General features: G+C 49.9%; 58 protein-coding genes (2 of these 58 cut by a window edge). 23 read left to right on the plus strand and 35 right to left on the minus strand.

Features of this window, described 5'->3' with window-relative positions; all coding sequences use genetic code 11:
• From EFO84_RS10915 to EFO84_RS10935, 5 genes are all read right to left on the minus strand, one after another.
• Positions 1-1369: the beginning of an efflux RND transporter permease subunit gene (locus EFO84_RS10915; RefSeq protein WP_127348088.1), read on the minus strand. Its footprint begins 1727 nt before the window's first position; 1369 of the gene's 3096 nt are visible here — the first part of the coding sequence; it begins with the start codon at positions 1367-1369; its stop codon lies off the left edge, out of view.
• A complete protein-coding gene (locus EFO84_RS10920) occupies positions 1369-2406 on the minus strand; it encodes an efflux RND transporter periplasmic adaptor subunit (RefSeq protein ID WP_240642697.1) in 1038 nt (345 codons plus the stop codon). Before EFO84_RS10920 ends, EFO84_RS10915 begins: the two co-directional genes overlap by 1 nt.
• A gap of 118 nt (positions 2407-2524) precedes the next feature.
• Positions 2525-3460 carry an SPFH domain-containing protein gene (locus EFO84_RS10925; RefSeq protein WP_240642698.1) on the minus strand — a complete coding sequence of 312 codons (936 nt, stop codon included), beginning with the start codon at positions 3458-3460 and terminating at the stop codon, positions 2525-2527.
• A gap of 41 nt (positions 3461-3501) precedes the next feature.
• Positions 3502-3957 carry an NfeD family protein gene (locus tag EFO84_RS10930; protein ID WP_127348089.1) on the minus strand — a complete coding sequence of 152 codons (456 nt, stop codon included), beginning with the start codon at positions 3955-3957 and terminating at the stop codon, positions 3502-3504.
• An 81-nt stretch (positions 3958-4038) separates the two neighbouring features.
• Positions 4039-4479: a hypothetical protein gene (locus EFO84_RS10935; RefSeq protein WP_127348090.1), complete on the minus strand. Its 441-nt coding sequence runs from the start codon at positions 4477-4479 to the stop codon at positions 4039-4041.
• A gap of 182 nt (positions 4480-4661) precedes the next feature.
• On the opposite strand from EFO84_RS10935, the gene ccoN reads away from it, so the two are divergent.
• The 10 genes from ccoN (at position 4662) to ttcA (ending at position 13665) form a co-directional block, all read left to right on the plus strand.
• A complete protein-coding gene (ccoN, locus tag EFO84_RS10940) occupies positions 4662-6113 on the plus strand; it encodes a cytochrome-c oxidase, cbb3-type subunit I (RefSeq protein WP_127348091.1) in 1452 nt (483 codons plus the stop codon).
• Between the two features lie 10 nt (positions 6114-6123).
• Positions 6124-6744: a cytochrome-c oxidase, cbb3-type subunit II gene (ccoO, locus tag EFO84_RS10945; protein ID WP_127348092.1), complete on the plus strand. Its 621-nt coding sequence runs from the start codon at positions 6124-6126 to the stop codon at positions 6742-6744.
• Between the two features lies 1 nt (position 6745).
• Positions 6746-6931, plus strand: a complete 186-nt coding sequence (locus tag EFO84_RS10950) for a cbb3-type cytochrome oxidase subunit 3 (RefSeq protein WP_127348093.1) — start codon at positions 6746-6748, stop codon at positions 6929-6931.
• A complete protein-coding gene (gene ccoP, locus EFO84_RS10955; RefSeq protein WP_127348094.1) occupies positions 6924-7877 on the plus strand; it encodes a cytochrome-c oxidase, cbb3-type subunit III in 954 nt (317 codons plus the stop codon). The genes EFO84_RS10950 and ccoP overlap by 8 nt, the downstream gene beginning before the upstream one ends.
• 49 nt (positions 7878-7926) lie before the next feature.
• Entirely contained in the window at positions 7927-8424 is a 498-nt protein-coding gene (locus tag EFO84_RS10960; protein WP_127348095.1) for a FixH family protein, read from the plus strand.
• Positions 8425-8427: 3 nt separating this feature from the next.
• A complete protein-coding gene (locus EFO84_RS10965) occupies positions 8428-10860 on the plus strand; it encodes a heavy metal translocating P-type ATPase (protein WP_127348096.1) in 2433 nt (810 codons plus the stop codon).
• Positions 10860-11039, plus strand: a complete 180-nt coding sequence (ccoS, locus tag EFO84_RS10970; protein WP_127348097.1) for a cbb3-type cytochrome oxidase assembly protein CcoS — start codon at positions 10860-10862, stop codon at positions 11037-11039. The genes EFO84_RS10965 and ccoS overlap by 1 nt, the downstream gene beginning before the upstream one ends.
• Positions 11036-11692 (plus strand): sulfite exporter TauE/SafE family protein, encoded by a 657-nt coding sequence (locus EFO84_RS10975; protein ID WP_127348098.1) that lies wholly within the window; start codon positions 11036-11038, stop codon positions 11690-11692. The genes ccoS and EFO84_RS10975 overlap by 4 nt, the downstream gene beginning before the upstream one ends.
• Before the next feature lie 68 nt (positions 11693-11760).
• The gene (gene uspE / locus EFO84_RS10980; RefSeq protein ID WP_127348099.1) at positions 11761-12690 is read left to right on the plus strand and encodes a universal stress protein UspE; all 930 of its coding nucleotides are present in this window, start codon (positions 11761-11763) and stop codon (positions 12688-12690) included.
• Positions 12691-12738: 48 nt separating this feature from the next.
• On the plus strand, positions 12739-13665 hold the full coding sequence (gene ttcA, locus EFO84_RS10985) for a tRNA 2-thiocytidine(32) synthetase TtcA (protein ID WP_127348244.1): 927 nt from the start codon (positions 12739-12741) through the stop codon (positions 13663-13665).
• Here the strand turns inward: ttcA and EFO84_RS10990 are convergent.
• Both EFO84_RS10990 and EFO84_RS10995 read right to left on the minus strand, forming a co-directional pair.
• Complete coding sequence (locus EFO84_RS10990) at positions 13640-14500, minus strand: glucosaminidase domain-containing protein (protein WP_127348100.1); 861 nt, start codon at positions 14498-14500, stop codon at positions 13640-13642. The two genes, ttcA and EFO84_RS10990, sit on opposite strands and share 26 nt — an antisense overlap.
• The gene (locus tag EFO84_RS10995) at positions 14490-15281 is read right to left on the minus strand and encodes a DUF2189 domain-containing protein (RefSeq protein ID WP_127348101.1); all 792 of its coding nucleotides are present in this window, start codon (positions 15279-15281) and stop codon (positions 14490-14492) included. The genes EFO84_RS10990 and EFO84_RS10995 overlap by 11 nt, the downstream gene beginning before the upstream one ends.
• Before the next feature lie 75 nt (positions 15282-15356).
• On the opposite strand from EFO84_RS10995, the gene EFO84_RS11000 reads away from it, so the two are divergent.
• The 5 genes from EFO84_RS11000 to EFO84_RS11020 are packed head-to-tail and all read left to right on the plus strand — an operon-like array spanning position 15357 to position 20282.
• Positions 15357-15944 (plus strand): pseudouridine synthase, encoded by a 588-nt coding sequence (locus tag EFO84_RS11000; protein WP_205701977.1) that lies wholly within the window; start codon positions 15357-15359, stop codon positions 15942-15944.
• Between the two features lie 39 nt (positions 15945-15983).
• Positions 15984-17099 carry a tRNA 2-thiouridine(34) synthase MnmA gene (gene mnmA, locus EFO84_RS11005; protein WP_127348102.1) on the plus strand — a complete coding sequence of 372 codons (1116 nt, stop codon included), beginning with the start codon at positions 15984-15986 and terminating at the stop codon, positions 17097-17099.
• Positions 17096-17740 (plus strand): high frequency lysogenization protein HflD, encoded by a 645-nt coding sequence (gene hflD / locus EFO84_RS11010; protein WP_127348103.1) that lies wholly within the window; start codon positions 17096-17098, stop codon positions 17738-17740. Before mnmA ends, hflD begins: the two co-directional genes overlap by 4 nt.
• Positions 17740-19113, plus strand: coding sequence for an adenylosuccinate lyase (gene purB / locus EFO84_RS11015; protein ID WP_127348246.1), 1374 nt, complete (start codon positions 17740-17742; stop codon positions 19111-19113). Before hflD ends, purB begins: the two co-directional genes overlap by 1 nt.
• Positions 19110-20282, plus strand: a complete 1173-nt coding sequence (locus EFO84_RS11020; RefSeq protein ID WP_127348104.1) for a cupin domain-containing protein — start codon at positions 19110-19112, stop codon at positions 20280-20282. Before purB ends, EFO84_RS11020 begins: the two co-directional genes overlap by 4 nt.
• On the opposite strand, the gene EFO84_RS11025 is transcribed toward EFO84_RS11020, so the two are convergent.
• The gene (locus EFO84_RS11025; protein WP_127348105.1) at positions 20276-20692 is read right to left on the minus strand and encodes a DUF4826 family protein; all 417 of its coding nucleotides are present in this window, start codon (positions 20690-20692) and stop codon (positions 20276-20278) included. The genes EFO84_RS11020 and EFO84_RS11025 overlap by 7 nt on opposite strands.
• 207 nt (positions 20693-20899) lie before the next feature.
• Between EFO84_RS11025 and EFO84_RS11030 the strand changes: the two genes are divergently transcribed.
• Positions 20900-21952 (plus strand): Glu/Leu/Phe/Val dehydrogenase dimerization domain-containing protein, encoded by a 1053-nt coding sequence (locus EFO84_RS11030; RefSeq protein WP_127348106.1) that lies wholly within the window; start codon positions 20900-20902, stop codon positions 21950-21952.
• Between the two features lie 23 nt (positions 21953-21975).
• Here the strand turns inward: EFO84_RS11030 and ydiJ are convergent, their stop codons facing one another.
• Both ydiJ and ppsA read right to left on the minus strand, forming a co-directional pair.
• Positions 21976-25005 (minus strand): D-2-hydroxyglutarate dehydrogenase YdiJ, encoded by a 3030-nt coding sequence (gene ydiJ / locus EFO84_RS11035; protein ID WP_240642699.1) that lies wholly within the window; start codon positions 25003-25005, stop codon positions 21976-21978.
• Complete coding sequence (gene ppsA / locus EFO84_RS11040; RefSeq protein ID WP_127348248.1) at positions 25005-27374, minus strand: phosphoenolpyruvate synthase; 2370 nt, start codon at positions 27372-27374, stop codon at positions 25005-25007. Before ppsA ends, ydiJ begins: the two co-directional genes overlap by 1 nt.
• 122 nt (positions 27375-27496) lie before the next feature.
• Between ppsA and ppsR the strand changes: the two genes are divergently transcribed.
• Positions 27497-28321 (plus strand): posphoenolpyruvate synthetase regulatory kinase/phosphorylase PpsR, encoded by an 825-nt coding sequence (gene ppsR, locus EFO84_RS11045; protein ID WP_127348107.1) that lies wholly within the window; start codon positions 27497-27499, stop codon positions 28319-28321.
• Positions 28322-28338: 17 nt separating this feature from the next.
• Here the strand turns inward: ppsR and EFO84_RS11050 are convergent, their stop codons facing one another.
• From EFO84_RS11050 to htpX, 3 genes are read right to left on the minus strand one after another with little or no spacing between them, the layout of a single operon-like run.
• A complete protein-coding gene (locus tag EFO84_RS11050) occupies positions 28339-29139 on the minus strand; it encodes a DUF1338 domain-containing protein (protein WP_127348108.1) in 801 nt (266 codons plus the stop codon).
• Positions 29140-29165: 26 nt separating this feature from the next.
• Positions 29166-30524 (minus strand): class II 3-deoxy-7-phosphoheptulonate synthase, encoded by a 1359-nt coding sequence (locus EFO84_RS11055; protein ID WP_127348109.1) that lies wholly within the window; start codon positions 30522-30524, stop codon positions 29166-29168.
• A gap of 9 nt (positions 30525-30533) precedes the next feature.
• Positions 30534-31406, minus strand: a complete 873-nt coding sequence (gene htpX / locus EFO84_RS11060; RefSeq protein WP_127348110.1) for a protease HtpX — start codon at positions 31404-31406, stop codon at positions 30534-30536.
• A 155-nt stretch (positions 31407-31561) separates the two neighbouring features.
• Between htpX and pepE the strand changes: the two genes are divergently transcribed.
• Positions 31562-32275: a dipeptidase PepE gene (gene pepE, locus EFO84_RS11065; RefSeq protein ID WP_127348111.1), complete on the plus strand. Its 714-nt coding sequence runs from the start codon at positions 31562-31564 to the stop codon at positions 32273-32275.
• Here pepE and bioD read toward each other — a convergent pair.
• From bioD to bioB, 4 genes are read right to left on the minus strand one after another with little or no spacing between them, the layout of a single operon-like run.
• The gene (gene bioD, locus EFO84_RS11070; RefSeq protein ID WP_127348112.1) at positions 32242-32925 is read right to left on the minus strand and encodes a dethiobiotin synthase; all 684 of its coding nucleotides are present in this window, start codon (positions 32923-32925) and stop codon (positions 32242-32244) included. The two genes, pepE and bioD, sit on opposite strands and share 34 nt — an antisense overlap.
• Positions 32922-33722 (minus strand): methyltransferase domain-containing protein, encoded by an 801-nt coding sequence (locus EFO84_RS11075; protein WP_127348113.1) that lies wholly within the window; start codon positions 33720-33722, stop codon positions 32922-32924. The genes bioD and EFO84_RS11075 overlap by 4 nt, the downstream gene beginning before the upstream one ends.
• Positions 33703-34851 carry an aminotransferase class I/II-fold pyridoxal phosphate-dependent enzyme gene (locus EFO84_RS11080; protein WP_127348114.1) on the minus strand — a complete coding sequence of 383 codons (1149 nt, stop codon included), beginning with the start codon at positions 34849-34851 and terminating at the stop codon, positions 33703-33705. The genes EFO84_RS11075 and EFO84_RS11080 overlap by 20 nt, the downstream gene beginning before the upstream one ends.
• Before the next feature lie 4 nt (positions 34852-34855).
• The gene (gene bioB / locus EFO84_RS11085; protein WP_127348115.1) at positions 34856-35896 is read right to left on the minus strand and encodes a biotin synthase BioB; all 1041 of its coding nucleotides are present in this window, start codon (positions 35894-35896) and stop codon (positions 34856-34858) included.
• Positions 35897-36028: 132 nt separating this feature from the next.
• Between bioB and bioA the strand changes: the two genes are divergently transcribed.
• Positions 36029-37309 carry an adenosylmethionine--8-amino-7-oxononanoate transaminase gene (gene bioA / locus EFO84_RS11090; protein ID WP_127348116.1) on the plus strand — a complete coding sequence of 427 codons (1281 nt, stop codon included), beginning with the start codon at positions 36029-36031 and terminating at the stop codon, positions 37307-37309.
• Positions 37310-37400: 91 nt separating this feature from the next.
• Positions 37401-38801, plus strand: a complete 1401-nt coding sequence (gene asnS / locus EFO84_RS11095) for an asparagine--tRNA ligase (RefSeq protein ID WP_127348117.1) — start codon at positions 37401-37403, stop codon at positions 38799-38801.
• A 12-nt stretch (positions 38802-38813) separates the two neighbouring features.
• Here the strand turns inward: asnS and EFO84_RS11100 are convergent, their stop codons facing one another.
• Positions 38814-39332, minus strand: a complete 519-nt coding sequence (locus EFO84_RS11100; RefSeq protein WP_240642700.1) for a nitroreductase family protein — start codon at positions 39330-39332, stop codon at positions 38814-38816.
• A gap of 175 nt (positions 39333-39507) precedes the next feature.
• Between EFO84_RS11100 and sppA the strand changes: the two genes are divergently transcribed.
• Complete coding sequence (sppA, locus tag EFO84_RS11105) at positions 39508-41361, plus strand: signal peptide peptidase SppA (protein ID WP_240642701.1); 1854 nt, start codon at positions 39508-39510, stop codon at positions 41359-41361.
• Between the two features lie 17 nt (positions 41362-41378).
• A complete protein-coding gene (ansA, locus tag EFO84_RS11110) occupies positions 41379-42395 on the plus strand; it encodes an asparaginase (protein WP_127348119.1) in 1017 nt (338 codons plus the stop codon).
• A gap of 192 nt (positions 42396-42587) precedes the next feature.
• Here the strand turns inward: ansA and EFO84_RS11115 are convergent, their stop codons facing one another.
• The 17 genes from EFO84_RS11115 to EFO84_RS11195 all read right to left on the minus strand — a co-directional run bounded on the left by EFO84_RS11115 (position 42588) and on the right by EFO84_RS11195 (position 55999).
• Complete coding sequence (locus tag EFO84_RS11115) at positions 42588-43385, minus strand: TatD family hydrolase (protein ID WP_127348120.1); 798 nt, start codon at positions 43383-43385, stop codon at positions 42588-42590.
• A gap of 11 nt (positions 43386-43396) precedes the next feature.
• Entirely contained in the window at positions 43397-43723 is a 327-nt protein-coding gene (locus EFO84_RS11120; RefSeq protein ID WP_127348121.1) for a PilZ domain-containing protein, read from the minus strand.
• Between the two features lies 1 nt (position 43724).
• Complete coding sequence (locus EFO84_RS11125) at positions 43725-44678, minus strand: hypothetical protein (RefSeq protein ID WP_164742438.1); 954 nt, start codon at positions 44676-44678, stop codon at positions 43725-43727.
• A gap of 2 nt (positions 44679-44680) precedes the next feature.
• On the minus strand, positions 44681-45313 hold the full coding sequence (gene tmk / locus EFO84_RS11130; protein ID WP_127348123.1) for a dTMP kinase: 633 nt from the start codon (positions 45311-45313) through the stop codon (positions 44681-44683).
• Between the two features lie 2 nt (positions 45314-45315).
• On the minus strand, positions 45316-46332 hold the full coding sequence (mltG, locus tag EFO84_RS11135; protein ID WP_127348124.1) for an endolytic transglycosylase MltG: 1017 nt from the start codon (positions 46330-46332) through the stop codon (positions 45316-45318).
• Complete coding sequence (gene pabC, locus EFO84_RS11140) at positions 46302-47093, minus strand: aminodeoxychorismate lyase (protein ID WP_127348125.1); 792 nt, start codon at positions 47091-47093, stop codon at positions 46302-46304. The genes mltG and pabC overlap by 31 nt, the downstream gene beginning before the upstream one ends.
• A gap of 58 nt (positions 47094-47151) precedes the next feature.
• Entirely contained in the window at positions 47152-47388 is a 237-nt protein-coding gene (gene acpP, locus EFO84_RS11145) for an acyl carrier protein (protein WP_127348126.1), read from the minus strand.
• 127 nt (positions 47389-47515) lie between these two features.
• Positions 47516-48256, minus strand: coding sequence for a 3-oxoacyl-ACP reductase FabG (gene fabG, locus EFO84_RS11150; protein WP_127348127.1), 741 nt, complete (start codon positions 48254-48256; stop codon positions 47516-47518).
• Complete coding sequence (fabD, locus tag EFO84_RS11155) at positions 48253-49176, minus strand: ACP S-malonyltransferase (protein WP_127348128.1); 924 nt, start codon at positions 49174-49176, stop codon at positions 48253-48255. The genes fabG and fabD overlap by 4 nt, the downstream gene beginning before the upstream one ends.
• A 14-nt stretch (positions 49177-49190) precedes the next feature.
• A complete protein-coding gene (locus EFO84_RS11160; protein WP_127348129.1) occupies positions 49191-50150 on the minus strand; it encodes a beta-ketoacyl-ACP synthase III in 960 nt (319 codons plus the stop codon).
• Positions 50151-50159: 9 nt separating this feature from the next.
• Positions 50160-51185: a phosphate acyltransferase PlsX gene (plsX, locus tag EFO84_RS11165; protein WP_127348130.1), complete on the minus strand. Its 1026-nt coding sequence runs from the start codon at positions 51183-51185 to the stop codon at positions 50160-50162.
• A gap of 23 nt (positions 51186-51208) precedes the next feature.
• Positions 51209-51379, minus strand: coding sequence for a 50S ribosomal protein L32 (rpmF, locus tag EFO84_RS11170; RefSeq protein ID WP_127348131.1), 171 nt, complete (start codon positions 51377-51379; stop codon positions 51209-51211).
• 18 nt (positions 51380-51397) lie between these two features.
• On the minus strand, positions 51398-51922 hold the full coding sequence (gene yceD / locus EFO84_RS11175; protein WP_127348132.1) for a 23S rRNA accumulation protein YceD: 525 nt from the start codon (positions 51920-51922) through the stop codon (positions 51398-51400).
• 63 nt (positions 51923-51985) lie between these two features.
• A complete protein-coding gene (locus tag EFO84_RS11180; protein ID WP_127348133.1) occupies positions 51986-52588 on the minus strand; it encodes a Maf family protein in 603 nt (200 codons plus the stop codon).
• Positions 52585-53265, minus strand: coding sequence for an HAD family hydrolase (locus tag EFO84_RS11185; RefSeq protein WP_127348134.1), 681 nt, complete (start codon positions 53263-53265; stop codon positions 52585-52587). Before EFO84_RS11185 ends, EFO84_RS11180 begins: the two co-directional genes overlap by 4 nt.
• The gene (gene rluC / locus EFO84_RS11190) at positions 53262-54224 is read right to left on the minus strand and encodes a 23S rRNA pseudouridine(955/2504/2580) synthase RluC (RefSeq protein WP_127348135.1); all 963 of its coding nucleotides are present in this window, start codon (positions 54222-54224) and stop codon (positions 53262-53264) included. Before rluC ends, EFO84_RS11185 begins: the two co-directional genes overlap by 4 nt.
• 44 nt (positions 54225-54268) lie before the next feature.
• Complete coding sequence (locus EFO84_RS11195) at positions 54269-55999, minus strand: hypothetical protein (protein ID WP_127348136.1); 1731 nt, start codon at positions 55997-55999, stop codon at positions 54269-54271.
• A 510-nt stretch (positions 56000-56509) separates the two neighbouring features.
• Between EFO84_RS11195 and rne the strand changes: the two genes are divergently transcribed.
• Positions 56510-57671 carry the start of a ribonuclease E gene (gene rne / locus EFO84_RS11200; protein ID WP_127348137.1) on the plus strand. 1820 nt of this gene lie beyond the right edge of the window, so only the first 1162 of its 2982 coding nucleotides appear in the window; its start codon is at positions 56510-56512; its stop codon lies off the right edge, out of view.

Consider the following 57671-nt stretch of genomic DNA (forward strand, 5'->3'; position numbering starts at 1 on the left):
CGGTAGACGGCAAAAAGGCAATCGGCACAAATACCGCCACCAAGACTGCTGTTGTGGCGATCACCGCGAAGAATACTTCGCGGGTACCAATAACTGCAGCAGCACGAGCGCCCAAGCCAAGGGCCCGGCGCCGTTGAATATTCTCTGATACAACAATGGCATCATCAACAATAAGGCCCGTTGCCAGCACTAAGGCCAGCAAGGTTAAAATGTTGATTGAGAAGCCGAGTAGCCAGATAACCGCTAACGAGCCAACTAATGCTACTGGAATAGCAACTGCCGGGATAATAGTGGCGCGACCCGAACCAATAAACACCCATAACGTTGCGACAACGAGCAGGATCGTCAGCCCTAATGAGGTGATGACCTCATCCACTGAACTACGAATAAATTTTGCGTCGTCGGACGTCACTTCCAGATTCATTTCTGGAAATTGCACCCGTAAACGTTCAACTAGTCGCAGTACTTCGTCAGAAATTTCAATGGTATTTGATCGTGCTTGACGAATAATACCGATACCGATAACCGGTTTTCCATCTAAACGAACTAAGCTATTGGCATCCGCAGGACTAAAATAAACGTTGGCGATATCACCGATTCGAGTGTCATCACGAACCACAATATCGCGCACATCTTGCTCGCTCAGCGAACTAGCATCAGCCCGCACAATAAGCTGTTGATCGGCCGATTTAAGACTACCTGCCGGCACGTCAAATGGTGCCTGCCGCAATACGCGCGCAACATCGGTTACCGCTAGGTTATAGCTGGCTAGGCGCAGTGGATCTATAACAACACGCATGACTTGGCGGCGATCACCATTCAAGGTGACATCAGCAACGCCAGCGATATTCAAGAAATTAGGCGCCAGATCGGTTTCAACGCGTCGTGTCAGGGTTTCCAAATCGAGCGTTTCACTGGATACCGCTAAACTGACGACCGACTCGGCGTTGTTATCCGCTTTAATAATGGCGACGTTTTCAACTTCGGGCGGTAAGCGACGCTGAATGCGGCTGACCGATTCACGGGTCTCGTTGGCGGCGTTATCCAGATCTATTCCGGGGCGAAACTCAATCACGATACGTGAGCTGCCCTCTTCACTTGAGGCTCGAATATTCTTCACCCCACTCACCCGCGCAACGGCCCCTTCAAGCCGGCTGGTGACCTCGGTATCTACGGTCTCTGGTGCGGCCCCTGGGTAACTCGCCGAAACAGTAATGATGGGACGGTCAACATCTGGGAGCTCGCGCACTTCAATACCGTTAAGCGCAGCGATTCCAGCAATAATGATCAGCAAATTCATCACCACAATAAGCACTGGGCGGCGAATAGCCATAGATGGTAAGTCGGCGAGTTGTGGAGACCATTTCATTATTGTGATGCCTCATTGGTGATGTAACGCAGACTTTGTCCAGGGCGCAAGCTCTGCACGCCCTCCACAATCAGCTGGTCACCCAATTGCAATTCGCCGGCTACTAAAACACGGCCTGGAAGACGTTGCTGAATTTCAACATCAACACGTTTGGCTTTGTCATCGACTGCGATCCAAATAAATGCGCCTTCAGCACCCCACATCAAGGCTGCGTCTGGTACGACAGCGTAGCTATCGCCTTGAATATCCAAACTCACCCGAAAACTCATGCCCGGTCGGAATAGGTCATTTTGATTGTCTAAACTAGCGCGCACCCGAATGGTCCGTGTCGCCGCATTCACCCGTGAATCAACCTCTAGAATCTCAGCTACATAGGCATCTGCTTGCTGATTCCACGGCCGTACGCTCAGTCGCGCATCATTGCGTAATAATTCGACCGCACTTTCAGGTGCGTCAAAATCAATATATAGGCTTTCACGTTTATCTAACGTGGTGATCAGAGTTTGCGGGGTAATGCGGTCGCCGACCTCAACGTCACTAATACCAACTACACCGGCAAATGGCGCAACAACTCGACGATCATCAAGGTTGGCCTGAGCTTCTTGGACATTAACTTTCAGCAAATCACGTGTGGTGATAGCGTCGTCCAGTTGGCTTTGGGCAATGGCGCCCTGCTGACGACTTGTTGTTAAGCGATTTACCGTGCGTTCGGCATCGGCCAATTGAATTTTAGCGCGTTCAAGAGCCACCAGTTGGCGACGGTCATCCAAGCGCACTAATAGCTGCCCGGCGGTGACGCGATCTCCCGGTTTGAAGTTAACCTCTTGTACCAAGTCACCGACCGCTGGATAGAGTGCTATTGATTGCATAGCCTCAGCGTAGCCAACGGCATCAACACGTTGTTGCGTTCGCTCAAATCCCAGTGACTGGGTAATGACTAAGGCGGCAGAATCTCTCCCCCAACGTTGTTGAGCTTGAGCCGCCGGTATGACCATTGCTGCTACCAGTAAAATCCAACCGATGCGCTTTATCAGCATACAAAAAACTTCCTTGAATGATTGCTAGGCTACTAATATGAATATTGGAGCAGATTCGATCAAAAAAGACCGTGCATCAGCGATGAACGGTCTTTGAAACACGCCAAGTACCAAAAACTTAATTTTGTGGGCGATTTTTGAGTATTTCTGTCAAGCCGGCAACAGCACCACCGATGTCCGCTAATTGCGCTGGGAGAATTAATGTGTTGGTTTGTTTGGCTAGGTTTCCAAACTCCTTCACATACTGCTCCGCAACCCGCAAACTTACCGCATCTTGCCCACCTGGTTGCTGGATTGCCGCAGCGATTTTGCGCAGCCCCTCAGCAGTAGCAATAGCAATCAGCTCAATTTCTTGTGCGCGACCTTCAGCTTCATTAATTTGCTTTTGTTTTTCTGCCTCAGACAGGTTAATTATTTCCTGCTTTTGGCCCTCAGACACGTTGATCATCGCTTGGCGTTCGCCTTCAGAACGGGCGATTGCAGCGCGGCGCTCACGCTCAGCACGCATCTGTTGTTCCAAAGCATCGCGAATACTTGCCGGTAATTCGATATCTGAGATTTCATAACGCAGTACCTTAATTCCCCATGGAGCGGCGGCCTCATCAAGGGTACGAACGACAATTTCATTAATTGTAGAGCGTTCTTCAAAGGTTTTATCCAAGTCGGTTTGACCGATCACTGAGCGCATGGTGGTTTGCGCTAACTGTGACGCCGCATAACGATAATCATTAATACCGTAACTGGCCTTAAACGCATCAACCACTTGGATATACAGCACACCATTAATGCCAACTTGAATGTTATCGCGGGTGACACAGGGTTGCCGTTCCACATCAATAACTTCCTCTTTTAACGTATGTTGATAAGACACTTTATCAATAAATGGAATCAACAAGTGGAAACCGGAATCAAGTGTGCGGTTGTATTTACCCAATCGCTCGACCACAAAATTAGAGCGCTGCGGCACTATTCGTGCGGTTTTGAGAATAATAATGATGACGGCAATGGCAAAGCCAATACTTAGCACCGTACTTACTTCTAGTCCTTCGATCATCTGCTTATAACTCCTAAAAGGTAATAAAACTTACGCGATGCTTAGGCATTCGCTGTTGGCGGCTGTGCTGTAACGGTGAGCTGAATGCCTTCATTGGCGATTACCCATGCGGTATCACCGGCCTTGAGTTCGTCAGCCGAAAAAGCATCCCATTGCACCCCGTTTAACGTGACGCGGCCAGCACCATGATTAAAATCTTGGCTGACGGTGACTCGGGCACCAATATCGCGTTGAAAGTTTGGTTTGCCCTCGTGGTCGGCATCGCTGTAACCGCTGAACCAACGTTTGATTTGACCCCGCGCGGTAAACAGCAGCACCAAGCTGACCACGCCAAAGACGGCAAATTGTGTTGCACTTTGATCAATGATTTGCCAGTGCACTAGCAGCCCAGTAACAATTGCGCCAACGCCGAGAAACACTGCCACAACACTGGTTAACAGTAGCTCGGATAAAATCAACACAATACCAGCAACGATCCACATCATCGCAATACTCATAGCACTACCCTCATGGTGTTAAACCTATGTTACTAAATGCACTATAGCATGGAACTTGATTCACAAAAGCGCGCTTTTGTCTCAATTTGTTACGGTATTAAAGATGACCTGCAACGGCGTCGGAACAGTCGTCTCCACGCTGCTTGACGCGACACGCCGGAGCGGCACAGTTAGCTGCCACTGCATGGTTGGCTCACTGCAAGCACCCACCAATAGCGTGGCCTGCCAACGCCCTGCGCCGACTGCTTGCCACTGCAGTGGAATACGGCCCATATACATTGAGACACCGCGTACTTGACTGAGTTCTGGGGCAAGGTCACTCGGCAATGTTAATGAAAACACAATAGGTTGTTCGGCGCGCGGCAATTCGGGTTGCCAAGTTATGGTAAACGGAATTTCTGGGCTATCATGAATGGTATTGGGTGGTCTATCGCAGCCCGAAATGAGTATAAATAACAGGCATACCCAGCCAGCTTGTGTACATTTTTTGTACGGCGGGGTCGAATACTTGATTTTTCGCATGTTTTCGCCTGTATTTTTGTGGGTATACCCTTTAAAATGGCGGGGTTCGCTCGGCTTTACTAGGGGCGCCATAGGTGCAATCTTAGCTAGCAAGTATGAGTCGAGTAAACCTTAAACTTTAGTCACGTAACTTTTGTCACGTTACTCTGTTTCTCTCAGAGCATCAGCCGCGGAAACATATGATGAGCCAAACCAGTCCACAACAATTAGAATACAATCTCAAAGTCGTTCGGCAGTTTGCCATAATGACCGTAATTTGGGGCATTATAGGCATGGCTGTGGGGGTATTTATTGCCGCCCAGTTGATCTGGCCAGAATTGAACTTTGACACCCCATGGTTAACCTATTCTCGGTTACGTCCTTTGCACACCAATGCGGTAATTTTTGCCTTCGGTACATCGGCATTGATGGGGACATCATTTTACATTGTTCAGAAAACCTGTCTCACCCCCCTCTTTTCAAACAAGCTCGCTTCGTTTGTGTTCTGGGGTTGGCAAACGGTTATTCTGTTGGCCGTAATCACCCTGCCTTTAGGGATCACCTCAAGCAAAGAATATGCTGAACTTGAGTGGCCGATTGATATCTTGATTGCGATTGTCTGGGTTGCCTACCTGATTGTATTTTTCGGCACTATGGTGCGTCGCCGCACGTCGCACATTTATGTGGCGAACTGGTTTTTAGGCGCCTTTATTGTCACCGTTGCGGTGCTACACATTGTAAACAGTATGGCTATCCCGGTATCTTTCACCAAGTCGTACAGTATCTATGCCGGCGCCGTAGACGCTATGGTGCAGTGGTGGTACGGGCACAATGCCGTAGGCTTCCTGTTAACGGCTGGTTTCCTCGGCATGATGTATTACTTTGTGCCAAAACAAGCCGAGCGTCCGGTGTACTCGTATCGGCTGTCAGTAGTGCACTTTTGGGCATTGATTTCACTCTATATCTGGGCTGGCCCTCACCACTTGCACTACACCGCGCTGCCTGATTGGACGCAGTCACTCGGTATGGTGATGTCAGTGATTCTGTTCGTGCCTTCTTGGGGCGGCATGATCAACGGTATTATGACCTTGTCTGGTGCATGGCATAAGTTGAAGACCGACCCGATTTTACGTTTCCTCATTGTCTCCCTATCGTTCTACGGAATGTCTACTTTCGAAGGGCCAATGATGTCGATCAAGTCAGTTAACGCTCTGTCGCACTATACTGACTGGACTATCGGTCACGTGCATTCAGGAGCGCTAGGCTGGGTTGCAATGATTACCATCGGCGCGTTGTACTATTTGTTCCCGCGTTTATACAGTCAAAACGGCATGTTTAGTACCAAGTGGGTCAACGTGCATTTCTGGCTGCATACTATTGGTGTCGTGCTCTACATCGTGGCGCTGTGGATCTCAGGGGTTATGCAAGGCTTAATGTGGCGCGCCACTAATGCTGATGACGGTACCCTCACCTTTAGCTTTATTGAGAGTGTTGAGGCCTCGTATCCATTCTGGTTTATTCGTTTCGTCGGTGGTTTATTCATTGTTGCAGGCATGTTGTTGATGGCCTACAACTGTTGGTTAACCATCCGCCGTGGTAACCCAGCGCGCGAATTCATTGACGTTAAACCTGCGCCTGCCGCAGCAACAGTTTAAGGAGTCGACAATGAGTAAAAAAATCAAACACGAATTTGTCGAAAAACACGTAGGCTGGCTTGCCGTGCTTGCCACTGTGGCTATTTCGATTGGTGGTTTAGTAGAAATAACCCCGTTGATTTTCCAAAAAGCTACCAACGAGCCAGTCGTTGGTTTGAAACCCTACACGGCGCTGCAATTAGAAGGTCGTGATATTTATATTCGCGAAGGCTGCAATAACTGTCACAGCCAAATGATCCGCCCATTCCGTGCCGAAACCGAGCGCTATGGTCATTACTCGCTGGCTGGCGAGCACGTTTGGGAGCGTCCATTTTTGTGGGGCTCAAAACGCACTGGTCCTGACTTAGCTCGGGTTGGTGGACGTTATAGCGATGAGTGGCATTATGTACACATGATGAACCCACGCGACGTAGTTCCTGAATCCAATATGCCCGGTTTCCCATGGTTAGCGGAAAACACCCTGGATGGCGAGTTAACCGCTAAGAAAATGGAAACCTTCCGCATGTTTGGCGTGCCGTACAGCGATGAAGACATTGCGGGTGCGCAGCAAGCGGTATCAGGGCGTACTGAAATGGAAGCACTAATAGCCTACTTACAGGTATTAGGAACTGGTTTAACGCAGGCGAAGTAACATGGATTACATCACTTGGCGTATCGTATACACCGTTTTAGTTTTTGTGCTCTTTATTGGCATTGTAGTGTGGGCTTACGGTAAGGGTCGAAAATCTCGCTTTGATGAAGCGGCACAATCGATTTTTAACGAAGATAACAACACAAGTCGGACAGAGACAAAGCAGGAGTCAAACAACAATGACTAGCTTCTGGAGTGCATGGATTATCGTTCTTACCTTAGCCTTTTTGGTAGGAATTATTTGGTTGTTGCGCTGGAATATGAGCAACTACACCCACATTGAAGAAGGCGAACCCATGGATCATGAGTTCGACGGCATTGTGGAAATCAACAACCCGTTACCGCGCTGGTGGACTATTTTGTTCTGGATCACCATCGTCTGGGGTTTCATTTACTTGGCCCTCTACCCTGGCCTTGGCAACTTTAAAGGTTTGCTGGGCTGGACCAGTTCCAACCAAGGGGTGCTGTCGGTTGAGGAATCTGAGCTGGCCACTGCGGCAGCCAAAGAAGCTGGCTTAATCGTTCAATATGATCGTGAAGTGGATGATGCTGATGCGGTGTTTGGGCCTATTTTCCAAGCTTTCGCTGCACGTTCAATTGAAGATCTAGCGGCCGATGAGAATGTGCGCAAAATTGGTCAACGCTTATTCTTGCAGAACTGCGCCCAATGTCATGGTTCCAATGCGATGGGTGGCAAAGGTTTCCCCAACTTAACCGACACTGATTGGTTGTATGGCGGTAGCCCTGAAGCCATCAAGCATACCTTAATCAATGGTCGCCAAGGTGCAATGCCAGCTTATGGCGAAACCTATTCAGCGAAACAGATCAGTGAACTGGCGAACTACGTATTGAGTTTGAGTGGTCGTAAAGTTGATCCGGTAATGGCTGAAGCCGGTAAAGCAAACTTTGTCGTATGTTCAGCCTGTCATGGTGTTGATGGTAAAGGTAATCAAATGATTGGCGCGCCAAATTTGACCGACAACATTTGGCTTTATGGTGGCTCACAAGCAGCGATTGAAGAAACTCTGTTGAACGGCCGCAATGGTGTGATGCCAGCATTTATCGATACCCTGGGCGAAGATAAAATCCACGTAATCAGTTCATACGTGTATGGTCTTTCGCAACAGCAGTAATGCAAAGCCCCGCTTCGGCGGGGTTCTTTTCTAGAGGCGTAAACCTGTCATGAATAAACCTTGGTATAAGCAGTTTTGGCCGTGGTTTTTAATGTCTCTGCCGTTTTCTGTAGTAATCGCTATGATCGTCACCCTGAGTATCGCCAGTCAATATGGTGATAACCCCATGGTGGTGGATGATTATTATAAGAAAGGGCGCGGTATCAATGCTCAAGTTGCGAAAGTAGAAGCTGCACAAGCACTTGGCATTAGTTTTGATTTTCAACAACGTGAGCAAACTTTTGAGCTGAATTATCGCAGTGGAAAGCCCGCACAACTCACCGCTTTAACCGTCGCTTTTTATCACAGTACCCAAGCCGAACGTGATTTCACCGTGACCTTAAGCGCCGATGCCAATGGCGTATTTCGTGGCGAATTACCGGACAATGCAGCAGGTAAATGGACGATTACCATTACCCCATTCAACAATAGCTGGCGTTTAAGCCAGCAGATCGTGCTGCCATCGACGTTAAAAAAGCATCTGCAGCCACTCACCTACGGGGTTTAAGCGATGGCGGTCACGCTGCCCGAGCCACCCGCTGGCTTATGCTTTCATTGCTTACAGCCACTGCCTAATCACGGCGGTTACAGTGTGCAATTGCAGCAACGTGATTATGCCGTGTGTTGTTATGGCTGTCAGGCAGTTGCGCAAACCATTGCCGAGCAAGGGCTCCTGCATTTCTATCAATTCCGTGATACCCGTAATCCGCTCAATGTGCCGTTAGTACCTGAAGAACTGCAACGGTTTGATGCCTACGATGATGAGCGCCTGCAACAGCAATTTACCCGTGATGATGCTAACACCGGAGTGCGCGAAACTGCACTATCCGTTGAAGGTATGACCTGCTCCGCCTGTGCTTGGCTGATTGAAAAACATCTGGCCCCGCTACCAGGCATTAGCAAGGTGACTGTGAACGCCAGCAGTGAACGAGTCACCATAGCCTGGCAGCCACAACACACCAAACTTAGTGCTATTCTCAAGCATATTGCCGAACTGGGTTATCGCGCGCTGCCGTTTCAAAGCGCCAGCCAGGAACATGATTTTAAAAAGCGCCGGCGTTATTTCGTTACGCGGCTTGGGGTGGCCGGCTTAGCCACCATGCAAGTCATGATGATCGCAGTCGGTCTATATTTTGGCATGGTCAGCGATCTTGACGATTCGTTGCGGCAATTTTTATGGTGGATGAGCCTGTTGTTAGCTACCCCGGTGCTGCTGTTTAGTGCTCAGCCATTTTACTTGAGCGCCCTGCGCAGTATTCAAGCACAGCGGCCTAATATGGATGTACCGGTTAGTTTAGCCTTGCTCAGCACCTATATCGCCAGCACCTATGCCACCATCACCGATCAAGGCGAAATATACTTTGAATCGGTCTGTATGTTTACCTTTTTTTTATTACTCGGTCGTTATTTAGAGTTACTTGCTCGGCAACGTGCTGTCAGTGCTGCCGCTAATTTAATCAAACTGCTACCAGCGGTAGCGCAGCGCAAGAATGGCGATGACCAACTCGAGTATGTGGCGGTCGCTGATTTGCAGGCCGATGATCTGGTTGTGGTAGCCGCAGGCGCGACCATACCGGTTGATGGTATTCTTGCGCAGCCGAGTGCTGCTGTCAGCGAAGCCTTGATGACTGGAGAAAGTCGCGCTATTGAGAAACGCGTCGGTGATACAGTCTTAGCCGGTAGCGTTAATCAGCAACAAATTCTGCACTTACAGGTTACCGCAACACAGCAAAATACTGTGTTAGCCAGTATCGTCGCCTTGCAAGATCTTGCCTTATCGCGCAAACCTAAGTGGGTTGAAAATGCCGAGAGCTTAGCCCAGACTTTTGTGAAACAAGTACTGGTCATGGCTCTGGTGACCTTTCTCATCTGGACTTGGATAGCGCCCAGCGAAGCCTTCTGGGTAACCATTGCGGTATTAGTGGCAACCTGCCCTTGTGCACTAGCGCTGGCCGCACCTACCGCAGTTACTGGAGCGATTCACAACCTCAATAAGCAAGGAGTGATTGTTCGTAATGCTGATGTGTTAACACGCATGAGTGCCATTAAGACAGTATTTGTCGATAAAACCGGTACGCTAACGGATGGTCAATTCTCGTTATTGCAGCATTATCAGCATAGTTCTAACAGTGCTTCTGAACATACTCTTGATACCTTGCTAGCGCTCACGCAAGCGCTGGAACGCTATTCGCAGCATCCACTCGCCTTGCCATTGCAACACCTCAGCCAAACCCAGCTTGATGTTGAAGCGGTGCAGGTACAGCCGAGTTATGGTGTCGCTGGACAGTGGCAACAACAGTCCTTGCGGTTGGGAAGTCTCGCCTGGGTCCGGCAATGGCATCCTGATTTTAAGCCACAATTGGCATCTGCCAATGTCTTTCTCGCCAGTTCCACTGCTGTGCTATTGGAATTACAAGTAGGCGACCAGCTGCGCGATGGCGCTGCAGATACCGTCGCGGCGCTGCAGCGCTTAGGCTTGAATGTAGTGATGTTAACGGGTGACCGAGCCGAGTTAGCTGCACCGATTGCGGCACAATTAGGCATTACCGAGGTCCATGCTCATTGCCTACCTGCCGATAAATTGGCATTACTAGCGCAACGTCAGCAACAGCACCCGGTTATGATGATTGGTGATGGAATGAACGATGGCCCAGTGTTAGCGCAGGCCGATATCTCGGTCAGTTTTGCTCAAGCGAGTGATTTAGCTCGCAGTGCTGCTGATGCGGTGTTATTGCGCAATCAATTCAGTGCGCTACTGCCGTTCTATCAAACCGCGCTGCGCAGTCAACGGATCATGCGCCAGAACGTGCGCTGGGCGTTAGTGTATAATATTGCCATTCTGCCGATAGCTATGTTGGGTTTGATCACCCCCTACTTTGCTGCATTAGGCATGTCGGCCAGCTCGCTACTGGTATTACTCAACTCACTGAGGTTATATCGCTAATGGACAGCCTCTACGTACTGATTCCAATTGCTATTCTATTCGTGATAGTAGCCGTTGCTATTTTTTTCTGGGCCGTACGCAGTGACCAATTTGAAGACCTAGAGCGGCAGGGTATGAGTATTCTTCTCGACGATGATGCCAAACCTACCGGCTCTGATAAGGATAACAACAATTCATGAACGTTGATGCCTTCGCGGCGTTGCTTATGGGGCTGGCCGGTGCTGGACATTGTTTAATGATGTGCGGTGGCTTAGCCGGCGCATTGGGGCAGCACGCCACATGGCGTCAGTTATTGCTGTACAACTGCGGCAGAATTACCTCCTATGCAGCGGCCGGAGCGCTACTGGGAGCAGCTTTTACCACCCTCGCCAACGCTTCAATCGATGGTTTAATATACCTGCGTTTGCTAGCGGCGCTGTTATTAGTGCTACTGGGGCTATACTACGGTGGCTGGTGGCTTGGTTTAAGGCACCTCGAAGCTATCGGCAAACCATTCTGGCGACTATTGCAGCCACTCGCTCTGCGCAGTCGCAATGGCCGCGGTTATTCCTCTGTTATTCTCGCTGGCATGGTCTGGGGCTGGTTACCTTGCGGACTGGTATACAGTGCCCTCAGTTGGGCTGCGCTCAGTGGCAGCGCCAGCTCAGGGGCCTGGTATATGATGTTATTTGGCCTTGGCACCCTACCCGCCATGATGGCATTTGGTTGGCTGTCTAAAACTCTGCAAAGCTTTCTACGTTCGCAGGGTTTTCGCCAACTCATGGGCTTACTGTTGATTGCCTACGGACTATGGACAGCGGTTATTGCGCTACGACAACTATTGGCGAGCTAAATTAGAAACATTCGCTATTGTTGACTAAACTAAGTGCTGATAACTCGGTTCGTTGAAGAGGTGGCACTATGAGTTGTGTGGCAAAAATATTAGTCGTTCTAGACCCCAACACCGTTGAACAAAAAGCCCTGAATAGAGCACTGCATCTCGCTCATATCAGTGGCGCCTCGGTGACACTGATGCTTTCCATTTATGACTTCTCTTACGAAATGACGACCATGTTGGCCGCCAGCGAACGCGATGCTATGCGCAATAGTCTGCTTAATGATCGTAAAGTCTGGATCAACGACTTGCTCGAGGGCTATAACACCGAGGGTATCGCCATCGATACTCAAGTGGTATGGCATAATAGGCCATTCGAAGCCATCATTGAGACCGCCATTCAGGGGCAGCACGACATCATCGTTAAAGCAACTCACCCGCGTGATGGCCTTGCCAGTCTATTCTTCACCCCGACCGATTGGCATTTGCTGCGTAAAGCGCCCTGTCTGGTATTACTGGTTAAAGAGCACGATTGGCCGCAGCATGGCCAAGTCCTTGCTGCTATTCACACCACCGGCGAGCATGACCATCACCGCTCCTTGAATGATCGTATCACCGCCACCGCGCAACAGTTCGCGACATGCTTGCAGGCTGATGTTCACTTGGTCAATGCGTTTCCCGGCGCACCTATTACCATTGCTGCCGAGATTCCCGAATTTGATAGTTCAAACTACCGTGAGGCTATTGCCGCTAATCACCAGCAAGCACTGCGAGAACACGCCCAACCCTTCGCCATTGCGGAGCAATTTTTGCATGTTGAAGAAGGCTTGCCGGAGCAGGTTATCCCAACCCTAGCCGAGCAACTCGATGCTGAATTAGTAGTGCTCGGTACCATTGGCCGGACCGGCTTTACCGCAGCACTCCTTGGCAATACCGCAGAGCATGTCATTGAACACATTAACTGTGATTTATTAGCGGTAAAACCGGAGGGATTTCAGTCGCCTATTAAGGTATAATCGCGGCCGTTTTTTGCCCTATTCGTGAATGCCAAGGTGAGCGTTATGATGTCAGTCAGCCAATTTAATCCCGTCGACGATAAGAATCGCTATAACTTCAATAAGTTACAAAAGCGTTTACGGCGTGACGTGGGTAAAGCCATTGAAGATTTCAACATGATTGAAGATGGTGACCGCGTGATGGTGTGTTTGTCAGGCGGTAAAGACAGCTACACTCTACTGGATATTTTGCGCTTTTTACAAGCGATTGCTCCCATTCGCTTTGACATCATTGCAGTGAATCTTGACCAGAAACAACCGGGCTTTCCAGAGCACATCTTGCCGGAGTACTTAACGGCTCAGGGCGTAAACTTTAAAATCATCGAAGAAGATACCTATAGTATCGTCAAAGAAAAAGTTCCTGAAGGCAAAACCACCTGTGCCTTGTGTTCACGTTTACGGCGCGGCATCTTATATCGGGTTGCCACGGAGCTCGGTGCCACTAAAATTGCTCTAGGCCACCATCGTGATGACATGCTTGAAACACTCATGCTCAACATGTTTTACGGCGGTAAAATGAAAGCCATGCCACCCAAATTAGTCAGTGATAATGGCCAGCATGTGGTGATCCGCCCGCTGGCTTATGCGCGCGAAAAAGATATTGCGCGCTATGCTGCGGCACAGCAGTTTCCGATTATTCCGTGTAATCTCTGCGGCTCGCAAGAAAACCTACAGCGCAAAGTGATCAAAGATTTATTGCAGCAGTGGGACAAGAAATTTCCCGGTCGGATTGAGAGTATGGCGAGTGCCTTACAGAACGTGGTGCCATCACATTTGGCTGATAACGCGCTATTTGACTTCAAAGGCTTGCACGCGGATGACCATGCCAACGCTGATGGTGATACCGCCTTTGACCATAGCACCCCAAGCGAATTTTTGAATTATCGTGATAGCGACGATGCGGTCGCGGTTATTGAGGTGGTGGATCTAAGCTAGCTGGTTTGTCAGCTTCGATGAGCTCAACAATGATCGGACGATTTACACGAATCATGGCGTTGAGCTCATCGATATACTCCTCGCCTCGCTCGGAATAACTTAATAACCCAGGCGTCAGATCAAGCGCACGAATATCCATGCCTTCGGCGCGGCGTTGCTCGCGCAGAATACGCAGGTCAAGGTATGCCGGATGGGTATTGATATTGCGCAGATAACTTCGAATCGATGCATTCACCGATTTGAATTTGCGCACTTCATGATTCATGCCCTCAACACGGTTCTCCGGCACCATACCGCAGCCGTCCCGAAAGCACCATTGACCAAAAAAGTTTAAGCCATCGCGGGCAAAACGTGAGGTACCCCAGCCTGATTCGTTGGCCGCTTGCACCAACACCAGTGTTTCTGGCACCACATCAATACGACGCAGCAGCACCTCAAACATACTGCTAGTGGCACTGACATCAAAATCAGTACGATACTCAACGGCTAATTGCTCGAGCAGTTCCAAATCATCACTCGACAGACTGCTGGCATCCTGCTGCCAACGACGGTACAACACCTGAAGATTGGCGCGTTGCTCTTCTATCAACAGGTTTTCTGCTTGCACCAGCGGTGCTAAAAACTGAAAAAATGCCTGCTTTTTATCCCGCACATCGGTGAATTCATTAAAGTCTGGTACTTCGGTATAAATTTTTACCTGGCGCTGTTGCTCAATCAACTGCTCATAATCATTGTCATCGAGCTGCTCTGGCTGGTGTTGTAGCCAATAACGCGGTAGATAAATCGCTACTGCTACAGCCACAGCGGCTAACAACCAACCAAGTTTATGCAACATGATCATCCTCCACGACCGCTAAGGCTGGCCCAGTTTTGGGCCCGATTAGTTGATCGTAGACCACTCCAGTCAGATTGAACAGCATTGGCACGGTAAACAGTAAACCCAACATTAATGGTAACGCGCTAATAAATAGAATGGTCAGCATTAAGCCAAATAGCGTCATTAATGGAAAACTAACCTTACTCACTACCAGCCATGAGCCGATGCATGCCCGCACAGCGGTAAGTTGCTGATCAAGCACTAACGGAACCGCTAAAATAAGACTTAATTGCAGGTAGGCCAAGGCCACAAATAATAACGCCATAACCAAACCCAAGGGTAGCCCCAGAGCCAGCTGTAGCACAATGATCACCGACACAATAATCACCATGAGCACAGCTTGAATAGCAGTCACCGCAATCACCCGTTGCGCCGCTCCCAGCACCCACTGCCAATGGCTCCAGAGCGGTTTTTCATCACGTGCATTGAGCAGTCCGGCATAACTTAAGTAGGCCACGAATGGCGACATCACCAACATACCAATCAAACCTTGTAACACCTGATTGCGCAAATTGGGCTGTTCTGGATCTACCGGGATCCACTGATTGAACAGGCCTTGTAACAACAGATTAATAGCAATCACCACTGCCAGCGCGGTAAGCATAAGCGGCAAAGCACGCACCGTAATATCCCAGCTGCGTTGCAGACTAGCACCGACTGCTAGCTTAATATCACCGCGCAGAGCGCGACTGAAGTCACCTACGGGTAACCGTTGTGTAGCTTGTTTTTGCTGATTCACGCAGTTATCTCAATTGTCGATTCTTGGGCTGATTATGGCATAATTAGCGAATCATTCGCTAGTTTGGCAGTTACCGTGCGTAAAGTTAATCCAATTCGACGCCCTGCACAGCAGCAATCGCGCTTACTGCTGTTCAACAAACCCTATGGCGTGTTGACACAGTTTAGTGGCGAAACGGCTGATATCACCTTAAAACACTACATTGATGTGGCTGACGTGTATCCTGCCGGTCGCCTTGATAAAGACAGCGAAGGCTTACTGGTGTTGACCAATAATGGCAACTGGCAGCACCGCATCAGCGACCCCAAACATAAAATGGCAAAAACCTACTGGGTTCAGGTCGAGGGCATACCATCTGCGCAAACTTTAGCGCAATTAACTCAGGGCGTGCGGCTCAATGATGGTATGACACTGCCTGCAAAGGTCGAGCTATTACCGCAGGCACCAGCAGTTTGGCCTCGCAATCCACCAATTCGGGTGCGCCAAAGTATCCCTGATAGCTGGTTGGCCTTGACTATTCATGAAGGTAAAAATCGCCAAGTGCGGCGCATGACTGCTGCAGTAGGCCACCCTACCTTGCGGCTTATTCGAGCGCAAATTGGGCCTTGGGATCTCACCGATCTCGGCCCAGGTGAGTGGCGCGAAGTAGCCCCGCTGTGGTAAAATTCGGCCTTCATAGATATCCATTAATTTAGAGTGCTCATGTCCACGTCAAAGCAAAAAGTCATCGTCGGTATGTCCGGTGGTGTTGACTCTTCAGTATCAGCTTATTTGCTGCTGCAACAAGGCTTCCATGTTGAAGGCTTGTTTATGAAGAATTGGGAAGAAGACGACACCGACGAATACTGTGCAGCGGCTACTGATTTGGCCGATGCCCAGCAGGTTTGCGATACCCTAGGTATTCCTTTACACACCGTGAATTTTGCCGCCGAATACTGGGACAACGTGTTTGAGTATTTTCTCGACGAGTATCGCGCCGGTCGTACTCCTAATCCCGACATCATGTGCAATAAAGAGATCAAGTTTAAGGCCTTTTTACAGTTTGCTGCCGAAGCACTCGGTGCCGACTACATTGCCACTGGGCACTATGTGCGACGCCGTCAACAGCACGGTCAGTTCCAGTTATTGCGCGGTTTAGATGACAATAAAGACCAAAGTTACTTTTTATATACCTTGTCCCATGAACATATTGCTCAAACACTGTTTCCGGTGGGTGAATTAGAAAAACCGGCCGTGCGCGCAATTGCCGAGCAGCAAGGCTTAGTGACTGCCGATAAAAAAGATTCAACCGGTATTTGTTTTATCGGTGAGCGTAAATTCAAAGACTTTTTACAACAGTATTTACCCGCCAAGCGTGGCGCTATTGAAAGTGTTGATGGTGAGCTACTTGGTGAGCACGAGGGCTTGATGTATCACACCCTAGGGCAACGTAAAGGCTTGTTGATTGGCGGCCTCGCTGAGCACAGCGGTGAGCCATGGTACGTGGTCGATAAAGACGTGCAACGCAACGTATTGATTGTCGCACAAGGGAAAGATCATCCGCGCCTGTATGCCAAGGGCCTAATTGCCGGTCAATTGCACTGGGTTAGCCGACAACCCCTCGCCACAACATTACGCTGTATGGTGAAAACACGCTACCGTCAGCAGGATATCCCCTGCACAGTGACGGTCATCGACGCAGAGCGTGTGCAAGTGCTATTTGATGCGCCGGTAGCGGCCGTAACACCGGGTCAGTCAGCGGTATTTTACGACGCTGAGGTGTGTCTTGGTGGGGGCATCATTGAACAACGTATCAGCGACCATGAGGTGCTGTTGTGAGTCAATGGTCTGCACGTGTCACTGCCCTTGCTGCCGCAGCACAATGTTTAGCTGCGGTGAAGCAAATTGCTCGAGAAGGCAGTTTGCGTGACAGCAAGCAAGTGCAACGACTATTACTCAATGTCCTGGATTTGAATCCAACGTCCCTTGAGCAGATGTATCCAGATCCACATGAATTGCACTGGGGCCTAGAAACCCTGCTGCTACAAATTGGTCCTACCCAACATAAAGATATTGAAATTACGCGCTATATCGTCGGTTTGATGGCCCTCGAGCGGCGTTTGTATAAGCGCCCACAAAGCATGGCCAAGCTCGCTGAACGATTACAGCATATTCAGCGCCAACGCGATGACTTTAATTTTGCCCAAGACACTATTATTGCTGGTATGGCAGGGCTCTACAGTGATGTCATCTCACCGCTGAGTAAACCCATCAAGATCACCGGTAAGCCCGATCATCTCAAGCAAATTAATGTTCAAAATCAGATTCGCGCATTACTTTTAGCAGCACTTCGCAATATCGTGCTGTGGCGTCAGCAAGGTGGTCAACGGCGCCAATTTATTTTCTCTCGGCAGCGTATGATTACTACTGCCCAACAGTTATTGCGCACCTCGCGCATCCCATCGGAGCCTCAGTCATGATGAATTTATCCGCGCTTACCGCGCTATCCCCTGTTGATGGCCGCTACGGCAGTAAGGCCGCAGCTCTGCGCCCCATATTTAGTGAATATGGTTTAATTCGCAATCGCGTTATTGTTGAGATCCGCTGGCTGCAGCTATTGGCCAACTGTTCTGAAATTACCGAGGTACCGGCGTTTTCTGAAGCCGCGAACGCTCATTTGGAGTGGCTGGTTAAGCATTTCGGTGAACAGCATGCTAATCGGGTGAAAGATATTGAGCGTACCACCAACCATGATGTTAAGGCAGTGGAGTATTTCTTAAAAGAATACGTAGCTGAGGTGCCGGAGTTACATGCAGTCAGTGAGTTCATTCACTTTGCCTGTACGTCAGAAGATATTAACAACCTATCACACGCACTAATGCTCCGTGACGCCTTGCAACAGGTGATGCTACCCAGCATGACAGAGCTGACTATGGCGATTAAAGCGCTCGCTATCGAACATAAAAATCAGCCCATGATGGCACGTACCCACGGCCAACCTGCTACGCCAACCACCCTCGGCAAAGAAATGGCTAACGTGTATGTGCGGCTGCAACGCCAGCTAGAACAATTACAAGCTATTCCGCTGCTGGGTAAAATCAATGGCGCTGTCGGTAACTACAATGCCCATTTAGCAGCCTACCCAGAAGTGAACTGGCACGCCTTAGCCGAGCAGTTCGTTAGCTCATTGGGCCTCACTTGGAATGCTTACACCACACAAATCGAACCGCATGATTATATTGCAGAAATTTTCGATGCGGTGGCGCGATTTAATACCATCGTGATTGATTTCGACCGTGACGTATGGGGCTATATTGCGCTCAACCACTTTAAACAGCGCACCATAGAGGGCGAAGTCGGTTCATCGACCATGCCGCATAAGGTTAATCCGATTGATTTTGAGAATTCTGAAGGCAACCTGGGCTTGGCCAACGCTATCATGACCCATTTAGCGCAGAAGTTGCCGGTCAGCCGCTGGCAGCGCGACCTCACCGATTCGACCGTATTGCGTAACCTCGGTGTCGGTTTTGCCTACGCCTTAATCGCCTATCAAGCCAGTCTTAAAGGCATTAGTAAATTACAAGTGAACGGCGACAACCTGCTCCGTGAGCTGGATCAAAACTGGGAATTATTGGCCGAGCCGATTCAAACCGTGATGCGCCGCTATGGTATTGAAAAGCCGTACGAAAAACTCAAAGAACTTACCCGTGGTAAGCGTGTCAATCAGGCTGCCATGGCCACTTTCATTGATAGCCTAGCTTTACCAGAAACCGTCAAAGCTGAACTTAAATTACTCACTCCGGCCAGCTATATTGGTCGCGCCAGTGCCTTTGTGGATGAACTCGACGCATGAGCCTAACGTTAACCCTCGACCGGGCCAAATTTCTCAGCCAGTATTGGCAGCAAAAGCCACTGTTGATCAAAGCTGGCTTGGCCAATTTTAGCGACCTGATCGAGCCAGAGATCCTCGCTGGTTTGGCGCAAGAAGCCGAGGTTGATTCACGCGTAATCGAGCATCGCGGTGACCAATGGCTAGTGAGTCATGGCCCCTTTGCCAGCTACGATGATTTCGGTGATAGCGATTGGACCTTATTGGTACAATCAGTCAATGAATGGATGCCAGAAATCCATGCGCTGCTTGAGCCATTTCGGTTTCTACCCGATTGGCGCCTGGACGATGTGATGATTAGCTTTGCCGTGCCAGGTGGTAGCGTGGGTCCACACCTCGACCAATACGATGTGTTTATTATTCAAGGTGAAGGGCAACGTCATTGGCAAGTTGGCGAGCGCGTTACCGAGGCCAACGAGTTTCGCCCCCATGCTGATCTGAAACAACTGCAAGATAGCTTTGAACCAGTGATTGATGCGGTGCTCGAAGCCGGCGATATTCTGTATATCCCAGCTGGTTGCCCCCATCACGGCGTCGCACTTGAGCCGAGCTTGAATTATTCAGTCGGTTTTCGTGCCGCTAATACCGCAGAATTAACCTCACAGGTGGCCGATATGCTGCTGGCCGCTGAGGGCGCAAACTATCCGCGCTATCGCGACCCGCAACAAGCTGATTATGGTCAACCCTATCAGGTCAGTACTGAGCAGCTTGCGCAACTGCGGGAGTTTTTACTCCATAGCATCGCCAACGCCGATTTAGATAATGTGTTGATGCAGGTGATGTCACAGAGCAAACGCCCGCTACCACAGCCTGATTTTGCGCTGCAATGGCAAGATATCGCTGATTGTTTAGATGCTGATATGCTGTTATGTCGAACCGCTGGTGCACGCCTGTTGATTGATCCGCAACAACAGAATTTGTATGCCAGTGGTGACCCCTACCCATTAACGACTGCAAATCGTCAGCTCGCAATAAGTCTGGCTAGCCAATGGCAAGAGCTACCATTGCAGCATTATGCTGACCAGTTAAGCCATGCCGACAGTCAACAACTGTTGTGTCATTTACTTAATGATGGCGTGATGCACCTAGTCAGTGAAGCGGCTGCCAACGCAGCCGCTGATGATGATTACTGAGTAGCCCACAACTCGTCATGCTGAGTCGTCTGATAAACCGTTTCTGCGCGGCTTATCAGGTAGTCAGCATGGCGCTTTTCGTCAGCGTTGGTTTTCGGGTTGTTATAAATCGCCTCAGCTTTTAATTGCCACTGTAGCGCAAAGTGACGCATTACACTGCGAGCATCGTCGGCGACTTGCGCGGCTACCATAGCAGTGGGTACATCACCGTTAATAATCCACACATTGGTTTTATCCATGGTGGTAAAACGCCACACCGCAACGTGCGGGGCAAGATAACGACTGGCTTGTAAGTTCACCACATCCAAGATGTAGCCTTCTTCAGCAAGATATTTCGCGGCAGCTTGATACTGTGCGCGAATCCATTCGGCAATTTCAGCTTCACTGATAGCGGGCTGTTGGTCGGCCATATACTGCTTGTCCTATGTCATAAAGAGGTCATTGTGGCTGGTCATACTACCGCGAAAGTCGCTGACAGCAAAGCGCCATTTGGTGTAAACTTAGCTTGCAATAGTTTACGTTTACGTAAACGAAAAATGTCACCCTAGCAGCTAGCGCCTTGCGTCGCAAAATGCTAATGTGCGCGCACTTTTCGGATGAACGAGGAAACAGCAAAGATGTCTCTATTCGAGCACAAAGAATTCGACCAACACGAGCAAGTCGTGTTCTGTCATGATAAAGCAACTGGCCTCAAAGCTATCATCGCTATCCACGATACCACTATGGGCCCATCACTGGGCGGTACACGGTTGTGGAATTACGCCTCATCGGCTGAAGCGCTGACTGATGTGTTGCGTTTATCGCGCGGCATGACCTACAAAAGCGCCTTAGCAGGTCTGCCATTAGGTGGTGGTAAAGCGGTTATTATCGGTGATGCCAAGACTATTAAGTCAGCAGAACTGTTCCGTGCTTATGGTCGTTTTGTGAACTCCTTAAGTGGTCGCTATATCACCGCTGAAGACGTCAATATCCGTACCAGTGATATTGCCATCGTTGCTGAAGAAACTGCCTTTGTTGCGGGTACTGCCGAGAAAGCTGGCGACCCATCACCACATACTGCGCTTGGTACCTATCTTGGCTTAAAAGCTGCAGTCAAACATAAGTTTGGCAAAGATAACCTTGCTGGTGTGCGTATTGCCGTACAAGGTCTCGGCGCAGTCGGTTACGATTTTGCTGAGTACTGTCATAAAGATGGTGCCATTTTATTTGTGACTGACATCAATCAAGCTGCATGCCAGCGCGCGGCCACAGAATTACAGGCAACTGTGGTAGGTTTAGATGAAATCTATGCTTTAGATGTCGACGTGTATGCCCCCTGTGCACTGGGTGCGACCATTAACGACGACACCTTGAAAGTTATCAAGGCTAAAATTATTGCCGGTAGCGCAAATAACCAGTTAGCTACACCTGCGCATGATCAAATGGTGATGGATATGGGTATTCTGTATGCCCCAGATTACGTTATTAATGCTGGTGGTGTGATTCACGTCTGTAGCGAAGCGGCTAACATGAGCCGTACTGAAACCGACCAAAAAGTGCGTGATATCTACAATACCTTAGATACCATTTTCACCCGCTCAAAAGCTGAAAACCGCCCAACTGGGCAGATTGCTGATGAATTAGCCCGCGAAGTGATTGCCAAGAAAAAGGCCGAACGCGCAGCGTCATAGCCTGATGATTGCTCGCCGTGCAACTACGACAGTTGTGCGGCGAGTATTTGTAACGGATGAAGCGCCCGCTTCTGACTAAAACGCTGTACCTGACAGCGACACGAAAAACCAGTCGCTACCACCTGCTCCGCTGCCGCTACCGGCTGTTCCCACGATAATTGATAGAGTTTCTTGCTGGCTTCAAGATGCTGACGTTCATGACCAAAGGTACCTGCCATACCGCAGCAGCCTGTTGTTACCGGTGTTAACTCCAAATTGGCCGCGGCAAAAATCTGCTGCCATTGTTTGCCACTGGCTGGTAGAGCACTTTGCTCGGTGCAGTGGCTCAGTAAGTGACCAACCGACTGCACTTCAGCGTGTTTCAGTCGCTCCAGTTTCGGCAACTGCTCCATCAGCCATTCATGCGCTAACTGCACGGTAAAATCGTGCGCGTCAGTGCTAATCTGCCGATATTCATCGCGTAGCAATAATACCGACGCTGCGTCAACACCCACCAGCGGTATATCGAGCGCGGCAAGACGTTTGAGCAAGCCGCTGTTATGATGAGCCATCTGCTCAAATTGCTGCAGAAAACCCTTCACATGGAGGGCTTTGCCATTTCCAATGCCCTCAGCAAGTACCGCTTGGTAGCCGAGCTTGGTGATCACCTGTGCCGCCGCTTCAATCAGTTCAGCGTGGTAATAGCGCGTAAATGGATCAGCGACTAACACCACCATAGTCTGGCGCTGCTGCGCATCAAATTGTTCAATTTGCGGCACCGACAAGCGCAGCCAACCGTGCCTATCCCAGAGCTGATTCACATTCGGTACGGAAAGTTTTGGGGCATCGACATAGCCGATAGTTTGTTTCAGCAGCCAGCGGCTGAAGCGATTGTGAGTCAAGGCATTACTGAGCCGCGGAAAAACCGCTAAGCGCGGTGCTAAGCGCTCAATACCAGCGACCAGATAATCGGCCAACGGGCGTCGATACAACTGATGATACCAAGCCAAAAAGCGGGCACGAAAGGCCGGTACATCCACTTTTACCGGACATTGCGTGGCGCAAGCCTTACAAGCTAAGCAAGCGTCCATTGAGGCTTTCACCTGATGATTAAAATCGCCGCTATTGGCGTTGGCGGATTGTTTCGACCATAGCGGCGTTGCCGCGGGCATAGCGCTGACATCAACACCATCGGCGTGGGTTAACCGCAACCATTCACGAATCAGCCCGGCGCGGCCTTTTGGAGAATGAAGGCGTTCGCCGGAAACCCGATACGACGGACACATAGTGGCTTCAGCCACATAGTTAAAGCACAGTCCATTGCCATTACAGTTCATTGCCGCAGCAAAACTATCGCGTACCGCCAGCGGGATCTGCTGATCATAATGGCCACGCTTGATGGCATCAACCGATACTAACCTGGCTGTACTGTCGATCGGGGTACAAATTTTACCTGGATTAAGCCGATTGTGCGGGTCAAAAGCTGCTTTAATACGTTGCAGTTCAGGATATAACGCCCCAAAAAATCGTGGCGCATACTCAGAGCGATAGCCCTTACCGTGCTCGCCCCACATTAAACCGCCATATTTAGCTGTCAAGGCCGCTACTTGGTCGCTAATTTGCCGTAATAGTTGCTGATCGTTATCATCAGTCATATCAAGGGCTGGACGCACGTGCAGCACGCCAGCATCGACATGACCAAACATGCCATAACTGAGTTGATGATGATCGAGTAATTGCCGAAATTCAGCAATAAAAGCGGCTAAATGCTCAGGCGGCACTGCGGTATCTTCAGCAAAAGCAATAGGTTTCCGTGGCCCTTTGCTATTGCCTAATAGCCCTACCGCTTTTTTGCGCATAGCGTATATCAGATTAATACTGGCAGTCTCACGACACACCGAGTAGCCCAAAACTCCTTGTGCTGGCGCGATTGCGATAGTTTGCTCGAGGTCAGCAAGTAGCATGGCTAATTTGTTTTCGATATCAGCCGCTTCAGTGGCCGTAAATTCAACTAAATTAATACCTTGCATCTGTGGCTGTCCGGCAACTTCTTGCAGTTGCTGCTGAACTTGCTGCCAAATAATATCCTGCCGCGCTAAATTCAATACCGTGCTATCTATAGTTTCCACTGAGGTAGCTTGTGCTGCCACTAGGCGTGGTGCATGCTCCAGTGCCGCTTGAAAATCACGATACTTGATGGTCACCAACAGCCGCTGCTTGGGAATGCGATCAAGACTGAGTTTAGCCTCGGTAATAAACGCTAAGGTACCTTCAGAACCAGCTAACAACCGCGATAGATCAATAGTTTGCTGATCAGGATCGTAACAATGCTTGAGATCGTAGCCGGTCAAAAACCGGTTTAATGCTGGAAAGGTGGCATCGACCAAGGCCCGTTGATCCACACAACTGGCTATGGCCTGCCGATACAGCGCCGCTTCAACGCCCTGCCCGGCCGCGATATCACGCGCCTGCTGCAGACTACGTGGATAGGTATCAATCACCTCACCAGAGACCAATACCGCGCGCAAACCAAGCACATGATCACTGGTTTTACCGTACACCAACGAACCTTGCCCGGATGCATCGGTATTGATCATACCACCTATGGTTGCGCGGTTACTGGTGGACAAGTCTGGTGAGAAAAACCAACCACTACTGCGCAGTTGGTCATTTAATTGATCTTTGATCACACCGGCTTGACAACGAACCCAGCCCTGCTCCGTGTGTAACTCTGTGATCGCCGAAAAATGACGGCTTAAATCAATTACGATACCAGCGGTCAAGGCTTGGCCATTGGTCCCAGTACCGCCGCCGCGCGGGCTAAATTGCAGCGCCGAAAAGTCGGCACTGTTGGCTAAGCGCAACAGTGCCACCAGCGCTTGCTCAGTTTGCGGGTACAGCACTGCTTGCGGCAGCTGCTGATAAACACTGTTGTCGGTTGCAGCAATCAGCCGAGCGGCATAACTGGCATCTATATCAACGGCAATCTGACTGTGTTGTAAACGCTCAATAAAGTCACGATAAGTGTGCTGCAGCCGTTGGTACTGATCTAAAACCGCTAAGCGTTGTTTCACTACTTATGTTGCTCCGCCAAATAAAGCCATGTTTCGACCACGGTGTCCGGGTTCAATGACACCGAATCAATGCCCTGTTCAACCAGCCATGCGGCAAAATCAGCGTGATCCGATGGCCCTTGGCCACAAATACCGACATATTTACCTTTTTTCTTAGCCGCTTTTATGGCCATGGATAACATCGCTTTGACCGCTTCATTACGCTCATCAAACAGGTGTGCAATCACCCCAGAGTCGCGGTCAAGGCCGAGAGTGAGCTGAGTGAGGTCATTTGATCCAATCGAGAAACCATCAAAAATGTCGAGGAATTGCTCCGCCAGTAAAGCGTTTGACGGTAATTCACACATCATAATCACCCGCAGCCCACGTTCGCCCTGGCGCAAACCTTGTTCTGCAAGCAGGTCAATCACTTTGCGGCCCTCTTCGAGGGTACGCACGAATGGGATCATGATTTCCACGTTGGTCAGACCCATATCATTCCGAACACGCTTTAGGGCCTCACATTCCATAGCAAAACATTCACGGAAATCGTCTGAAATATAACGTGACGCACCGCGGAACCCTAACATCGGGTTTTCTTCGTGGGGCTCGTATTGACGGCCACCAACTAAGTTGGCGTATTCATTCGATTTAAAATCAGACATGCGCACAATCACGCGTTCAGGCGCGAAGGCAGCCGCTAGCGTAGCAATACCTTCTGTCAATTTACCGACATAGTATTCCCGTGGTGACGAATAGCCGGCCATCAGCGTACTAATTTGCTGCTGTAAGGCTTTGCTTTGTTGATCAAAATTAAGTAATGCTTTGGGGTGTACCCCGATCATGCGGTTAATGATGAACTCCAACCGCGCTAAACCAACCCCAGCATGGGGCAATTGCGCAAAGTCAAAAGCGCGGTCAGGGTTACCCACGTTCATCATAATTTTCAGTGGTAACGCGGGCATATCACCAACATCAGAATGATTAATATCAAAACTTAGCTGACCACTGTAGATATAGCCGGTATCGCCTTCGGCACACGACACCGTGACCGCCTCACCTGCGTTAATTTTGCTGGTGGCATCACCACAACCAACTACCGCTGGGATACCAAGCTCGCGGGCAATAATAGCGGCGTGACAGGTGCGTCCACCGCGATTAGTAACAATGGCGGCGGCGCGTTTCATGATCGGTTCCCAGTCTGGGTCGGTCATATCAGTCACTAGCACATCACCAGACTGTACCCGATCCATTTCACTGATATCGTTCAATACCCGCGCTACACCGCTACCGATCCGCTGCCCGATGGCGCGGCCTTCAGCTAAAATACTGCCTTTTTCCGCCAGGATATAGCGTTCTAAGGCTTGACCGCCTTTATTCGATTGCACCGTTTCGGGGCGCGCTTGCACAATATATAATTTGCCATCAATACCATCTTTGGCCCATTCAATATCCATTGGGCGCCCATAATGCTGCTCAATAATGACCGCTTGTCGGGCCAGCGCTTGCACCTCAGCATCAGTAATCGAGAAAGTTTGGCTCTGCTGCGCTGGTACATCAACGATAACCGTTTGCTTACCATGCTCTTCGGCATTGGAATAGATCATCTGGATCTTTTTACTACCCATATTGCGGCGCAATACCGCAGGACGACGGGCTTTTAAGGTCGGTTTATGCACATAGAATTCGTCAGGGTTAACGGCGCCCTGTACCACCATCTCACCCAAGCCGAAGCTTGAGGTGATAAACACCACCTGATCAAAACCTGATTCGGTATCGATGGTGAACATCACGCCTGATGCAGCAATATCGCTACGCACCATGCGTTGAATACCGGCCGATAACGCCACGCCACGATGGTCGTAGCCTTGGTGAACGCGATATGAAATAGCACGGTCATTAAATAATGATGCGAACACGTGCTTAATGGCTTCCATGATGTGCTCAATACCACGCACGTTCAGGAAAGTTTCTTGTTGCCCAGCAAACGAAGCATCGGGCATATCTTCTGCGGTGGCCGAACTGCGCACGGCAAAGCTCACCTGTGCATTACCGCCACTGAGCTGCTGATACGCCGTGTGAATTGCTTGCTCAAGTGCTGGTTGGAACGGCGTTTCAATCACCCACTGGCGTATTTGTTTACCGGCTTCGCCAAGTGCTTTGATATCGTTGGTGTCGAGCTGGTCGAGAATGCCATGAATACGCTCATTCAAACCACTTTGCTCAAGAAACTCATTAAAGGCGTCAGCGGTGGTGGCAAAACCATTCGGAACAACAACGCCAGCACCAGCAAGATTACTAATCATTTCGCCCAAAGAAGCGTTCTTACCGCCCACTCGCGCGACATCGTTCATCCCTAACTGATCATACCAAAGTACGTAATCTTGCACGTGATTCTGCACACTAAGTTCCTCGTTGTTATGGTCGGCAAGTGCCGCTAGACAGACTTTATTTTACACTGCTAGGCAGCACAAGTTAACATCATCTGGTAATTCATAACGGGATGATTTTTATGCGCACGGTTTTTTATATCTCTGATGGTACTGCCCTAACCGCCGAAGCCTTCGGTCGCGCCATGTTGTCGATGTTTCCATTGAAAGTGGAACACAAAACTGTCGCCTTTGTCGATTGTCCGGAAAAGGCCGCCAAAGCTGTGCATGAAATTAACCAACGCTTCGCTCAAAGTGGCGAGCGACCGATTATTTTCCACACCTTTGTTAGCGTTGATATTAAGCGCATTATTACTGCCTCGGCTGGCAGCTGCTACGACTTTTTAGATTATTTCGTAGCACCAATAAGCAAAGAACTTGGTATTGCCGCACAACCGAAAACCCATCGCACCCATGGTATCGAGGAAAATGGCGTTAAAGAAAGCTACGATGTGCGTATTGATGCGGTCAACTATTCATTGGCTAACGATGATGGCAGTAATGTAGCAGATTACGACCAAGCGGATATTATCTTGCTAGGTGTCTCGCGTACCGGTAAAACCCCGACCAGTCTCTACTTAGCTCTTCATTACGGCATTAAAGCGGCTAATTATCCGTTTACCGATGATGACAATTTCGAAAACTTGCAGCTGCCGAAAGTGCTTAAACCGCATCGCTATAAGTTGTTTGGCCTCACCTTAGAGCCACAACGGCTGCATGAAATCCGCTCGAAACGTCGCGAAGGCAGTAGCTATGCATCCTACGCGCAATGCTTGTTTGAGCTTGGTGAAGTGGAAAAAATGTACCGCCGTGAAGCGATTCCATTTTTAGATTCGACGCGGTTTTCAGTGGAAGAAATTGCCGCTAAGATATTGGCCGAAACCAATATCGAGCGGCATAGATTCTAGCCACAGCAACAGAACTGTTAGCCGCGGACGTTGGTACTCTCGAAGATTTTATCGGCTGAAGCGGCCACAAACCCAGTGTAAAGTTGATTCGGCGCAATTTCGTAGCGCTTAGCGAATTCATAAAAGCAACTCGGGATCACTTTTTCCATATCACTGAAACGCACTGGCATATGATCCGCCATGGTCGACGACTGCTCTAAAAACACCTCGGCCGAGCCCTTAATTTCGCCACCTACAGCATTTAGTCGAAAGCCCGATTGCTTGAGCGTTTCATTCACTTGTTGCAGTGAGTCAAAATCGGTTAACTCGTTGACGTTCACAGTAAAGTGATTGGCACGGAAGCCAAACGCGGCAACCCAAGCTGCGTATTCACTCTCAGCCAACAACTGCTCATAGTCCTGGCTACTGATTTGCCAATGGGTACCCGAGTATAAGAATTTGGCTTGTTGCACCGCTGCTGGGTCAATCTGCGCCACTAGCTGCTGCACCATACGCTGCAGTTGCGGTGAAAACTGCTCCACCAGAAGCTCACTGATAAAAATCTTTGGCAAGCGCGGATCGCTGTGCTCATAGTGTTTGGCAACCAATTTCTTCGCCTCGAAGTGATAGTCTTGCTTGGCTTCATAGCCCATCGCTTCGAAATGTGCTGCTAAATGTTGTAGCCGCACTGGCGCCAGATTAAAGGTACGAAATGCCACATGATCATTAATAATGACATGACCTTTACCGAGAACCTCATGGACCTTAGCGGCTGATGGCGTCAACTGAATATAGTCGTTCCATAACTGACTAAAAAATTCTTCCACATGCTGTGACATAGACTACTACAACCTCACAATGTCGATTATCCGCGCCCCTGACGGGCGTCGCGAAGTGATTCTGCAACCAAGAAAGCCAGTTCTAACACTTGATCAGCATTTAACCGTGGATCGCACTGAGTGCGATAACGCTGGGTTAGGTCCTGTTCGGCGATTTGGTATGCACCACCCGTACATTCGGTGACGTCATCACCCGTCATTTCTAAATGCACACCACCTGCATAAGTACCCTCAGCTTGATGGACCGCAAAGAACTGACGTAATTCATGATGAATAGCATCGAAGTCACGGGTTTTTAAGCCATTTTCTGCCTTTACTGTGTTGCCATGCATGGGGTCGCTCGACCACACCACATGTCGACCTTCAGCTTTAACTCGCCGCACCAGTGACGGCAGTGCCTCGGCCACAGTATTCACCCCCATCCGTGCAATTAACGTCACGCGCCCTGCTTCGTTGGCCGGGTTCAGCACATCAAGCAAGCGAATGACATCATCAGGCTGGGTGGTGGGGCCTATTTTAACACCGATCGGGTTGTTGATGCCACGCATAAACTCAACGTGAGCATGGTCTAGCTGCCTAGTGCGTTCACCAATCCAGACCATGTGCGCGGAACAATCGTACGGCAATCCAGTCAGCGTATCGGTGCGTGTTAATGCTTCTTCGTAGGGCAGCAGCAAGGCTTCATGCGAAGTGAATAATTGTGTTTCATGAATGGTGGCATTAGTGTCAGCAGTGATCCCCAACACTTCCATAAACCGCAACGCCGACTGAATCTGTTCAGCGACTTGAAGATATTTATCTTTCAATGGGTTAGCTGCAACAAAGCTCATATTCCATTTATTAACTTTGTGCAAATCAGCCAGACCGCCTTGGGCAAATGCACGCAACAAGTTCAGCGTTGCCGCGGAATGATGATAGGCCTGAATCATGCGCTGTGGATCGGGAGTTCGCGCCTGTTCGTTAAAATCGATGCCATTGATAATATCACCGCGATAAATAGGTAATGACACCCCATCGACCGTTTCTAGCGCGGTTGAACGCGGCTTGGCATATTGCCCCGCCATACGCGCTACCTTGGTCACCGGGCAAGAACCTGCAAAAGTAAGGACAATCGCCATTTGCAGAATGACCTTGAAGGTATCGCGGATTTTCGGCGCATTAAAATCGCGGAACGATTCAGCACAATCACCACCTTGTAGCAAAAATCCTTTGCCTTGGCTGACCCGCGCCAAATTAGCTCGCAGCGCACGAATTTCCTCAGCAAACACCAACGGTGGAAACTGTTTCAGTTGTGCCTCAACGGCTTGCAATTGCTCAGCCGATGGATAATCCGGTTGTTGCTGAATTGGCTTCTCCCGCCAGCTTCGTGCGCTCCACGCAGTCATGAATACCTCTTAACGTTGTTGTAATGCAGCGATTCGCTCAGCCAACGGCGGATGGCTCATAAAAAGCCGGCTGAATGAGCGTTTGCTCTGAATACCAAAGGCCATCATTGAGCCTTCTAACTGTGAATCTTGAGCGCCTTGCAGACGTTTCAATGCCGCGATCATCTTATGCGAACCAGCTAATTTTGCCGCTCCAGCATCAGCACGGAACTCACGCTGGCGCGAGAACCAAAACACAATCATGCTGGCAACAATACCAAACACCAACTCTAGCACCATAACGATACCAAAGTAGGCAAAGGTTCCTAACCCTTGGCCACTATTCGAATTGCTGCGGGTAGCGTTATCAATCAGCGATGCAATCACGCGGGCAAAGAATATCACGAAGGTGTTCACTACTCCTTGAATTAAGGTCAAGGTCACCATGTCACCGTTGGCAATGTGACTGACTTCGTGGGCTAACACGGCTTCCACTTCGTCTTCATTCATACTGCGCATCAGGCCTGTTGATACCGCCACCAACGAGCTTGATTTGCTCGCCCCAGTGGCAAAGGCATTCGGCTCTGGCGAGTCGTAAATAGCGACTTCAGGCATTGGAATACCGGCTTGCCGAGCTTGGCGTTCAACGGTATTCAGCAGCCACGCCTCGGTGCTGTTACGCGGTCGCGTGATCACCTGCGCGCCAGTAGAGCGTTTCGCCATCCAACGTGATAACAATAGCGAGATAAATGAACCACCGAAGCCAAAAACTGCGGCGAAAATTAATAAACCCATGTAACCGGAGGTATCAACGCCAAGCGCTGGCATCACCACCGACATGACAATACTTAACACCAAAATGATAGCTAAGTTTGTGGCTAAAAATAATGCAACCCGCAACATACAACATCTACCTCTCAATGATAACCACGGATACCCTACATAAGATGCGGACTATAGCCGCACAAATCAAGTCTTTAGCACTGCAAAAAGCGTTAAAATCTGTTAGTTTAGCAGCTTCAGCAACTCCCAATTTATTCAACACAGGATAGTTATCAGTGACCACCCGTAAATTACTCTTGATTAGCAGTTCTCGAGCCGCTAATAGTGGCTATTTGCAGCCTGCTTTAACGCTTCTTCAAGCGCATTTTGGAGCCGGCGAGGTACTGTTTATTCCCTACGCTGGCGTGAGTATTGATTACGACACCTATTGTGACATGGTGGCAACGGCTCTGGCCCCAGTCGGCATCAGCATTCGCGGAATTCATACCTATGCCGACCCAGTGCAGGCAGTGCAACAAGCACGCGCTATTGCGGTGGGAGGTGGCAACACCTTTCGACTGTTACAGCAACTCTATCAACACCAATTGCTCGAACCGATTCGCGCCGCTGTAGCGCGCGGAATTCCGTATGCGGGTTGGAGCGCTGGGGCTAATATTGCTGGCTTGAGTATTCGCACCACGAACGATATGCCAATTATTGAGCCACCAAGTTTCACCGCCCTTGAATTAGTGCCCTTTCAATTAAACCCACACTATAGCGACTATCAGCCACCAGGTTTTCATGGCGAAAGCCGTGATCAACGCCTCGGTGAATTTATGCAATTACACCCAGACACTCCTATTTTAGCTATACGTGAAGGCACTGCCTTAGCGATCAATAATGAGCAGATGCAGCTGGTCGGTGATAGCGATGGCTATGTGTTTATCGGCGGACAAAAGCAGCCACTCTTGGTGAATCAATCCTGTAGTAATTGGCTAATATCTAAGTAAGTGACCATGCCCTGCTGCCAGTCAACGCGGTGGGGCAATATACCCAAACATGGTGCTGCTATGCGAGCCTTCAATAAGGCGATATTTTCAGCTTGATACGGCATCGGCTCTGCGGCTAATTGATTGCCAACCCAGCCTTTTAAGCGCAAACCGCGACGCTCAATATCAGCGACCGTCAACAGCGCATGGTTCAAACACCCCAACTTCAGCCCCACCACCAGCACTACCGGAAGCTGTAATTGTTCAATCACATCAGCCAGGGTTTGCTCAGTATTGAGCGGTAACAACCAGCCGCCAGCGCCTTCGATGACTAACCAGTCGGCTGATAGCTGCTGGAGTTGTTGCAGTGCATCAGCAATTGGCGCAGCTTGCAGCGGTTTTCCAACCTGCTCGGCGGCAATATGCGGCGCAATGGGTGGCGCAAAACAGAATGGATTGACCTGGTCATAAGGCTGCTGTGCGCCTGCGGCTTGTTGTAATAACAGAGCGTCGCTATTGCGCAAACCCTGCGCGGTTGCCTCAGCACCAGCGGCTATAGGTTTACTAGCTAACACGCGAAATCCGCGCTGATAAAGCCCCTGTAGCAATGCTACAGCGCTCACCGTTTTACCAGCATCGGTATCTGTACCTGTAACAAAAAGGCAATTCATATTAACTTTTCCGCTGAGTTTGAATTGATTTTTTGCCCATAAATCAGTGCGATATTCCAATTTAATTGCAGCAGGCCACGGTCATCTCGATAGTTTTCCATGCGCCGCGTTAAGGCCTGCCAACGTGCTTTGCCGAAATATCCGGAGCTACGATCAGCGGTGTAATTCGCCCCAATGCCTTTGATGTCTGCCAGCATGTCAGACAATGATGGATAACTGATTCGATACTGCTGTACTTCAACGCGCCAGGTTATCCCCTCAACTTCAGCTAATTGTTGCTGGAGCTGCTGCTGGGTCAGTAAACGATTGTGATGAGATTGCCCATCGAGCTGTTGCATAGCGCTCATCAGCGGCTCCATAGAGCCCGCCAGTACTGTGCTAAATAGCAGCTGCCCACGCGGTTGTAGCGCGCTGACGCATTGTTGCAAACTTGCACTGAGGCGATTACACCATTGCAATGCTAAATTGGCGAAGATCACTGCCACACTCTGATGTTGTAATGGCAATTGCTCGGCGTCAGCCAATAGCCATTGCAACTGCGGCTGACAATGTTGCGCTTGGGCTAACATACCGGCCGCCAAATCAATACCGAGGTAGGTTTGCGTATACTGTGCTAATTCAGCGCTATGACTGGCTGGACCGCAACCAATATCGACCAAGCTATCGCAATGCTGCGGTAAGCTAGCCATCAGAGCTTTGCCAGTTAAACGCTGTAACTGATCATGCTGGGCATAGCTGCCCGCAGCCCGACTAAATTGCTGCGCCACGCGCTGCTTGTCATAGGCTAACTGGGTCATCACTCACCTGCTCTAGCGCTGCGGCAATAGCCAACACCAGCTGCTGAATCTGGGCGGGCTGATGCCGTGCGGAAATCACTATGCGCAGGCGCGACTGCCCAGCGGCAACGGTTGGTGGCCGCATAGCACGACAATCAATACCCTGCTCGCGCAGCTGCTCACTCAGCCGCAAGGCCCGTGACTCCGCACCTAAAATCAACGTCTGAATGGCCGCCGGTTGCCGGGTAATGGGTAATCCATAGCGCAGACATAAGTCATGGAATTGCTGAATATTATGTTGCAAGGTATCGCGTAATCGTTGCCCTTCTGCGCTCTGAATAATACTCAATGCGGCGTTAATCGCCTGTGCTTGCGCGGCCGCAAAGGCGGTTGAATACACCAGCTCACGGCTAAAATTATGCAGATACTCGGCAACTTCCTGCCGACAGGCAATGGCAGCGCCACCCACCCCAAAGGCTTTACCGAAAGTAATCGTCAGATAATCCACCTCGGTGGCGCTATATTGGGCCGCACAACTGCGGCCATCTGCACCGAGTAGACCAATGCCATGGGCATCATCGACTAAAATATCAGCAGCCGGGCAGGCCTCGCGCAATTGCGCTACCGGGGCCTGATCGCCATCCATGCTGAACACACTTTCGGTGACTAACAAGGTCTGTGCTTGCTGTGCGGCGAACTGGCCTGCAGCATGCACATCGTTATGGCTAAAACGCCGCCAACGACTGCCACTGGCTTGCGCGCCATCGAGCAATGAGGCGTGCGCCAAGCGGTCTAACAACACCTGTTGATAATGTCGCCCAATAGTACTCAGCAGGCTATGATTGGCAGCAAAGCCGCTATTAAACAGCACCACCGCTTCGCGCCCCAGCCATTCTGCCAAGCGCTCACTCAAATAGCGATGTGGCCGCTGATATCCATTCACCAGTGGCGATGCACCGCTGCCTGCGCCGTAGTCACGCACGCCGTCGCAATACGCCTTGAGCACTTGCGCATGGCGACGTAAACCAAGATAGTCATTGCTGCTAAAGTCCAGCAGCTGATCATCGTGGCAACTCACGTGGCGCCATTGCTGCAGCTGCTGACGTTGCTGCCGCGCTTGCTGCAACGCCTGTTGGAGCTGTACGTGCATGGTCTCAGCTCACTTCATAGTAGCGCGGCTGTTGCTGCTCACTGAGGTCATCGGCAATCACCGCTTGATGCACTTCATCGCTGTAATCTTCATGTGGCATCGGTTCGATACCCAGCTTGGTGAACAGCTGCTGGTCTTTACTGGCGGCAGGATTTGCCGTAGTTAATAAGCGCTCGCCGTAAAAGATCGAGTTCGCACCGGCTAAAAAGCACAATGCTTGCATTTGCTCATTCATCATTTCGCGCCCAGCCGACAGCCGCACCATTGATTTCGGCATTAAAATGCGGGCGATGGCGATGGTACGAATAAATTCAAAGGCATCGAGGTCATCAAGCTGTTCGAACGGGGTGCCGGCCACTTTAACCAGCATATTCACCGGCACACTTTCCGGATGCTGTGGCAAGTTAGCAAGCTGCTGCAGTAATCCAGCGCGGTCACGCCGGCTCTCTCCCATACCAACAATACCGCCAGCACAGACTTTCAAGCCGGCATCACGGACATTTTGTAGCGTCGTTAGGCGATCTTGATAAGTACGTGTGGTAATGATTTCACCGTAAAATTCTGGTGACGTATCGAGGTTATGGTTGTAGTAGTCCAAGCCAGCTTCACGCAGCGCCATAGCTTGCAATGGCGTTAGCATACCTAAGGTCATACAGGTTTCTAAGCCAAGCTGTTTCACCCCTTTGATCATGTCGATCAGATAGGGCATATCGCGATCTTTGGGGTTACGCCACGCTGCCCCCATGCAGAAGCGACTGGCACCTTGCTGTTTCGCCGCTGCTGCTTCAGCCAGCACTTTTTCCACCGCCAGCAGCCGTTCGCGCTCCAAGCCGGTATCATAATGCGCACTTTGCGGGCAATATTTACAATCTTCTGGACAAGCACCGGTTTTAATCGAAAGCAGCGTGCTCACCTGAACCTGATTGGCCGAAAAATGCTGCCGATGCACCTGCTGAGCGGTAAATAATAAATCGTTAAACGGTTGCGCAAAGAGTGCTTCAATAGCGTCAATTGTCCAATCGTGACGAATTTGTGCTTGAGTCATTATAAGGTCCTAACAGTGACACGGATTATGCTCGACTAGACTAAAGCGATTCCGTACACTGTCAACTTTATTAACGTCAAAATAATAACGATTGGTTATTATTTAATCAATTTAGGCCGGTTAACTGACTTTATGACACCGTTAGACCTCGAATTTGATCGTCAGCATATTTGGCACCCGTACACCTCCTTGCGCCAACCACTCCCGGTTTACCCGGTTGCGGCCGCAGAGGGGTGTGAGTTGATTCTCGCCGATGGACAGCGACTGATTGACGGCATGTCATCCTGGTGGGCTGCGATTCATGGCTACAACCACCCTACTCTTAACGCCGCTTTACAACAGCAAGCGCAACGCATGAGCCATGTGATGTTCGGCGGTATTACCCATCAACCCGCTATTGATCTCGCCAAACGCTTGGTCGAATTGAGTCCCGCGGGGCTCAATAAGGTGTTTTTCGCCGATTCTGGTTCGGTCGCTATTGAAGTCGCCATCAAGATGGCGGTGCAGTATTGGTTGAGCCGCAATTTACCGGCTAAAAATAGGCTCGCCACCATTCGCGGTGGCTATCACGGCGATACCTTTGCCGCCATGTCGGTGTGTGACCCAGTTAATGGTATGCATAGCCTGTTCGAGGGCAGCCTGCGCCAACAGTTATTTGCGCCACGACCACAATGCCCGCCGCATGAAGCCTTTGACGCCAGTGCATTGGCGCCATTAGAACAGCTTTTAGCCGCGCATGAGCATGAGTTAGCAGCACTGATCCTTGAGCCTATTGTGCAAGGCGCTGGCGGCATGCGCTTCTATCACCCCGAGTATTTACGTGGTGCGCGGCAACTTTGTGATCGCTACAATGTGCTATTGATTGCCGATGAAATTGCCACTGGATTCGGCCGCACCGGTGAACTGTTTGCCTGTGATCATTCTGGTATCAGCCCAGACATTATGTGTTTAGGTAAAGCCCTGACTGGTGGGTATTTAACTCTAGCTGCGGTATTAGTCGCCGATCATGTCGCCGACACCATTAGTCAAGGCCCAGCTGGCGGCACCTTAATGCATGGCCCGACCTTTATGGGCAATCCGTTGGCTTGTGCGGTCGCCTGCGCTTCAATTGATCTGTTACTGGCTAGCCCTTGGCGGCAACGTGTGGCCGCTATCCAGGCACAGTTGCAGGAACAATTGCAGCCAGCCAAACAGGCGACTGGGGTACATGAGGTGCGCTGTTATGGCGCCATTGGCGTCATTGAACTCAACCAACCACTCGATGTTGCCGCATTTCAACGCGACTGTGTTGCCGCCGGTGTTTGGTTGCGACCATTTGGTCGACTACTCTACTGCATGCCACCGCTGACCATCAGCAGCGAACAACTGCAAAAACTCACCCAACAGATGGTTAAAACCGCTTTTTCCTGCTGATTTTACCACTTAGCTACTTGTGTCTTCGGTAAAGCGCGGTAACATAGCGCTTTGCCCTTTTTGCTACCACTTAAATGGAGTTTGTAGGCCCATGTCGTTCGCTACAGTTGTCGATGTATTATCGGGAAAACGTGCGGTTGGTGAACAAGTCACCGTGCGCGGTTGGGTGCGTACCCGCCGTGATTCAAAAGCCGGTATCTCGTTTATCAATGTGCATGATGGTTCATGTTTTGATGCTATTCAGGCTGTTATTCCCAATACCATCAGCAATTATGACGCCGATGTACTGCGCCTCACCACTGGCTGTAGTGTTGCCGTAACCGGCACTGTTGCGGAATCAGCAGGCCAGGGTCAAGCCTTTGAACTGCAAGCTACGGCTATCGAGGTGTTTGGTTTTGTTGAAGACCCAGATACCTATCCGATGTCGCCAAAACCGCACTCCATGGAATATTTGCGTGAGTTTGCCCATTTGCGCGCGCGTACTAATATTACCGGCGCCGTCATGCGTGTGCGTAACTGTCTGTCGCAAGCCCTTCACCGCTTTTTTCATGAGCGCGGCTATTTGTGGGTGGCAACGCCAATTATTACCGCCTCAGATGCTGAGGGTGCAGGTGAATTATTCCGCGTATCGACCCTCGATATGCTCAACTTACCTCGTACCGAACAGGGCGCTGTAGATTACAGCAAAGACTTCTTTGGCAAAGAGGCGTTTCTGACTGTTTCAGGTCAGTTAAACGTTGAGACCTACGCCTGTGCGTTGTCTAAAGTGTATACCTTTGGCCCTACCTTCCGCGCCGAAAATTCCAATACCAGCCGTCACTTAGCTGAGTTTTGGATGGTCGAGCCAGAAGTTGCCTTTGCTGGCTTAGATGATATTGCCTATTTGGCCGAAGACATGCTCAAGTACGCCATCAATGCGGTGTTAACTGAGCGTGCTGATGATATGGCATTCTTCCAGCAGCGCGTTGATAAAGACGTGCTTAATCGCCTCAATCATGTGGTAAGTAACAAGTTTGTACACATGGATTACACCGATGCAGTGACTATTTTGCAAAACTGCGGCAAAAAGTTCGATTACCCAGTGCAATGGGGTACCGATTTACAATCCGAGCATGAGCGCTATTTAGCCGAAGTGCACGTGGGTGCGCCGGTAGTGTTGAAAAACTATCCGAAGGACATCAAAGCCTTCTATATGCGCCAAAACGATGATGGTAAAACGGTTGCGGCGATGGATATTTTAGCGCCAGGTATTGGCGAAATTATTGGTGGCAGTGCCCGTGAAGAACGTCTTGAGCGTCTTGATCAGCGCATGAGCGAGATGAACCTGCCGCTGGAACAGTACAGCTGGTATCGTGACTTGCGCCGCTACGGCACCGTTCCACACGCTGGCTTTGGCCTTGGTTTTGAGCGTTTGGTCACCTATGTGACTGGAATGGGCAACATTCGCGATGTGATCCCATTCCCTCGCGCGCCAAAAACCGCAGATTTCTAACCCACAGTAGTCTTAGCTACCCCAGAATTGCACCTTGCCAGACCAATCTTTGTCTGGCTTGGTGGGGGTATCTACCGCAGGTGTTCCAACATACATAAAGCCAATAATCGCCTCGTTGTCGTGCAGCTTTAACTGTTGCTTTAACAGTGTACTTTCAGTCAGCCAACCAGTCCGCCAAATCGCTCCTAAACCCTGAGCAAATGCGGCTTGCTGGAGCAAACTGGTGGCGCAAGCAGCACTCGCTAATTGCTCCCATTGTGGCACTTTGTCATGCTGCTGATAGTGTGCAAGCGCAACAATCACTAGGGGCGCGCGTAGCGGCAGTTGCTGGGCCCGTTCAACCTCAAGCGGGTTGAGTTGCTGCTGCTGTGCCGCTTGACCGAAGAACTGTGCTAACACCGGCAACTGGTGCTGGTTAAATACTATAAAACGGTAAGGCATAAGCTGACCATGGTCTGGTGCCCGTGCCGCTGCACTGAACATCACCTGCAGTTGCTCAGCACTTGGCGCCGGCGCCTGCAAACGTGGCATAGATGAGCGTTTTGTTAATAACTCCAGTGCTAACATACACAATCGACCTTATCGTTTCTGCAAGGCCTCTAGCTTAGCAAAAGATCACGCTCTGTTACATTCTCTGACTAGTGATTCGGCTAATTCTTAAGTATGCTTGCTGCACGTTAATTTTTAATCATAGGAAGCTTCGATAATGAGCGCTATTGCTAACGTCTTTGGTAAGCTGTTTGGCCTCTTGAACAGCATTCGGAAGATCATTCTTAATGTGATTTTCTTTGTTGTGTTGGCGGCATTGGTAGTGCTGATCTTCGCTGAGGATGAGCCTATTGTGGTTCCAGAGAACGGTATGCTTGTGCTTAACTTGCGTGGCAGCTTGGTAGAACAAAAAACCTACGTCGACCCTATCGATGAATTCTTTGACGGAGCATTTGGCGGTAGCGGTACCCCACCTGAAACACTACTCAGTGAGGTACTGGAAAGTATTGAGTTAGCCACTAATGATGCGCGTATCAGTGGTATCTACCTTGATTTACGTGGCTTTTCGGGCGCCGGTTTAAACAAATTGCAATTGGTTGCCGAGGCCCTGACTAAATTTCGGCAGAGTGGTAAACCAGTGCGCACCTATGCCGATTTCTATTCACAGCCACAATACTACCTCGCCGCTCATGCTGATTTCATTGGTATGAACCCGCTCGGTGGCATGATGTTTGAAGGCTTTGGCGGCTACCGCTTGTATTACAAAGATTTGCTCGAAAAACTCAAAATCAGCACACACGTATTTAAGGCGGGAGATTTTAAATCAGCGGTTGAACCATATATTCGTAACGATATGTCAGAGCAAGCTAGGCTTGCCAATAAAGAGCTCTATGACGCTCTGTGGGTAGCTTACCTGAACGGCTTAACCAACCAACGTGATCTCGATGCCCGAGTTCTGAGTGGTAGTATGGATGACTTCCGCGCCGCTATGAGCGAATACAATAACGATATGGCACAATTTGCTCTGCAATCGGGTTTGGTCGATGAATTGCTAACCCGTGAAGCATTTCGGCAGCAGCAAATCGCCCTAACCGGCCTTGATGAAGAGTCGGATACGTGGAAGCAAATCAACCACAATAGTTACTTACAAGCGCAACAACAAGACAATGTCGAGATCGAGCAAGGCGATAGCGCTGAAATCGCTTTAGTAGTTGCCCGTGGCGTGATTATGGATGGCCGTCAGCGCGCCGGCAGTATTGGTGGCGATAGTACCGCTGCCCTACTGCGCAAAGCGCGTTTGAACGAAAATACTAAAGCCGTGGTATTGCGCATCGATAGTCCTGGTGGCAGTGGCTTTGCTTCTGAGGTGATTCGTCAAGAAGTATTAGAGCTGCAAAAAGCCGGTATCCCGGTTATCGCTTCGATGAGTTCAGTCGCAGCTTCAGGCGGCTATTGGATTGCCGCCAGCGCCGATGAAATTTGGGCCTCACCCAATACCATTACTGGTTCTATCGGCGTGTTCAGTATGTTCTTTACCGGTGAGCGTGCATTGGCCGAGATTGGTGTATACAACGATGGCTATCACACCACCGAGCTACCCATTATTGATGTGACACGTGGGCTGACCGATGAAGCACGCGATGTGATCCAGCTAAGCATCAATAAATTTTATCGTGACTTTGTCAGTATGGTTGCTGACAGCCGCGGCATGACCTATGACGCAGTTCATGCGGTGGCGCAGGGTCGTGTATGGACTGGCGCGAAAGCGCAAGAACTCGGCTTAGTGGATCAACTCGGTGAACTTGATGATGCTATCTCGGCTGCTGCGCAGCGCGCTGAAATCAGCGACTACCAAGTAGTTGTAGTCGAGGAAGAATTGAGTGCTCGCGAGCAATTCTTGCATAGTATGTTTGGCGACGCACAGGTATTATTACCCGATAGCATGTTGACTCCGAGCATCAGCCCAATTGAACAAGAGTTACGCCATGTATGGCAACAATTGAGCGTGCTGCAACAGTTTAATGATCCGCGTGGCAGCTACGCTTTGTGTGAGCTTTGTCCAACGGATTAAGTAGCCGAAGGACAATTATGACCGCACCACGTAAACGCATTTACGTCGCCTATACCGGCGGTACTATTGGTATGCAAAAATCGGCACAGGGGTATATTCCTGTGCCAGGTTTTTTATCTGAATGCGTGGGCAATATGCCCGAGTTCTTTCGGCCAGAAATGCCCGAATTTACCATCTCTGAATACGCCCCATTAATGGATTCATCCGACATGACGCCAGCCGATTGGCTGCATATTGCCGAGGATATCCAACGTAATTACCATGAGTATGATGGCTTCGTTATCTTACATGGTACTGACACCATGGCTTATACTGCCTCAGCACTGTCGTTTATGTTTGAGAATTTGGCTAAACCGGTAATCATTACTGGCTCACAAATTCCGCTGGCAGCGTTGCGTTCTGATGGCCAAACTAATCTATTGAATGCCTTATATATAGCTGCTAACTACCCTATTCATGAAGTCGCGTTATTCTTCAATAACCTGCTCTATCGCGGTAATCGTGCCACTAAAGCCGATGCCAATGGCTTCCAAGCATTTGACTCGCCTAACTTTCCAGCCTTACTCGAGGCCGGTATTCAAATCAACGTCGTGGAAGGTCAGATTCAACCCTTAGGTCAACAGCCGCTGCAGCTGACAGCGGTAACGCCACAAGCAATTGGCGTAGTGACCTTGTACCCCGGTATTTCTGCCAAGATCGTGGATAACTTATTGCAGCAGCCGGTAAAGGCCCTGATCTTACAAAGTTACGGGGTTGGTAACGCGCCACAGAACCCGCAATTACTCGCCAGCATAGAACGTGGTATCCAAGCCGGTGCTATCGTACTGAACCTCACCCAATGTTTTAAAGGCAAAGTAAATATGGGCGGCTATGCTACGGGTAATGCCTTAGCGCAAATTGGTGTCGTCAGCGGTCATGACATGACCATAGAAGCGGCTTTAACCAAACTCCACTATCTGCTTTCACAATCCTTGCCAAGCGCAGAAATTCGAACCTTGCTCGAAACCAATCTACGTGGCGAATTATCTGCATAAATTCACTAATTGAAAATTAGGCAAAAAAAGGCTCGGGATCAATTGGAAGGATCCCGAGCTCAGGGGAATGGCTCAATCAGGTTGAGCCGTGCGCTAACTCGAAATTATTCGAGGGGTAAAAACTAGTCTAGACCGCTATGGCTAAAATGCTAATTTTTTCTGCATATTTTTTATGCAATTTTTAAGCAAAGACTAACTCGGTAGCGAACCACGCTGCGCACGACCAAATAATTGATAGAAATTTTGGCTAGTGTGTTCGGCGACTTGTTCAATCGTCAATCCTTTCACCTCAGCAATACAACGGGCTACATCGGCCACATAAGCCGGCTGATTTTGTTTACCACGGTGTGGTACCGGTGCTAACCACGGGCTGTCTGTTTCAATCAACAAACGCTCTATCGGTAACGCCTTGACCACATCACGCAGCGCTTTGGCGTTGGCAAAACTGACAATCCCTGAAATTGATATATAAAAGCCCAGTTGTTCAATGGCTTGCTCTGCCATAGCCAGTGACTCCGTAAAACAATGCAACACGCCACCGCAGTGCTCGGCGCCACCATTACGAAGGATATCTAGGGTATCTTGCTGGGCGTCACGGGTGTGAATAATCAACGGCTTCTCAAGCTGCCGTGCCACCTCAACATGGTAACTAAAGCTTTGTTGCTGTTGTGCTTTAGTATCGGCGGCATAAAAATAATCAAGCCCGGTTTCACCTATGGCTACCACGTTATCTTGTTGCGCATAGGCCAATAATTGCTCGCGTGCCAGATCATGCTCAGCGATATAAAGCGGATGCGCCCCACAAGAAATGACTACTTCGGGATAATCTGCTACTAAGGCTTGCATGGCCGGAAATTCTTCCAGAGTCACGCCAATACAGAGCATGCGCTCTACTTTAGCGGCTTTCGCTTGGGCAATGACGTTGGCAAATTGACCATCAAACAAGCTTAAATCGAGCTTGTCGAGGTGACAGTGAGAATCAATAAACACGACTACTCCTACTACATGGTCGCGGTGGGTGTACCAGAATTACCCAAGTTAGCTAATTTAGTCTCAATACGATTGCGTAAATGCGACTTATCGTCTTTGAATTGAATACCAATACCACGTTGTTCTGAGCGCCCTGCCGTAGCCGGCGACAACCACACCACCGTACCTTTCACCAAGGTATCCTCAGTATCACCGGGCAAGCGCACCACGACGGTTAATTCATCAGCCAATTTAAAGCGTTCTTCGGTGGCCAGAAACAGCGCACCGTGCTTGATAAATGGCATATAAGCCCGCCGCAGTTGCTCTTCGGTTTCAATAGTAAGCCGTTTGACTGCCATATTATCGCCACCTCGCCCATAACGATTGCACCAGCAAGGCGCCGTTTAAGCCGCTCTGCTCAGTTGCCATTTTGCGCGTAGCATAACACGATTTCAACCATTCGCTGAACTGGCTCGCAGATATCTGCTGCTGCTTCAGCCATGGCTTGGCCATCGCTAATAAACTCGGTTGACGCAACTGTTCAACAGGTAAACCTTGTTGAATGCGCAGTAAGTCTCCGAGCAACTGTTCACTGGCATCGAGCCAACTCGACCAGTCACCGCGATCCAGATCGGGCCAGCGTTGCTGACCAAACCATGCAGTTGCCAACACAGTGACGCGATCAGCAGGAAAGTCATTGTTTTCAATCCAACGCAGCACCTGCACTGGCGCTTGTGGATGTTGCTGCAATAACTGCAATTCTACCGCGCTCGGGTGACGTTGTAAGTGCTGCGCTAACCACTGCTGCAAAATACTCAGCTCAGGTGGGCTAATCACATGAATCTGCATGCGACTGCGCAACGTCGGTAGCAAACTCGAGACGCGCCGAGGGCTGAGGATAAAATAGGTATCGGCGGTTGGCTCTTCCAAGGTTTTTAGCAGAGCATTAGCGGCGGTCACCGTCATCCGATCGGCTTGATTGATCCACACCACTTTGCCACCAAATTGATTGGCAGTATGCTGTAATTGTGAGGTCAGCTCGCGAATTACATCCACCCCAATAGCCTTATCATCGACGCTATCCAAAGCATAGTAATCGGGATGACTACCAGCCGCGGCCAATAAACAGCTTTTACAGCGTCCACAGGCTTGTTGCTGAGGTTGCTGACATAACAACAAGCGCACAAACTGTTGGATCAACCGATCACTACCCAATTCGGGTTGCCAAGCAATGCAGTGCGCATGGCTCAAACGTTGTTGCGCTAAATCATTGCGTAAAGTCAGCCATAACGGTCGTAGCCAGGGCAACTGCACGGTTAGTACCCCCAATGCCGCAGCTGTTCGGTAAGCGCCGCCGTGAGTTGCTGTTGCACCGCACTAATATCACGTCCGGCATCAATCACCACGATGCTAGGGTCGGCTGCCGCTAGCTCTAGATAACGCGCCCGGGTGCGCTCAAAAAAACTCAGATGCTCTTGTTCAATGCGGTCTAGATCGCCACGTTGCCGTGCCCGCTGTAGGCCAACTGCTGGGTCTATATCTAACAGCAAGGTCAAATCCGGTTTAAAATCGCCCAGCACCAACTGTTTTAATTGCTGTAATAGCGTATCGCCTAATTGCCGGCCACCGCCTTGATAGGCACGTGATGATAAATCATGACGGTCACCCACCACCCAATGACCCTCAGCCAATGCGGGTTTGATGACATTAGTGACTAATTGTACGCGGCTGGCATACATCAGTAATAATTCTGTTTGTTCGGCAATATGCTCCTGCCAATGCTGCTTGACCAGCCCGCGCAGGGCCTCAGCTAATGGCGTACCGCCCGGCTCTCGGACTGTTTTCAACGGCAGTTTATAATGCTCCAATAGCGCACAAACGTGCGCCATAGCGGTACTTTTACCCGCCCCTTCTAGACCTTCAATGACAATAAATTTTCCAGCTGTCATGCTTAGCGTTGCTTCCGTTGATAGCGATTGACCGCTTGCTGATGTTGCTCATAGGTTTGCGAGAATACATGCCCACCACTGCCATCTGCAACAAAGTAAAAATAATCACTCTGCGCTGGCTGTGCCGCAGCTGCTAAACTGGCGCGGCTAACCATGGCAATGGGTGTTGGCGGCAGGCCAGCAATACGGTAGGTATTATAAGGCGTTTCTTGACGCAAATGAACGCGGGTCAAGTTGCCGTCAAAATCGTCAATACCATAAATAGTGGTTGGGTCAGATTGTAAGCGCATGTTGGCGTTGAGACGATTCACAAACACCGAACTAACCAGAGCGCGCTCGCCGTCCATACCGGTCTCTTTTTCTATGATCGAGGCCATAATCAGCAGTTCATAGGGGTTTTTATAGGGTAAGTTGTCGGCGCGCTGTTGCCATTGTAGTTGCAGCTCAGCCAACAATTTTTGATGCGCTTGGCGCAATAGCGTGAGGTCGTCACTGTAGGCTTGATAACTAAAGGTATCGGGCATCAACAAGCCTTCCAGGCTCAAATAGGTCGCGGCTGGGCCGGCAATCGCCTTCAGCAGTTCATTCTCATTCAACTGCTGACTGCGCCCTTGCAGGTATGGATGTTGCTGCAATTGTTGCTGCCACTGCCGCCACGTTTGACCTTCAATCAGGGTGATCTGGAATTGGTGCTGCTGGCCCTGCTCAAGGCGTTGCCAGAAACTGCGCAAGGTTAGCCCGGGCTCAAGCTGATACACCCCCGCTTTAAGGTGTGCAGGATTAACCCAGATACGGCTACTGTAATAGGCCAAACGTGGAAATTTGAGTAAATTCTCGCGCGCTAATAAGCGCACTGTCGTGCCAGCATTGGCACCGCGGCTAATTTCGAGTAATTGACCGTGCTGTAAGTTGCTCAGTGGCTGTTGCAGTAACCACCAACTGGCCGCCAAGCCGATGCTGATCACCAGCATCGCCATTGTCAACAGGCTTATGAGGATACGTTTGACTGCCACCAACATGAAAGAGTCTCTGGTATTTCGACGTCTGCCAAGGCTTGCCCATCAAGCGTGGCTACTGCGCGAAAACCTTGTACAGAATTACATAAAAACGCCTGCTCTGCAGCAAGCAGATGCGCTAATTTAAAGTGACCTAATGCCACTTCACTGAGCAAACCTAACTGCAGAACCTGCTGTCTTAGCACACCAGCTACACCTGCAGCGCTTAATTGTGGCGTATACCAACGCTTACCGACGCGCCAAAATATGTTGCTACTCACCGCTTCAGTGACATGCTGATGCTGATCAAGCACCACCAGCTCGTCATAACCGCGTTGCTCACGTTCATCGGCCAGTAACACTTGCTCCAGACGATTAAGGCTTTTTAACCCTGCCAAAAGTGGCTGACAACCTAACTGCAATTCAGCAACACCGAGCTTGGCGGGCGCCAATACTGTCGGTTGATGCGCCGTTGCACTGACGTACCATTGGCTTTGATACTCACCGTGGGGGCTGTAACCACGCCCGCCTGAACCGCGAGTGATGATGACTTTAACCACTGCACAGGAAAAATCTGCCGCCGCTGCCAGCACACAATCATGCACACGTTGTTGATCGGGTAAACTGATACGCAAGCGTTCACAAGCCAGTTGCAAGCGTTGCCAATGCGCGGGCCACAGCAGCGCCTGCTGGTGCTGAACCAGTAACGTGGTGAAATGCCCGTCGGCAAATTGCAGACCGCGGTCTAGCTGCTGCGCAGCGAGGTGAATACCGTTATGCCACATAGAAAAAAGGCGGAATTTTCATTCCGCCTCCTTAGCAAGTGATCACACCGAAGTGTAATTAGCTCGCGTGATTCTTGATGTAATCGATAGCGGTTTGAACCGTTTTGATTTTTTCCGCTTCTTCATCTGGAATTTCAGTTTCAAACTCTTCTTCTAACGCCATCACCAGCTCAACTGTGTCCAGTGAGTCAGCGCCTAGGTCGTTTTCAAAAGAAGCTTCTGGTTTAACTTCTTCTTCTTTAACACCCAGTTGTTCGATGATGATTTTTTTAACGCGTTCTTCGATAGTGCTCATTGTGTTTCCCTTGATTTTCGGTCACATGTTCAAAATTCGGCTTAGTGTAGTGAATGCAGCGCCATTAATAAAGCAAAAAATAGTCGTAGCCTAACAGGTCATACCCCTTTGCCCAGCGCTTGCACTTTTAAATCATTGCCATACCGCCATTCACATGAATGGTCTCACCGGTGATATAAGCGGCACCGGGCGATGCTAAAAACACCACCGCAGCGGCAATTTCTTCTGGCTGACCTAAGCGCGCTGCCGGAATATTGCTAAATATAGCCTGCTTTTGGTCGTCTGTTAACGATTTGGTCATATCGGTATCAATAAAGCCTGGCGCCACACAATTGACGGTAATACCGCGTGCCGCAATTTCTTTGGCTAGAGCTTTGGTAAAGCCAACCAAGCCCGCTTTAGCGGCACAATAGTTAGTTTGGCCAGGATTACCGGTGGTGCCGACGACTGAGGAAATATTGATAATGCGGCCACTGCGGCGCTTCATCATACCGCGCATCACGCCCTTACAAAGGCGAAATACTGATTTCAAATTGGTATCAAGCACACTATCCCACTCATCGTCTTTCATGCGCATGAGCAGATTATCGCGAGTAATACCGGCGTTATTAACCAAAATATCGAGCTGACCATAGTGGCTATCGATGTGCGCAAGAACCGCCTGAATATTGGCTTCGTCGGCGACATTCAAGCTTAGCCCTTCGCCATGGTCGCCCAAATAATCTGAAATACTTGCCGCACCGCTATCGGTGGTCGCGGTACCAATCACTTTAACCCCTTGCGCGACCAGTTGCAGTGCAATGGCTTTACCAATGCCGCGAGTAGCGCCGGTGACTAAGGCCACTTGGCCCTGCATAGATGTTGTCATGCTTGAATCCTTGCTTGAAGTGTTTCAACGGTATTACAAGCATCGGCTTGTATTCCGTCAACAATACGTTTATTAAGCCCAGTTAATACTTTACCTGGACCAATTTCAACCAATTCTGTGACCCCTTGGGCAGCTAAAAATGCCACTGTCTCGGTCCAGCGTACCGGTGAATACAGCTGCCGCACCAAGGCATCACGAATAGCTTCAGGTGTTTGCTCGGCGCTGACATCGACATTATTGATCACCGGAATTGTCGGGGCTTGCAAGTGCAGCTGTGCTAACCGCGCAGCGAGTTGCTCAGCAGCTGGGCGCATCAACGCACAATGCGATGGAACACTGACTGGCAATGGTAACGCACGTTTCGCTCCGCGTGCCTTACAGGCCTCACCAGCGCGCGCTACAGCAGCGCTGTGGCCAGCAATCACCACTTGCCCAGGCGAATTGAAATTGACCGCCGCCACCACTTCATCAGCGGCAGCTTCAGCACAGGCAGCGACCACTTCATCATCGGCCAAGCCAATGATCGCAGCCATTGCGCCTATACCAGCTGGCACCGCTTGTTGCATAAACTCACCACGGGCGGCTACCAGCGCCACTGCATCACGCAACGATAATACGCCTGCGCAAACCAACGCTGAGTACTCACCTAAGCTGTGCCCGGCAAAATACTGCGGCGCAGGCACGCCGGCTTGCTGCAATACCCGATACAGGGCCACACTCGCAGTTAGCAACGCCGGCTGGGTACGCTGCGTGTCATTAAGTTGTTCCGCCGGGCCGTGTTGCACCAACTGCCACAAATCATAGCCTAACACCGCGCTCGCTTCGGCAAAGGTTTCAGTAACCAGCGGATAAGCGGCTGCTACATCGGCCAACATTCCGACCGTCTGTGAGCCTTGGCCAGGAAATACATAAGCTTGCATGAATGAATCCTTGCTTAATATTCAATAAACGCCGAACCCCAGGCAAAACCGCCGCCAAAGGCTTCAAGCAATAATTTATGACCGCGTTGAATTTTACCCTCGCGAATTGCAACATCAAGGGCAATCGGTACCGATGCGGCTGAGGTGTTGCCAGTATAATCTAGCGTCGTCACCACCTGTTGCATCGGTAACTTTAATTTCTTAGCGGTGGCACTAATAATACGCATATTGGCTTGATGGGGCACCAGCCAATCTAAATCACTGGCGTCCAGTTGATTAGCAGCCAGTGTTTCTTGTACCAGTTCGCTCAACTTGCTTACCGCTACTTTAAATACTTCACTGCCTTTCATATACATCCACGCTTCGCTGAGCGCTTCTGGCTCATGCCGCTTCGGATGTTGTACGCCAAGTAAGTCAGCAAATTCACCGGCACTGTGTAAATGCGTCGACAAAATACCACCCTGCTGGCCGGCCTCAAGCACCACGGCTCCGGCACCATCACCAAATAGTATCAGGGTATTGCGGTCATCTGGATGACACAGCCGTGACAATGCGTCGGTGCCAATCACCAACACCCGTTGGTAGGTACCACTACGAATATATTGATCAGCGACACTGAGTGCAAAGATAAAGCCAGAGCAGGCTGCCGCCACATCGAAAGCAGGAATATTGTTACTGGTTAAAGCCGCTTGAATATCACAGGCTACACTGGGAAATGCCCGTTCACCCGAGGTGGTTGCGACCACAATCAGATCCAGTTGATCAGCACTCAAAGAAGCCGCTTGTAAGGCTTGTCGGGCGGCAGCTACGCCCATGCTGGCAGGGGTTTCTGTGGCTCCAGCAATGCGTCGTTCACGAATGCCCGTACGTTCGACGATCCATTGGTCGCTGGTATCGACACGTTGTTCTAACATGGCATTGGTTAAGCGCTGAGCGGGCAAATAATGGCCGCTGCCGGTAATCACTGATCGCATGATGATGTCTTATTCCTGCTCGAGGAGAACCTGTTCCACCCGCTCACGAATACGTTGCGGGAGGTGCTGCTGAGCCTCATGCACGGCTTGCTCGATAGCACTATAAAAGGCTCTCGCATTAGCATCACCGTGGCTTTTAATAACGACTCCACGCAATCCTATCAGACTCGCTCCGTTGTAGTGGTCGGGCTTCAGCCAATCCCACGAACGTTGCAGACGTTTATAAAAGAGTTTCACAAACCAACGGGTCAACCAATGGTCGTGAATATTACTGCGGATATTGTTTAACAATAAATCAGCTAAGCCTTCGCAGCTTTTTAGTGCGATATTACCGACGAAACCATCACAGACAATCACGTCAGCTTTGCCAGAAAATACATCATCGCCTTCAATAAAGCCAATATAGTTCACCAGCTGCGACTGCTGAAACAATTGCGCTGTGGCTTTCACCACATCATTACCCTTAATTTCTTCTTCACCCATATTCAGCAAGGCAACACGCGGCAGTTCTACGCCTAACACTTGTTGTGCTGCGACCGAACCCATTAAGCCAAACTGAAACAAGGTATCAGAATCACACACTGGGTTAGCGCCGAGATCAAGCATGATCGCACTACCACCGCGCGCCTGAGGGATAACTGACATCAGTGCTGGGCGCAATATACCGGGTAAAGTTTTCAAACTAAAATACGCTTTGGTCATCAGCGCACCGGTGTTACCGGCACTCACCATGGCATCAGCGCTTTCATCAGCGACCAGTTCTAGCGCAACGCGCATAGATGAATCAGGTTTGGCTCGCAACGAATAACCGGGCTTATCGGTCATAGTTACGGTTTGGCTTGCATGCTTGAGGGTTAAACGCGGGTGTGCAATGAGTTTTTCACGCTGCAGCAGCGGCAGCAATTCGGTTTCGTCACCGACGACTACGAAGTGTGTATCAGAAAATTGCTTGAGCGCTTGTTGCAGCGCGGCAATAACAATTGAGGGGCCGTTATCGCCCCCCATTGCATCGATTGCTATTGTCAGTGTGGCCATTGCCGCACATCCACCAGCGTCGATTAGTTACCGACTACTTTACGGCCTTTGTAGAAACCATCAGCAGTCACATGGTGACGACGATGAGTTTCGCCAGAAGTAGAATCGATTGATAAAGTTGGACCGCTCAGCGCGTCATGTGAACGACGCATGCCACGGGCAGAACGACTTTTCTTACTCTTTTGTACAGCCATTTCAGCTATCTCCTAGGTTTATTTACGCTTTAAGGACTGCAATACGGCAAAAGGGTTTTCCTTTGCCTCGGCGCTCGGGTCTAACTCGCCCCACTGCATTGCATCCGCTTTAATTCGACAGGCCTGTTCATCGTGCTTAGGCACCACAGGCATCGTCAACATCAATTCATCTTCAACTATTTGATGCAGATTAACTTCACCAAGCTCATCAAGATCTATGGGCTCGTATTCCTCTGGCATATCGGTGGCCTTTTGGCGCTTTGTGATTGGTGCGTACACAAAATCACATTGCACAGGTAAGATCATTGGGTCACCACAGCGCTCACAAGCCACTACCACAGTCACTTCAGCGTGTCCGCGAATGACCTTAATGCCTTGCTCATCCACGTCAAAATGGATTTGCGCATCGATGTCAGGACAAGCCTCAACCAATAGCTCTTGCAAACGCACAAGGTTTTTCCCCGGAATTAAACCGAGGTAACTCAATTGCTTACCGGCACTTTTAACCGGATCGACCGAAATCGGTACACGAACCTTCTGCATAGGGCGCGAATGTTAATGGATTAGCCGTTTGAAAACAAGTGATTTTCGCATTTTTACTGCGCTTCAGCGCGGTTTATTTACAGCGCTAGTCAGTGGATTAACGCCCCACGCGCGCAACATTGCCAACAAGCGAATCAATGGCAAGCCAATCAAGCTATTTGGGTCATCACCGTGCAACCGCTCAAATAAACTGATGCCTAGCCCCTCACTCTTGAAACTGCCGGCACAATTCAACGGCTGCTCCAAAGCAATGTAAGCATGAATTTCGGCATCAGTTAGGCTGCGGAACACTACGGTAAAGGGCTCAACGCAATGCTGCAGGCGCTGACTGGCGCTATCATAGAGCGCCAAACCGGTCAAAAAGGTAACGCTTTTGCCACTTGCCGCGCGCAGCTGCTTCACCGCATTGTCGACCGTATGCGGTTTACCGACAATAGCACCATCGATGACTGCTACTTGGTCCGAGCCAATTAACAAGTGCTCTGGATACTGTGCCGCTAAGGCCTTAGCTTTTGCAATCGCTAAACGTTCAACCAGCTGTTGCGCCGATTCACCCAACAGCGGTGTCTCATCGATATGCGGCGCCGCGCAGCTAAAATCGGCCACTACTTTGGCCAGTAATTCACGCCGATACGGTGAGGTAGATGCTAATACCAGCTTGTTCATAGCAATTCCTTGAGCGCTACAGCGCTGCTGTCATCAGCAACATAACTGCTCAGCTCTGATAATTGAGAAATAATAGCGTGCGCACCAGCGGCCTTAAGTTGTGCACTATCATGGGCGCCAAAGCTCACGCCAATAGCAGCCATCTGAGCCCGCTGTGCCATCTGCATGTCGTGAATGGAGTCGCCTATCATCAGTGCTTGCTGCACACCTACCCCGGCTTGCTCGGTTAACTCAAGGAGCATTTTCGGGCTTGGTTTTGACTCAGATTCATCAGCACAACGCGAATAATCGAAGTAATGACGACTGTTGGTCTCGTCCCAAACGCGCTCTAGGCCATGACGCGCTTTACCAGTCGCCACGGCCAACCGAAAGCCACGACTGCGTAAATCACTGAGCAGTTCATGTGCGCCGTCAAATAAACCCGTTGGCGTAGCATCATCATAGACATATTGTTGCCGATAAACCTGCATGAACTGCGCCATTTGCACCTCATTCAAGCGCCCAAATAAGCGGTCGATGGCCGGTAGCAAACTGATGCCTATAATGTCACGCACCGCACTTTCTGATGGCACATTAAGGCCGACCACCCGCGCGGTATATTGCATGGATGACACAATGCGACCAACCGAGTCCATTAAGGTGCCATCCCAATCGAAAATGATCAGCGAATAGTTCATGCGAAACGCTTACTACCTAAACGCCGTAAAGCATCGCGAAGTGCATCATCAAGTGGCGCTTCAACGGTCATGGTTTGGCCGCTTTGTGGATGGGTAAATTGCAATAAATGAGCATGCAAAAACAGCCGTTGTAACCCTAGCCCTTGCATGAATCGGCTGAAATCCTCATCACCGTACTTATCATCAAGCGCAATGGGATGCCCTGCTTGCAGCGCGTGCACACGAATTTGGTGGGTACGACCAGTAATCGGTGAGGCTTCTACTAGAGTGGCTTGATTGTATTGTTCAATGATACGAAAGCGGGTTTCTGCGTCTTTGCCGTCACTATCAACACGAACCACGCGCTCGCCCGATTTGAGGGTGTTTTTTTGCAGTGGTGCTGAAACCATTTTTACGTGCGCCTGCCAGTGGCCACGCACCAAGGCGTAGTATTGCTTATTCATGGTTTTGAGACGCAACTGTTCGTGCAAATTACGCAGTGCTGAGCGGCGTTTTGAAATCAGCAAACAACCGCTGGTTTCACGGTCGAGCCGATGCACTAACTCCAGGTGTTGCGCTTGCGGGCGCAGTGCACGCAAACTCTCAATCAAGCCAAACTGCAAACCCGAACCACCATGCACGGCGAGGCCAGCTGGCTTATTGATCACCATGAGCACATCATCTTCGTACAGAATTTGGTGTTGTAGCGCTTGTACGCGGTCTAATTTAGCCGATGGTAAGGCATTCGCCTCGGCCACACGGACCGGTGGAATACGCACCACGTCGCCGGCTTGCAGCTTATATTCAGGTTTTACCCGCTTTTTGTTGACCCGCACTTCGCCTTTACGCACGATACGATATACCAACGATTTCGGTACACCCTTCAATTGCGCAAGCAAATAGTTGTCAATACGTTGTTCAGCAAAGTCAGGCTCGACAGTCTGAAAACGAACTTGTTGTGTTACAGAGGTATCAGTCATAGGGCGTAAGTTTATCACTAAACTTACGCCCGTAACTGAAAATTTTATGGTTTAGCAACCGCCATGTTGTAATTCATCACAAAGCCGTGCTTGTTGAAGTCCAGGACAAAGTGAAGCTGCATATCGGTGTTCATTAAGGCTTCAATTTCTGGCCCCATTTCCTCGCCTTCTAGCGCCATCATTGGGCCTACGGCGGCAAATAATTTTGCGTAATTAAAGCCCATAACCACGAACCCATTTTTGCTCATGGCTTCAGCAGCAGCACTTTTTGCCGTGGCCTCACTGGCTGCAGAAACACCTAGTGCTAGGGTGTTGGCTCCGCGATGCAGCGTGGCATCGGATGGCAAACCCAGATCAGCACCCGCCAGTACGGTGGTCTCACCGACTGCTGGTAACTCCAACGCCGCCAAGTTTGGATCAAATGACTGCAGCGTGGTGTACAAAGTTTCAATGTCATCTCCAGACATGCTGAAAGTCATGTTTAACGCGTCAGGACTGCCAGTCTCCAAGCCAGCCAAGTCAAAATCAACCACTTGGGCAGCAAAGCCTTTCAAACCACCCAGCATTTGCGTTACCGCTAAAGCTGCCATTGGGTTATTCGCCTTCATGCTCTCCTGTGCAGCCACGAGTGGCGCGCACGAAAATTTAGCCGAGGTCAAACTAACCCACATTTGGCTCAGATTAGGTGCTAAACGACCAAAATCAGTACCTAATCCTACGTAACCCATGACATCGCTAAGATTGCTCGTCATCGCCGTTGGAATAAATCCGCGTAAATCCTGCATGCGCTCTAACGTTGGCTGATGATGGGTCGGGATCAAAGTCGTGCTAGCAATCGTGGTGCCGCTATCGGCTTGAGTAATTGCGGCGTCAAAGAATACCCCAGGCCATAGCGTAGCAATTTGACTCACATCAGTGCGGCATTCAGCAGTTTGCCATTCCGCCATCGAGGTATCTAACTCACCGGCGGAAATTGAGCGCAAATCAAGACCTAACTGGTTACTGTCGGGATTAACCAGCGCATTGGCCAAAATATCTGAGCGAATATAGCCAACGCCATCAGCACGTAAATCATACTTTTTAAGGATATCGGTTAAGTAGCCGCTATCTTGCAAGTTATTAGCCGGTTGAGTTAATGCCAAACGCTGACCTAAGTTTGCTTTATCGAGGCTCGCAGCATCGACAGTTAGTGTCGCCCAACCATCACCAACCCGCATCAGCAGGTCAATAGCAATTTCTTCCACCTCGTCACGGACTAATTGATAACGATAAACCGTAGCACCTTCGATAGTTTCTTCGGTTGCGCTGTAACCACTGGCCTGCTCGGCACGCTCAAACATCGCTAAAAACTTAGCTTGGTCACCCACTGCAATGCGCAGTACCGGCGCTGCACCAACCATGTACAACATCGAACGTGCGTCACTGCTCACGCCGGTTAGCTCGGTGAACTGTTCAGGTTGTACTAAGGCGTCAAGCAATTGACTATATAACGTCAGTCCAAAAGCAATTCCCTCGCTATCACCGAGTTCCGACTCGAGCAGCAGATTATCCATTTCGGCTTTGGTGCTGGCTGCCATTTCAGGGGTCATGAAAGCAGTTGCGGCAAGGTAAGTCGGCAAGTCAATCGGTTTAATCTGTGCCGAGAACAACGCCGTGTCAGCAGGCACGTATGCCAACTCCGCCATATTGATACCGGCATCGGCTTGCTTGTTGTAGGCATAATAACCGCCGGCTCCCGCAGCAATAATAGCTGCTGCTATAAGTGTAGTTCGCATAAGTGCTCCATGTTGTTTTTTCGTGCGAAGGGTTGTATTGGCATTATAAAACGCTATGCCTGTAAGAATGTAAAATTAGTGTAGCCAATTGTAACAAGTTCAACAACTAGAAAGCTTATGTTGTCATAAACAACGAAAACGTGGGATAATCAGCAGCCGGAAAAATTCCGCACCGGTTAACAGAGAGCGGTACGTGGTAACACGTTGATAAAGTTACGTAAATAAAAATTCAGAGGGTCTGAGTGAGTCGCATTGAGCAGGTCTCAGCCAATCACTGGCAAGCGCACTCAGGCCTTAATAAGCAAAAAAGCTAATGCTACGGCATAGCACGACGAGAATATACCAGCAGATTTCGGCTTGGTAACCAATTGCAAGCCGCACGTTCTTTATAACGGGCGGTGTCAGTACCCGCTGAGATAGCGTCATGACAACTCAACAATTTGAACACGAAATCGCGACGGCGTTCCGCCCCTCGTGCTGTGTTGTGGCTATATCATAAGAGTCACAACCATGAAAAGAATGTTAATTAACGCAACGCAGCAAGAAGAATTGCGCGTAGCACTGGTAGACGGCCAACGTCTTTATGATCTCGACATCGAAAGTCGTGGTCATGAACAGAAAAAATCGAATATCTACAAGGGTAAAATTACCCGTGTTGAACCAAGCCTTGAGGCAGCCTTCGTTGATTATGGTGCCGAGCGTCATGGCTTCCTGCCATTAAAAGAAATTGCCAAACAATACTTCCCTACTGGTTACTCATTTTCTGGTCGCCCGAACATTCGTGATGCCATTAAAGAAGGCCAAGAAGTTATTGTACAAATTGATAAAGAAGAGCGCGGCCAAAAAGGCGCTGCACTGACAACCTTTATCTCATTGGCTGGTTCGTATTTAGTATTAATGCCAAACAACCCGAAAGCCGGCGGTATCTCGCGCCGTATTGAAGGTGATGAGCGTACTGAATTAAAAGAAGCGTTAGGCTCAATCAACGTGCCCGATGATATGGGTGTGATTGTTCGTACTGCCGGCGTTGGTAAATCACCGGAAGAACTCGAGTGGGATCTCAACGTTTTAGTACACCATTGGCGCACTATTGAGACAGCCGCTGGCGAACGCCCTGCTCCATTCTTAATCCATCAAGAAAGCAATGTGGTATTCCGTGCCATCCGCGATTATTTACGTCGTGATATTGGCGAAGTCATGATCGATAACAACGATATTTTTGAACAAGTCAAACAGCACGTCAGTTTGATTCGTCCAGATTTCGTCAATCGCGTAAAGCTCTATCAAGGCTCCATACCACTTTTCAATCATTATCAAATTGAAAGTCAGATTGAATCGGCCTTCCAGCGTGAAGTGCGGCTGCCGTCTGGTGGCTCTATTGTGATTGACCCAACCGAAGCGCTGACGTCGATTGATATCAACTCATCGCGCGCAACCAAAGGTGGCGACATCGAGGAAACCGCGTTTCAGACCAACCTTGAGGCGGCTGAAGAAATTGCCCGTCAATTGCGTCTGCGCGACGTGGGTGGTCTGGTGGTCATTGACTTCATTGATATGACGCCAGTACGTCATCAACGCGAAGTTGAAAACCGCCTACGCGATAGCCTGAAGCAAGATCGTGCGCGCATTCAAGTAGCTCGCATTTCGCGCTTTGGTCTGTTGGAAATGTCAC

The sequence above is a fragment of the Pseudidiomarina mangrovi genome (assembly GCF_003999375.1).
Lineage (GTDB): Bacteria > Pseudomonadota > Gammaproteobacteria > Enterobacterales > Alteromonadaceae > Pseudidiomarina > Pseudidiomarina mangrovi.

Coding starts and splice junctions, on each gene's coding strand:
- EFO84_RS10920 (WP_240642697.1), bottom strand. CDS start 2,406: ATGCTGATAAAGCGCATCGGTTGGATTTTACTGGTAGCAGCAATGGTC.
- EFO84_RS10925 (WP_240642698.1), bottom strand. CDS start 3,460: ATGATCGAAGGACTAGAAGTAAGTACGGTGCTAAGTATTGGCTTTGCC.
- EFO84_RS10930 (WP_127348089.1), bottom strand. CDS start 3,957: ATGAGTATTGCGATGATGTGGATCGTTGCTGGTATTGTGTTGATTTTA.
- EFO84_RS10935 (WP_127348090.1), bottom strand. CDS start 4,479: ATGCGAAAAATCAAGTATTCGACCCCGCCGTACAAAAAATGTACACAA.
- ccoN (WP_127348091.1), top strand. CDS start 4,662: ATGAGCCAAACCAGTCCACAACAATTAGAATACAATCTCAAAGTCGTT.
- ccoO (WP_127348092.1), top strand. CDS start 6,124: ATGAGTAAAAAAATCAAACACGAATTTGTCGAAAAACACGTAGGCTGG.
- EFO84_RS10950 (WP_127348093.1), top strand. CDS start 6,746: ATGGATTACATCACTTGGCGTATCGTATACACCGTTTTAGTTTTTGTG.
- ccoP (WP_127348094.1), top strand. CDS start 6,924: ATGACTAGCTTCTGGAGTGCATGGATTATCGTTCTTACCTTAGCCTTT.
- EFO84_RS10960 (WP_127348095.1), top strand. CDS start 7,927: ATGAATAAACCTTGGTATAAGCAGTTTTGGCCGTGGTTTTTAATGTCT.
- EFO84_RS10965 (WP_127348096.1), top strand. CDS start 8,428: ATGGCGGTCACGCTGCCCGAGCCACCCGCTGGCTTATGCTTTCATTGC.
- ccoS (WP_127348097.1), top strand. CDS start 10,860: ATGGACAGCCTCTACGTACTGATTCCAATTGCTATTCTATTCGTGATA.
- EFO84_RS10975 (WP_127348098.1), top strand. CDS start 11,036: ATGAACGTTGATGCCTTCGCGGCGTTGCTTATGGGGCTGGCCGGTGCT.
- uspE (WP_127348099.1), top strand. CDS start 11,761: ATGAGTTGTGTGGCAAAAATATTAGTCGTTCTAGACCCCAACACCGTT.
- ttcA (WP_127348244.1), top strand. CDS start 12,739: ATGTCAGTCAGCCAATTTAATCCCGTCGACGATAAGAATCGCTATAAC.
- EFO84_RS10990 (WP_127348100.1), bottom strand. CDS start 14,500: ATGTTGCATAAACTTGGTTGGTTGTTAGCCGCTGTGGCTGTAGCAGTA.
- mnmA (WP_127348102.1), top strand. CDS start 15,984: ATGTCCACGTCAAAGCAAAAAGTCATCGTCGGTATGTCCGGTGGTGTT.
- purB (WP_127348246.1), top strand. CDS start 17,740: ATGAATTTATCCGCGCTTACCGCGCTATCCCCTGTTGATGGCCGCTAC.
- EFO84_RS11020 (WP_127348104.1), top strand. CDS start 19,110: ATGAGCCTAACGTTAACCCTCGACCGGGCCAAATTTCTCAGCCAGTAT.
- EFO84_RS11025 (WP_127348105.1), bottom strand. CDS start 20,692: ATGGCCGACCAACAGCCCGCTATCAGTGAAGCTGAAATTGCCGAATGG.
- EFO84_RS11030 (WP_127348106.1), top strand. CDS start 20,900: ATGTCTCTATTCGAGCACAAAGAATTCGACCAACACGAGCAAGTCGTG.
- ppsR (WP_127348107.1), top strand. CDS start 27,497: ATGCGCACGGTTTTTTATATCTCTGATGGTACTGCCCTAACCGCCGAA.
- EFO84_RS11050 (WP_127348108.1), bottom strand. CDS start 29,139: ATGTCACAGCATGTGGAAGAATTTTTTAGTCAGTTATGGAACGACTAT.
- EFO84_RS11055 (WP_127348109.1), bottom strand. CDS start 30,524: ATGACTGCGTGGAGCGCACGAAGCTGGCGGGAGAAGCCAATTCAGCAA.
- htpX (WP_127348110.1), bottom strand. CDS start 31,406: ATGTTGCGGGTTGCATTATTTTTAGCCACAAACTTAGCTATCATTTTG.
- bioD (WP_127348112.1), bottom strand. CDS start 32,925: ATGAATTGCCTTTTTGTTACAGGTACAGATACCGATGCTGGTAAAACG.
- EFO84_RS11075 (WP_127348113.1), bottom strand. CDS start 33,722: ATGACCCAGTTAGCCTATGACAAGCAGCGCGTGGCGCAGCAATTTAGT.
- EFO84_RS11080 (WP_127348114.1), bottom strand. CDS start 34,851: ATGCACGTACAGCTCCAACAGGCGTTGCAGCAAGCGCGGCAGCAACGT.
- bioB (WP_127348115.1), bottom strand. CDS start 35,896: ATGACTCAAGCACAAATTCGTCACGATTGGACAATTGACGCTATTGAA.
- bioA (WP_127348116.1), top strand. CDS start 36,029: ATGACACCGTTAGACCTCGAATTTGATCGTCAGCATATTTGGCACCCG.
- asnS (WP_127348117.1), top strand. CDS start 37,401: ATGTCGTTCGCTACAGTTGTCGATGTATTATCGGGAAAACGTGCGGTT.
- EFO84_RS11100 (WP_240642700.1), bottom strand. CDS start 39,332: ATGCCACGTTTGCAGGCGCCGGCGCCAAGTGCTGAGCAACTGCAGGTG.
- sppA (WP_240642701.1), top strand. CDS start 39,508: ATGAGCGCTATTGCTAACGTCTTTGGTAAGCTGTTTGGCCTCTTGAAC.
- ansA (WP_127348119.1), top strand. CDS start 41,379: ATGACCGCACCACGTAAACGCATTTACGTCGCCTATACCGGCGGTACT.
- EFO84_RS11120 (WP_127348121.1), bottom strand. CDS start 43,723: ATGGCAGTCAAACGGCTTACTATTGAAACCGAAGAGCAACTGCGGCGG.
- tmk (WP_127348123.1), bottom strand. CDS start 45,313: ATGACAGCTGGAAAATTTATTGTCATTGAAGGTCTAGAAGGGGCGGGT.
- mltG (WP_127348124.1), bottom strand. CDS start 46,332: ATGTTGGTGGCAGTCAAACGTATCCTCATAAGCCTGTTGACAATGGCG.
- pabC (WP_127348125.1), bottom strand. CDS start 47,093: ATGTGGCATAACGGTATTCACCTCGCTGCGCAGCAGCTAGACCGCGGT.
- acpP (WP_127348126.1), bottom strand. CDS start 47,388: ATGAGCACTATCGAAGAACGCGTTAAAAAAATCATCATCGAACAACTG.
- fabG (WP_127348127.1), bottom strand. CDS start 48,256: ATGACAACATCTATGCAGGGCCAAGTGGCCTTAGTCACCGGCGCTACT.
- fabD (WP_127348128.1), bottom strand. CDS start 49,176: ATGCAAGCTTATGTATTTCCTGGCCAAGGCTCACAGACGGTCGGAATG.
- EFO84_RS11160 (WP_127348129.1), bottom strand. CDS start 50,150: ATGCGATCAGTGATTACCGGCAGCGGCCATTATTTGCCCGCTCAGCGC.
- plsX (WP_127348130.1), bottom strand. CDS start 51,185: ATGGCCACACTGACAATAGCAATCGATGCAATGGGGGGCGATAACGGC.
- rpmF (WP_127348131.1), bottom strand. CDS start 51,379: ATGGCTGTACAAAAGAGTAAGAAAAGTCGTTCTGCCCGTGGCATGCGT.
- yceD (WP_127348132.1), bottom strand. CDS start 51,922: ATGCAGAAGGTTCGTGTACCGATTTCGGTCGATCCGGTTAAAAGTGCC.
- EFO84_RS11180 (WP_127348133.1), bottom strand. CDS start 52,588: ATGAACAAGCTGGTATTAGCATCTACCTCACCGTATCGGCGTGAATTA.
- EFO84_RS11185 (WP_127348134.1), bottom strand. CDS start 53,265: ATGAACTATTCGCTGATCATTTTCGATTGGGATGGCACCTTAATGGAC.
- rluC (WP_127348135.1), bottom strand. CDS start 54,224: ATGACTGATACCTCTGTAACACAACAAGTTCGTTTTCAGACTGTCGAG.
- EFO84_RS11195 (WP_127348136.1), bottom strand. CDS start 55,999: ATGCGAACTACACTTATAGCAGCAGCTATTATTGCTGCGGGAGCCGGC.